This is a genomic window from Desulfovibrio inopinatus DSM 10711 (assembly GCF_000429305.1).
Classification (GTDB): Bacteria; Desulfobacterota; Desulfovibrionia; order Desulfovibrionales; family Desulfovibrionaceae; genus Alteridesulfovibrio; species Alteridesulfovibrio inopinatus.
On the sequence record NZ_AUBP01000001.1, the window covers coordinates 1 to 57,671 of the forward strand.

Consider the following 57,671-nt stretch of genomic DNA (forward strand, 5'->3'; position numbering starts at 1 on the left):
ATGAATCACTTCGAGATCCGCTTCTCGGGAAAAAGTAGCAAGAATTTCTTGCCAAATATGAGACTTGGCCAAAGCATTGAACCGTTTATAAACAGTTTGCCAGGGGCCAAATTCCTCTGGGAGATCACGCCATGGGGCACCGGTACGGAGAACCCACACGATGCCGTTGAACATAAGTCGGGCATCTTTGGGTGGTCTACCTCGCCGTTCTTGGCGAGGTGGGCAAAGAAAAGGCTGGAAGCGCTGCCATAGATCGTCTGAAATGTTGTGGCGACTCATCTGGATACAATGCTATAACCAATCTCAATGTCTAGGATTTTATTTAGAAACACGCCCTAATGAAAATAATTCTTTTTATTTTTTTGATTATGTTTACCTGCAGTTGTGCCCCTAAAGTTGCAATTCACCCGCTGCAACATAGAGTTGGTCAGAATGTCCAATATAATACCTTGGCAAAAACAAGTGTCGGGGACATTATTTTTTCTCAATATGAGTACTATAGTGGACAAGGTGCAAGCTTACTGGAAGGGATATCGCAAGGTGCAGCTCTTGGAACAGTTAATATCCCTCCTGGAGATATTTTATTTTCCTCTGTGATAGGAAGAAAAGAGGCATATTGCACAAGAGAAAAAAGATATATTGACCATTTGGTTGGCCCATATCGTATTGTTTGTTTATTCGATGAAACAAACAATGGTCGGTTCGACAAGTTATGGGTTTCTCCAGGGATCGTTCCGTTTACTTTTTCAATTAAGAATCCCGCGCTATATAAAAAGACAGAAATAGTAAGTGGCATCAGCTCCGGATTTAAATATGAACTGATTTATCAAGGAATCGACAAGGGAACGTTGCGAATTTTTTATCGTGAGTTCATTGATAATATGGCAAGACCTGCATACCAACAAGATTTTACATACACATTAGAAGAGAATGAGCCGACTATGATTACGTTTCGAAAGACAAGAATCCAGGTTATTTCTGCTGATAATAATACTGTAGAGTATAAGGTGTTGTCTGGATTCGAGTAAGAGCGACTAACAAAACCTAACGAATCTTCTTGAAGGCTCTTATTTCTTTCAGTGGAAGGTGTTTATAAAGCCCACTGAATTTGAACGCCTTAGCCGTCATCGCTGGGTTGTAGAGCAAGCTTTGTCCTGGTTGAGCTTTGGAAAACTACGCATTCGCTATGAGCGAAGTGCTGACACGTATTTCGCTCTTTGTTCCCTTGCTTGCTGTGTCATTCTTTCAGGTTTTGTTAGTCACTCTGAATACTGCCGTTTCTACGCGCACCTTCATTCCGCCGTGGACAAACAAATCGCCGCCGTGCTGGACAAGCTGGACGAAAAGGGGCTCACCGAAGACACCTTTATTTTTCGTTTTGCAGACCACGGGGAACAGGGTTGGTCCCACCAATCGATAGAAAAGGGCGTGAACAGTTACCAGGAAACCATCAATGTTCCCATGATCATCTCCAATCCGAAACTCTTCCCCGAAGGACGAACCACAACATCCTTCTCCAGCCTGATCGACCTGGTTCCCACCGTCGCCGAAATAACCGGTGCCGCCTCCCCCGAAGACCTCAAGAGCAAGGGAATCTGCGGCAAGTCGCTTGTGCCCATCATAAGCGACCCGAACGCCAGCGTTCGCGACAACATCATGTTCTACACAGAAGATTTCGAATATTTCTTCAACAAATACCTCGGCATGCACAACGCCTTCGCAACCATCCCGGCCAAAATCCGCAGCATCCGCTTCGAAGACTGGATGTATGCCGTCTACTTCACCAACACAGGAACAAAACTTCAGTACGAGATGTACAACCTCACCGACGACCCCGGCCAAATGACCAACCTCGCCTGGGGATCACGAAAACAAGCAAACCACGCCCAAATGCAAAAACTCCACGACATGCTGACCGCCGAACTGGAGACGTACAACGCGTTGCCTAAAGGGTTCCAGTGGCCGGGGAGGGGAGGAGTGTTGGGAGAAGCTCAGAGGGGGAGAGCATATGCTGTGTGAGGCGGTCCCCAAACATGGAGAGGATTGAGTGAGGACCATCCTGTTCGTTTGGTGAACCTGTTATAGGGATTGTGCGCGTTGTCGCCAGTGACGAGCAATATCAATCCGGCGGGCGAACCATACCTTGCCTCTGGCGTGAGCGTGGTCTAGGAATCGCTCCAACCCGATAATCCGGCTGGGATGGCCAATGAGGCGCGGGTGAAGGCCAATCGACATCATGCGGCCTCCTTCGCGTTGCAACCAGTCGAACGCATCAATGGTGCAACGGGCAAAGTCTTCGCCGTGGACGAAGTTACCGATGGGCATGAAACGCATGTCATTGGTTATAAATGAGTAGGGGACGACAGCATGCGTCTTTCCTGCGACATCTTGTAGGAAGGGAAGATCGTCGTTATAGGCGTCGGAGTCATATTCAAACCCGGCTTCAACAAGCAGTCGGCGAGTGTTGGGGGATGCGGCTCCTTTCGTATGCCAGCCGAGAGGGCGAGTGCCTGTTGCCGTTTCAATAGCCTTCACGGAACGAGCAATGATGTCCCGCTCATGGTCTTCCGACATATTGGCGTGACCTTCCCAACGATAGCTATGACAGGCCAGCTCATACCCGCGTTCGGCCATGTCTTGTGCGAGCCATGGCGCTTGGTCGACGGTGCGGCCGCAAATACTGACAGTGCAGGAGATACCGAAACGCTCCAGAAGGCGAACGATGCGCCAGTAACCCGCACGAGGGCCATAATCGAAATGCGAGGAGAGGCAAGGGTTGGGGACATCGCGTACAGGTTCAATGATCTCATAAACACTTTCATTGGCTTCATCATGCTGGGCAAGAGACAATTCTGCTCCGGCCTCTGCATTGATGACGATCGATATGGCCATACGCGCATTCTCCGGCCATTGCGGATCTGGTGGCTCTGGACCATATCCGCGAAGATCACGATCGGTCCAGGAAGGCGTAGTCAACGTCATGCGTTCCTCCTTGGAAGCTATTGAGTTCGGGAAAGCGGTCCTCTCCTCTTTTTCATGGTTAACACCATACACAGAAATCAAAGAAAGTCGAAATGAGATTGAACCGAGATGTTTTCTCATGTTTGGTGTGGCGCAACGCAGGGAAATATGTCACTAATTTGTTATCAAATGTTTTGTCTGGCTCTTGTTTTGCGGTGGGGATAAGCAGGGGAAAGCCCATTAATTGTGTGTGGTCTCAGAGGGTTAAGAAATGCGGTTCCCGTGGTCAGTTAAGCTGAATATGCTGCTCGCTGTTTTGCTGAGTCTCCTTCCTATGGTTGCTCTTATTGTAGCTTCAGGAAAAGAGCGTCGAACACACGAAATAAATCATGCAAAGCAAACAACAATGCGTCTTGCAGATTCATATGCCTTCTCTGAAGAGCAGGAATTGCGCCGTATTAAAAGAGTTCTTGATAATTTAGCCCAAACACATGCCGTCCAATCCTTCGATGAACATGCCTGCAATATACTTTTTAGAGAATACCTTGGGGCGAATCCCAATTATGCCAACTTCGCGTTGATCAACACAAACGGCTTTGCCGTGGCTTCGGCGCTTCCTTTTAAAAAACCGAAAGATCTTTCACAGCGCAAGGAAATCATGGATGTCTTGCGAACAGAGAGTTTTTCAATCGGTGAGTATTCCGTGGGAAAAGTCAGTCGACTTCAAATTCTTCCGGTGGCATCGCCCGTCTTTGATCAAAATGCTAAAATGATTGGTATTCTTATTGCGACGTTAAAGCTCCAAAAGTACACGACATTGTTTCAAAATTCGAATCTTCCTCCAGGGTCATTTGTCGCCTTGGTTGATTACAGAGGGATGCGCTTATTTCGTTGTCCCCAAGATGATCGTAAAATAGGAGGAAAGATTCCTGAGAATGTATGGAAGAAAGTCGTAGCAATTTCACAGAGTGGAATCTTTACAGCGGAGTCAAAAAACAACGCACAACTTGTGATTGCCGTTCGTCGTTTACGTTTCGACGAGAATGCTCAGCCATATCTCAATCTCATTGTTGCGATTCCGGAACAAATGGTTATTGCCAGAGCAGATGCTATCACCACGGTATATTTGAAATGGGGAGGCGTGGCCATTGTGTTGTCCTTTCTTTTGGTGTGGGTGATAGGGCATTTTGCAATACACACCAGATTGTTGCGACTGGTTTCGGTCGCTCAACGACTGGGGGCGGGAGATTTGACGGTACGATCCGACCTGGAAGACCCTCACGGTGAGATCGGAGTATTATCAAAGGCTTTTGATAGCATGGCAAGTGCGTTGGAACGGGATGCGCTTGCACGCGATAAAGCGAAATTTGAAGCAGAGAAGGCCAATGCTGCGAAAACAATTTTTCTTGCCAATATGAGCCACGAGATACGGACTCCACTTAATGGCATTGTTGGCATGCTGCAGCTTCTGAAACGAACTTCGCTGAATGATGACCAGAGAGAATACATTGAGTATGCCTTTCGGGCCAGTGGTCGATTGACACAATTGCTTTCAGACATTCTTGATTTATCCAAGGTTGAGGCAGGCAGAATGACGCTTGCTTCGGAGCTCTTTGATTTTAAAGATACGATGAATGCAATAGAACAACTTTTTGACCCGAATGCGAAGGAAAAAGATTTGGCCCTGCGAATGTACATTGATCCCAATATTCCTTGCTGGATGATGGGGGATGCTCTCCGGTTACAGCAAATTTTGAGTAACCTTGTTGGGAATGCAATAAAGTTTACGCATACAGGGTCTATTGAGGTGCAAGCCTACCATCTTCCCTCATCCAAAAATGACGAATGTCGCGTCTTGTTCTCTGTCTCCGATACTGGCATCGGAATGGATAACGCTATGCTGAAAAAGCTCTTCACGCCTTTTAGCCAAGAGGAAGAAAGTTTTTCCAGACGCTTCCAAGGTGCAGGCTTGGGGTTGGCCATTTGCCAACGTCTTGTGGAGCTTATGGGGGGAAGTATGGCCGTTGAAACAGAGAAGGGTGTTGGATCGAGTTTCTATTTCACCATTCCTTTTCAACATACCAAAGATGCGATACAGCCGCTTTTTGCGAGTATTGATCGTCCGAGCCACGTGGACATACATATACTGCTCGCTGAGGATGATAGACCTTCAGCCTTGTATGTTGCAAAACTTCTTGAAGAATATGGATATCATATAGAGCATGTGTCTGACGGACAGCAAGTCTTGACTAAACTGCAGGAAGAGTCGTTTCATCTTGTCCTGATGGACATACAGATGCCAATACTTGACGGAGTTGAAACGACAAAAGCCATTCGTCGTGGAGCCGCAGGCGAAAAGAACAAAAGTATTCCTATTATTGCTTTGACGGCGTATGCTATGGCAGGAGATAAGCGAAAATTTCTTCAGACCGGGATGAATGCTTATCTTTCCAAACCGGTCGACATAGAGATGCTTGTACGCATTTTGAACAAAATAGGAATATATGGAAAGGACGCGTCTTCCAACGCGCTCGCACTATAGAAAATCGTCGCAATGTACCCGAGGGGTATGTGCATAAAGCTGTACTTCCACATCGCCATGAAGTGCCATAAAACCGCCTTCCGCCATAGCGCGGAGTTCGCCGAGGTCGGGAACAACCAGAACCGTTGACGTGGGAGCAAGGAGGTCGGTGAGACAATTGGTGAGATTGATGCTGCCTGCCATGCCACCGGTTAATACGAATGCATCTGCTTGCGCGACATTATCGACATAGAGCGAAGGGAGGAGGCTGGCTGCATATTTGGCGATGTTGAGGCACAGTGCCTTGAACACTATTGGGGCGTGTTGATCGCCTGCCTCGATACGACGTTCCACTTCGCGCAGGTCATTGGTACCGAGGTGCGAGGTGAGCCCCCCTTGTGTCAGAACAATTTTGCGAAGTTCTGGAATGGTGAATTGTCCTGCCTCAAGACGATCAAGAAGAGGCAACAACGGCAAGGCACCTGTTCGTTCCGGTGAGAATGGTCCTTCGCCGTCCAGGGCATTGACGACGTCAACCACGCGTCCGTGGTCGTGCGCAGCAAGTGAAACACCGCCGCCCATATGGACGACAACGAATTTGCCTTCTTCATACGTGATGGAGAGCCTGGTTGCTGCTTGCCGTGCCGCCGCCCGATGCGAGAGTGCATGAAAGACGCTACGACGTTGCAAGCCGGCGAGGCCGGTTACCCGGGAGAGGAGTCGCATTTCATCGGTAACGACGGGGTCAACGATGAATGCGGGTTTGCCGGTTTGTTCAGAGAGATGGTGAGCAAGAAACGCTCCGAGATTGGAAGGGTGTTCTCCATATTTGGCGCATGCTAAATCGTCGAGTAGATCTTGAGTAATTGCATACACGCCACCTGGAATTGGTCGAAGTAAACCACCGCGACCGACAATGGCATCAATGCTGGACAACGGGGCATTGTGTTCGGCAAGACACGTGGCGACAGCGTCTTGACGAAACTTGAGTTGATCCATCGCTCGCTCAAATCGGAGCAGCATGCTTTTCTCATGCTGAATGGTTTGTGTGAACAGGACCGTGTGTTCATCGAACAAACCGACTTTGGTGCTTGTGGAGCCGGGATTGATGGTAAGAATACGGGGCATGGCTAATTCAATCCTCCTTGTTCCAGGGGACATTTCGCTGCTACGTTCGTGGTGTCGTCACGCAATAAGCCGTCGAATCGATGGTGTAACCGGGCAACCTCATACTGGAGTTGATTGAGTAACGAAGAACGGGATCGAGTTGGGTTCAACCGAACAGCATCATGCAATACGCGGGCCTGACGGCTCAACGAGTGTGCCCCTATTGAGGCGGACGTACTGATGAGTGTATGAGTGATACGGCGAAACTCGACAATATTTTGTTGCATTTCCGCACGGTCGAGCGCATCGAGCGAACGATCGATTTCCGCTACGGCAACATGCAGAATAGGGATGAATTCATCGCAAGTCAGGCCGAGTTCTGCAAGAAGAACATGGAGATCGTTTTGATCGATATTACACGGTGTTGTCTCAATTTGATCGTACACCAAAATATTGGGTTGTCGCGTGTGTATATACTCGCGTAATGTCGCGTTGAGATTGGAAAGAGAGACGGGTTTGACGACATATCCGTTCATTCCTGCGGCACGACAAGCGGCCTCAGCATCGCCGACAACATGTGCGGTCATGGCAATAATGGGAATGTGGGGATTGCGCACGCTGGACTCTCCACGTCGAATACGACGAGTAGCTTCAAGACCATTCATTTCCGGCATTTCGATATCCATGAGAACGATGTCGTAGTCATCGTGTGCCAATGCGACGAGGGCTCCATGTCCATTGTGAACACGATGATGGGTGTGACCAAGCCGTTCGAGTTGCATGCTTGCGAGCTTACTGTTGAATGCGTTGTCTTCAACCAAAAGGATATGAAAAGACGGCTCTTTCGGCAACGACTTGTCCAAATTTTTTGGGTGTGGCACGCTGGGACCTACATTGTGACGTGTTGCTACGGCTTGGTGTGCAATTTCCACCGGGAGGGAAAGCTGAAAGTGACTTCCCGTGTTGGGAGCAGATGAGACTGTAATATGACCACCAAGCAGCCGTGCCAGTTTACGCGAAATAGCAAGACCAAGTCCCGTCCCGCCTTGACGACGATTCAATGATGCGTCGGTTCGGTGGAAACTGTTGAAAATGGTTTCAATCTGGCTTTCATCAATGCCGATGCCCGTATCAATGACATCAAAGACCAACGTCGTGTGGTCTGAGGAGGTTGAACGGGCCGTAATATGAAGGTGCACTTCGCCCGTATCGGTGTATTTAATGGCGTTGCCGACAAGATTGACGAGGATTTGGCGTACCCGGTGTGAGTCGGTGATAACCTGTTGTGGAATGTCGGTGGCTGCGTGCAAGGTAAAACGCAAGCCTTTTTTCTGGGCTTCGAAGCGCAGTGGGTTTATGGCAAGAAGGACCGTAGACATCAGGTCAAATGGTTTCGAAGCGAGAAGCGTTTTGCCAGCATCTAGTGCAGAAAAGTCGAGAATATCATTGACGACATCAAGCAAAAGTCGTGAAGCATCCTGCAATATGCTGACACAAGTGGACTGTTCGTCATCCAACTGGGTTTGCTCAAGCATTTCAGCCATGCCGATGACGGCATTCAGCGGAGTACGGATTTCATGACTCATGGTCGCAAGGAATTGCGTTTTCGTATTGGCAAGTGTTTCGGCTTCTTGCTTGGCGTTACGTAAACGCTTTTCCAGACGTTTTTGTGGCTCGATATTGTCAAATGCCCAGATAGCTCCTTTGGTGGGAGTATTGTAAACGAGTGGTTTGGCGGTGAGTCGTACCCAGATATGTTCGCCGTCTTTTCGACATAGCTGGCGTTCTGTAGTAAACACGCCGGTTTTACGGATCTGGTTTCGACTTTTTTGGACAAATGTCTCAAAATCGTTTTTACTGTCGAAAAGTTCAATGCAGTTCAGTGTTGTGGTTGTGTTGGGATCATATCCCATGATTTCGAGAGCCCGCCGGTTGGCACGCAAAATGATAAGATTTTTGACCAGAGCAATGCCGAACAATGTATTGTCGAACATGGCTTCGAGTTCGCCATAGGCGTTAGCGAGCAACTCTGTCGATCGTTCTCGTTCCACCTCGATGCGTTTTCGCTCGGCCAGCTCCGTTTCCAGTCGTCGTTTCAGATCTCGAAGACTTCCGGTGATGAAGCCGGTAACGAGAAAGACGACGTGGGCGGCAACAAAATTGGATCCGAACAATGGTGGAAGAAAATGGTCGTCAATGCGTAAAAATTGGACAAGATTGATCGGAATAAGAACAGCGCCGAGAATGAGTCCACCACGACGACCGAAAGAAAATGCGGCCACAAGCAATGGTATCATGCTACAAGCAATACTTGCTCGGCCGACGATATTATATAACGGTGGAATGGAAAAAGCGTATGCTATCAGAAGGACAATGCATACGAGAAATGAGAGAAGTGCTGGTCGCACCGTAGAGGAACAAGATGAACGTGATGTATTCACACTGAGTCCAGTACTAAAAAAGTGTAAATGTTGCTACGTGACATACGATGTGTTTTCTACGACTGTACAAATGTTTCTTTATGATTGCTCGATCAACTTTTCAAGGCTACACTTAATGAAAGCCTGCCAGGAGGTTCAGTCATGAGTTTGAGTAGTCTCGACGCCATGTTCAAGCCCAACTCCGTGACCGTTATCGGGGCGTCCAATGAATCCGGCAGTGTCGGCAATATTGTTATGCGAAATTTGCTTGGAGGCAAGTTTCTTGGTCCTGTCATGCCGATCAGCCCAGGGCAAGACTCGGTTATGGGGATTCTATCGTATAAAGACGTCGATACTCTTCCGTTGACTCCCGACCTTGGCATTATCTGTAGTGAGCCGAATTTGATTCCTGACTATATCCGTGGACTTGGCCGACGCGGTGTACGCTCGGCCGTGGTCTTGCCTCCTGGATGGCAAAAGCTTCTCAAAAAAGAGAAATGGGCGCTTCATCAGAAGATGCTCGACATGGCAAGACATTATGAAATGCGTTTACTGGGTCCGAGCGGCCTTGGGCTTATTGTCCCTGGCGTTGGTCTCAACGCGAGCTTGAGCGCCACGGATGCATTGCCTGGAAAGATTGCGTTTGTTTCCCAGTCGGCTTCGTTGTTTACGGCTGTTGTCGATTGGGCTCGCAGCTCAGGGATAGGGTTTTCGCATATTATTTCTCTCGGCGAAGGGATTGATCTCGAGTACGGGGATTTACTGGATTACCTGGCAGCCGATGTCAACGTGCGCTCGATTTTGCTGTATGTCGATACCGTCTCCAATGCCCGTGACTTTATCAGTGCGTCTCGTGCTGCCGCTCGTAACAAACCTGTCCTTGTCATCAAGCCCGGACGAAAGCTGTGGTGTGCTGATTGTATTGCCGCTTCAAGCGAGAAAAGTCTGGACGAAGTGTATGACGAAGCATTTCGTCGTGCTGGTATTTTGCGGGTGTTCGAGATTGATTCACTCTTTGATGCCGCGCGAACACTTGTTCGGGCTCAACCTCTTTTGGGCGATAAATTGGCGATTTTGACCAATGGTGGAAGCATTGGGGTTATGGCCGCCGATTCCTTGCTCGGTGGAGGCGGCAATCTGGCTGACTTTTCTGAAGACACACAAAAGGCCTTAAGTAGTCTCCTTGGTCCCAACTGGTGCCGAGAAGGCATTGTTGACATGAGCTTCAATGCATCGGGAGATACGTATGTTGATGCGCTCAAGGTTATTATCAAAGACAAAGATGTGAGCGCTGTTCTTGTTATGCACGTGCCGTTTGCTGGCGTTTCGGGTGAAGATGTCGCCGAAGCAGTGTCGAAAGTCCTCAAAAAAACAAAGCGTACAGGACTCACCTGCTGGCTTGGTTTTGATATCGCCGAAGGAGCCCGTGAAATTTTCGCGAAGCATGGTATTCCCACGTATGAGACGCCGGATAAAGCCGTTGGTGCTTTTCTGTACATGATGCACCATCGGCGTAACCAAGAATTGCTCATGGAAATGCCATCCTCCCTGCCGACCGACTTTTTACCCAACACAGAGAAGGCCAAAGCTGTCATCGATGCCGCTTTGGACGAAAATCGTTATGAATTGTCGGCGGATGAAGCACAAATCGTTCTTGGTGCCTATGGTATCCCCATTGTTGAAACGCGGTTGGCCAAGTCGCCGGATGAGGCTCGGGATGCTGCTGTCGACCTGGGTGGGCCTGTTGCGTTGAAGATTGTTTCTCCGGACATTCCCCAGCCTTTTGAAGTTGGGGGTATTACTTTGGATATTGAAGACCCGGCAACTGTTGATGATATTGCTCGATCTATGATTTCTCGTGTCACCAAGCTCCGTCCAGATGCAGGTATAACCGGCTTTCTGGTACAAAAAATGGGACGTAAACCCGCAGCACGCGAATTACTGATACGTGCTTCCGTCGACCCCATTTTTGGACCGTATGTCATATTTGGCCAGGGAGGACTGGCCGCCGCAATTAATCGTGACAAAGCTGTGGCGTTGCCGCCGCTCAATATGACCCTGGCCCGAGATTTGATTTATCGTACTCGTGTCTCGTTGTTTCTTGCTGGCAGACAAGATGAACCTGAAGCGGATATGGACTCCATTTCTCGCGCCGTCATTATGGTCTCGCAGTTGATTTCCGATATAGCGCAAGTGACCGATGTTGATATCAATCCCATTTTGGCCGACCATCAGGGAGTGACGGTGCTGAATGCACGCATCAAAATTGCCCGCGTTGACGTCGAGCCACAGAATCGGCTGGCAATACGCCCATATCCCCGCGAGTTGGAAGAATGCGCCGTACTTTCCAATGGTCAGCAGGTACTGTTGCGCCCCATTAAGCCCGAAGATGAGCCAGCCCATTATGATTTTTTTACCTATCTCGAACCGGAAGACCTCCGATTTCGTTTTTTTGGGATTGTACGAGAACTGTCACATCGTGAAATGGCCAGACTTACTCAAATCGATTATGAACGAGAAATGGCGTTTATTGCATCGGCAACGCGAGATGATGGGACTCCCGAAACTCTCGGCGTCGTTCGTGCCTCGCTGAAACCGGATATCAACTGGGCTGAGTTCGCGATCATTATTCGCTCGGACCAAAAAGGTCAGCGTTTGGGCTCCATCCTTATGGATAAAATGATTCGTTTTCTGAAGGATCGTGGCATTGCTACGGTGACGGGACAGGCTCTGGTTGACAACAAGGGAATGCAGGGGTTGGCCCGGAAATTCGGTTTCAAAATTATCAAAGATATCGATGAAGATGTGGTCGATATGCGACTTTCCCTTACCGATATGGAGACACAGCACTCATTGTCGGGGTAACCCGTCTCAGATGGCGTTTTTGATTGAAACGCTGGTGGTTCTTCTTTTATAGAATCTATTCTGTGCTGTGTTTTTTATAAATCAGTGTGTTATCGTGTAAAAGTGTCCGCGTTGCGTTGTGTTTTGAATTGACGCCATTGTGTCAAGTATTTGATGATAAAACCACGTATAAACGCAACACAAAGGACATTATGAAGGTGTTTCCAGTGTATTCGGACCTGGCATCAAGGGGAGGATTACTGTTCTCGGTGTGTGTTGGAAACGAAATTATTCTGCGAGATTGGTACGTTGCGCTCACAGATTGTCATATTGATTTTCGACGACTGACGTCGTAGCGTTTTCGCATTCGTTGAAGGTGCAGACTGTAAAGATAGAAAATGTTTTTCTATTCTTTCTGAACGTCTTTCACGCAGAGAGTTTTTATAGAGTGGAGAGACACGTTCATGGGGTTGCATTGGAGATGGTTGGTTGTATTTTTCGTTGCACTCCCTGTCTTTTGGTTAGAGGGAGGGACTGGTGCATGGGGCCAATGGGATCGGTCCCAAACCCTTCGGGTCGGCGTGCCAGGCTCGTTTGAACCGTTCTATTCTCTTCATCAAGGTGAGCTTTCCGGTTTTGCCATTGATTTCTTCGACATTTTATCCAGTCGACTCGGCCTTTCCAAAGAGTATGTAATTTTTGACTCCTGGGAGGCCGCCGATCAGGCACTGCAAGCCCACACCATCGACCTGATTCCCAATATGGGAGTTACGGCGTCGCGAAGCAACTTTGCCGCGTTTACTGTGCCATATGATACGATAAGCATTTCAGTCTTTGTTCGCGAAAATAATACGAATATTACCTCGTTGCAGGATCTCTCCCATTGCCGTGTCGGTGTCATGAAACTGAATGTCGGGGAAGCACTGGCCAAACAACATGGATTGTACGATGTTGTCGTGTATGAAAATCAAAATGATTTACTCATTCATTTACTTTCCGGCCATGTTGACGCTGTCATCTTTGCAAAAAGTGTCTTTCTTTGGGCCGCTTTCGATGCAGGGCTTGTTAAGCGCATCAAGGCTGTAGGGGAACCGCTTTTGGAGGTGAAGCGAGCCATTGCCGTCGCAAAAGATGAGCCTGCCTTGTTTGCCTTTCTCAATACACAACTGCTTGAGTTTCTGAAGACACCCACCTTTAAAGAACTCTACACGAAGTGGCATGGCGATACCATGACGGATGGTTTCCAAATAAAACATGTCGTTATTCTGGCCGCTTTCGTGCTCGGATTGGTGGTATTGGCATTTAATTTTTATAGAAAACGTAGCCATCGCCTTCGTGTTGCGGCGGAAGCGGGGGAACGTCGGTACAAGCAATTGTTCACGGAAATGATTGCTGGCGCGGCGTTGCACGAAATTATTGTGGACAAGGAAGGCAATCCGGTTGATTACCGTTTTCTTGATATGAACCCCGAATTCGAGCGCATGACCGGTTTACGTCGTGAAGACATTCTGAACAAGACGGTTCGCGAGGCCTTGCCAGAAATCGAATCCTATTGGATTGAGCATTATGGCAAGGTGGCTTTGACTGGACAACCCATTCATTTTGAAGAATATAGTCAGGATATCGATAAGTATTTCGAAGTACGTGCTTATTGCCCGCAACCAATGCAATTCGCCGTGATATTTGTTGATGTCACTCAAGAGCGCAAAGCGCTTCGTGCTTTGAAAGAATCTGAACAGCGTTTTCGCAGTATATTAGAACGCATTCCGGAAGTGGGTGTTTCCATTGCTCCGGATGAATCTATTCTTTTTGTCAATACGCATTTACTTGAAATGACGAAATGGAGAAGAGAAGACATTATCGGGAAAAATTGGTTTGATATTTTCATTCCGGAACACGATCGAGCACGTATTCGGTCGGTATTTAAAACAGCCATGCAAAGCAAAGATTGGGATCCGTATTCTTCGTATGAAAATGAAATCTTGCTTAGAGACGGAACAACACGAAAAATTTCATGGTCCAATGTACTTTCTCGAGATCACAATGGAACCATTCTTGACGTGACCTGTTTAGGCACGGATATGACCAGCAGGATCAGAGCGATTGAAGATGCCAAGCAGGCGAGTCTCGCGAAAAGTGTTTTTTTGGCAAATATGAGCCATGAAGTGCGCACTCCGATGAACGGTATTCTCGGTATGCTACAATTGCTCAAGCTGACCGCACTCGACACCACGCAAGAAGGGTATGTTCAGGTGGCCATTGATGCTTCCCGGCGACTGACACGCTTGCTCTCTGATATTATCGACTTGTCAAAAATCGAGGTTGGAAAAATCGATATTATTGACGAGGACGTTGACTTGCGTGCTGTGGCCCAAGAAACGAGAGAGCTTTTCCTCATGAATATTGATCCGGATGCCGTGAAGTTCGATCTGATTATCGACAGTACAATTCCTGAAACGGTCAGGGGGGATGAAGCCCGGCTACGCCAGATCCTTACGAACATTGTGGGGAATGCTGTTAAATATACCCAGAGAGGGAATATCTCTCTGAATATGTGGAATTTGTTGGGGGGAGGGAATGGTACGGCACGTGTTCTTTTCGAAGTCACAGATACTGGTATCGGGATTTCTGAAGATATGCTGGACTTTGTGTTCGAGAAGTTTACGCAGGCCGACACGTCGTTTACTCGTCGTTTTCAGGGGGCAGGCTTGGGGCTCTCTATCGTGAAAAGTCTTGTTACAGCCATGAAAGGCAATATCGCCATTATGTCCGAGCCCAATGTTGGAACAAGCCTCTTTGTCACTATTCCATTTGAAGTTCGGCGACCGGATCAGACAGAGCCCGATGAGATAGGCTCTACTTCGTCCTCAGCGTCACTCTCCGTGTTGATCTGTGAAGACGATGAGGTCAATCGTATTGCTTTACGTGAGATGCTTTCCAGCTTGGGGCACCGGGTCGATAGTGCCACCAATGGGCTGGAGGCTTTGGAATACTTAGAGAACACCACCTATGATCTTCTTTTGATGGATATCCAAATGCCGGTTTTGAACGGCGTCGATACCACACAACGTATTCGGACGGATCCAAAATATTCTGCGCAAGCGTCCATACCGATTATCGCGATAACGGCATACGCCATGAGTACCGATAAAGATATTTTTCTTGATGCCGGTATGGATGACTATATCGCCAAACCTCTGGATTTCGACAAACTTTTCCAGTTGATCGAAAAGTGGGATGGGAAGTCCCATGGTATACGGCGTCAAGAAAAGAAACCAGAGGATTGATCCGCTTCCGTCTAACGGAGCTTGCAGGCCGTTTTCCTTTATTGTGACCTCGCCATTCCACTTTGTGTACTCATTCCTTGGGGTGCGCCTTGCTTCTGTTTGAGAGGCTTCATCTTCGTTTTTTTTCGTGAAAACCGCATGGTTTTACCGCCCTTCGAAATCGATACGTGGGTCGACGAGGGTATAGGTTATATCACTCGCCAACTTCGTGAAGAGGCCAATGATGGTGAAAATATAGAGTGTTGCAAACATGACAGGATAGTCCCGGCTGACGGTAGATTCGAACCCAAGGAGTCCAAGGCCGTCCAAAGAAAAAATCACTTCGATCAAAAGCGATCCTGTAAAGAATAAACTGATAAAAGCGGCGGGAAAACCGGCGATAATGATGAGCATGGCGTTGCGGAAAACATGTCCGTAGAGAATGCCTTTTTCATCTAACCCTTTGGCACGTGCTGTTACCACGTATTGTTTGTGAATTTCTTCAAGAAATGAGTTTTTGGTGAGCATCGACAGCGTTGCAAAGCCACCAATGACAATCGCGGTGACGGGCAGAGCGAGATGCCAAAAATAGTCACCGATTTTGCCAAGCAATGACAGTTGGTCGAAGTTGGAAGACGTAAGCCCTCGTAAGGGAAACCAATTGAAGTACGAGCCTCCGGCAAACAACACGATAAGTAAAATTGCAAAAAGGAAAACCGGGACGGCATTGCCGATGACAATTGCCGTACTTGTCCAAACATCAAAAGGAGAGCCGTGGCGTACGGCTTTTTTGATGCCGAGAGGAATAGATATGGCGTAAATGATGAGCGTACTCCAGAATCCGAGTGAAAAGGAAACCGGAAGCTTGGAGATGATAAGATCAAGCACTCGCTCGTTGCGGAAAAAACTTTCACCGAAATCAAACATGGCGTAGTGTTTCAACATATCCACATAGCGTTCCCAGATGGGTTTATCGAAACCGTACATTTTCTTGATACGCCCGATAATTTCCGGATCGAGTCCTTGCGAGCCGCGATAGTTTGAATTGGAATCGGTTGTGCTGGCCATTGGACGAGTTTCACCGCCACCTTGGCCCGTGACACGCTCCATGACGCCGCCACCTGCATGATGAAGGCGGGCGATATATTGTTCAACCGGACCACCTGGTGCAATCTGGACAACAAAGAAATTGATGGTCATGATGCCGAGGAGTGTCGGTATCATGAGAAGAAGACGTCGTAAAACATAGGCCGTCACATTGTTCCTCCTTCGTGTGACATACGTGTGCTGCCGGAGTGTAGCCTATTTGTCAGCCAGCCGTAAACTCCGGTTGGACCGAGCATATTGATATGGTTGCCTCCATCATGGCATTCCCCCCAAAGCGTACATTCTTTAAGGAGTCTTGCTCGTGGCTATTCTGAATTTCGGTTCACTCAATATTGATCACGTGTATTCATTTACTCGATTTGTACGGCCAGGAGAGACTATCTCATGCACCGACTACCAACGGTTTGCCGGAGGAAAGGGATTGAATCAATCCGTCGCATTGGCCGCTGCTGACGCAACGGTCTTTCATGCTGGTAAAGTTGGTCCGGACGGAGAGCAGCTTCTTGCTGTACTCAAAGAGCATGGCGTTGACTCCCGATTTGTCGCAGTTGATACGATACCTTCAGGTCATGCGATTATTCAGGTGGATGCCGAGGGAGAGAATTCCATTTTTTTGTATCCCGGCGCGAATCATGCCATTCATCATGATGAAGTTTCCAGCGTTCTGAAGCATTTTGATAAGGATGATATTGTTCTTCTACAAAACGAAGTGAATGCTACGGATTATATTATTCGAGAAGCCGCGGCTAAAGGGATGACCATTGTATTCAATCCCGCGCCAATGACACCAGAGGTCTTGTCATATCCATTAGAATGTATTGATTGTTTCATTCTTAACGAAACCGAGGCACAAGGTATGTCAGGTGGTATACACTCGGACAATATTCTGGAAGACCTTCATGCACGGTTTCCGCATGCAACGATTGTCTTGACCTTGGGGAAACGAGGTGTAGTGATTGCAGAGGGTAGCGAGGTGATTGAAGTTCCTGCTTTTCCAGTACAGGCCGTTGATACGACAGCGGCGGGAGATACATTTGTCGGGTATTTTCTTGCGGAAAAGAGTCATGGGAGGAGTACGACATCGGCGTTGCAAATAGGCTGTGCGGCATCGGCATTATGTGTGGGCAAAACGGGTGCCGTTCCTTCTATTCCACAGCGGGCTGACGTGGAGGCGTTTCTACGTCTGCATGGGACTATGTTGCCTTGTGAGTGACCATGGGGGAGGCTGTGACAAATGATCCGATGGTCATTGCTATGAAGGCGGAAAACAGCCACAATAATAGAAAATTTTTTGATACGGTTCGACCTTTTTGACAAATTGATTACCATGAATATTTTTCCCAACTCCCCAAGCCGGCATAATGGCTTTCCTCTCAAGCTCCTTATAACTGTTGTTGTCGGGGCTCTTTTGGTGGTGTGCTTCCAAGGGATTTCTGCTTGGTTTGTTGGCAAGCATATTATCAATATACAAAAAACCCATGTGGTAGCCGTAGAGCTAGCCGGGGCCATGGCCCAGCTTGATACTTCATTGACAGCTTCGGCCCGTTTGGCCGCATCCACAGGAGATCCGCGTTATGAGACCCTGTATATGGATGCGGAGAAAAATCTCGAATTTCTTCTTAACGCCTTACGACCTATCCTCTCCGCGAGTAGTCTCGTTGCCCTTGATCGAGTTTGCGGTGCAAACTCGTTTATTGTTAACATGGAAAAGCAATCCATCGCGCTTGTTCGGCAAGGCAAACCTGATGAAGCCATGGCGTTGTTGTCCAGTGATGACTACGTTCGGGAGAAAAAGCAGTATACTGAAGGATTGCAGCAATTAATGCAGAAAATGAAGGCTGACTCTGCGGCCGGATTGGATGACGCTGCATGGGTTTCCAATCTCATGGCCGGGACCGGAGTCATTTTTTCCCTGATTTTGTTCCTTCTTCTGGCTTTTATCTATCGCCGTTCCCAACGTGCGTTTGAAAAGAAACGTTTGGCTGAAAACGAAGCAACACAAACTCGTCTTCATCTGCAAGAACGTATTGACGAGGCAACCGTCGAATTACGTCAGGCCAATGCGTCGCTAGCTGCTCAAATTGAGCGCCGGCGTAAAACTCAAGAAGAGCTTGGCGCGAGCAATGAACGCTTGTCTAATGTACTGAAGAACATGAGTGACGGTCTTGTCATTTATACGGCTGCTGACGACGGTGAAGATTTTTTCATTACGGAATTCAATGATGCTGCTGAACGTATCGAGCGCATTTCTCGTGAGCACGTTATCGGTCAAACCATAACCAGTGTGTTTCCCGGTGTCGTCGAGTTCGGTTTGCTTGATGTCTTGCGGCGTGTCTACAAAACAGGCGTTGCCGAGAATTTACCCGTGTCATTTTATGTGGATCATCGGCATCAGGGGTGGCGAGATAATTTTGTTTTTCGGCTGCCGACACAGGAAGTCGTGGCCATTTATTCAGACGAGACTGACCGTCGACGAGCCGAAGAAGCTCTGCGTGACAATGAAGAACGTCTGCAATTGGCTATGCGAGGTGGCAAGCTTGGTTTTTGGGATTGGGATATCAGAACCGGTGAAGTTGTCTATAACGAACGCTGGGCTGAAATTATTGGATACAAGCTTGATGAAATCGAGCAATCATACAGAACTTGGGAAACTCGTCTCCACCCGGATGATCGTGACTTGGTTCTTGGAGCAGTGGCCGACCATCTCGATGGAAAAACGTCTATTTTTGAGTGTGAGCATCGAGTATGGCGTAAGGATGGCCGTTGGCAATGGGTGCTTGGTATTGGAAGGCTATCAAAATTTGATGAGAATAATCAGCCCCTGCGCATGACGGGCGTCATGCTAGATATTTCAACCCGGAAGCAGACCGAAGAGCGTCTTGCCGAGTCTGAGCGGCGTTTTCGTAACGTTATTCTTACTTCGGGTGACTGGATATGGGAAACCGATGTCAAAGGGCGTTACGCATATGTCTCTGATACCATCCAAGAAATTCTCGGTGTTTCGCCAACGGATCTTATTGGTAAGAAACCCTATGACCTCATGACTCCTGACGAAGCCAAGTTGGCGAGAGATGCATTCTATCGGTCGGCGCACAATAAAGAACCTATTGTCGATCGGGAAAATTGGTATCGTAAGGTGACAGGGGAAGCAATTTGTCTGTTAACGAATGCGGTACCGCTTCTTGATGCCGCTGGCGAATTGACCGGGTATTTTGGAATCGACAAAGACATCACGTTCCGCAAAGAAGCAGAGAGAAATCTGGAACTGCGTCTTTTTGAACTCGACACGCTCAACGAGCTGAGCCGACGTATCAGTGCCAATCTTTCACTCGACATTGTCGTAAAAAGCGCCATTGAAGGAGTTCGTGGCCCCATCAACCCCGACCTCGTGGTGTTGTTCTTGTTACGAGATAATGAGTTGAAAGCGCATGATATCTATACCAACCAGATTGAATTCACGGATAAGCGCCTTCTCCCGAGCGAGTTCGGGGAGTGCCTTTGTGGAATTGCCGCAAAAAAAGGCAAGCCGGTCTATTCTCTTGATATTCACACGGACGAGCGGTGTACTCACGACGAGTGTAAAAGAGCTGGGATAACCTCCTATGCATCCATCCCCATTGTCATTGGCACCGATGTCGTTGGAGTGCTCGGTATAGGATCGGTTCGGCGACGCGACTTTTTAAAGCAAAGTGAATTTATTGAATCCATGGCGGCGGTTATTTCTACAGGAATTAATAATACCTTGTTGCATCAACAAGTGATCGACTATGCCGACACTCTGGAGGTTCGCGTCACGGAACGGACTGCCGAGTTGAATCAGGAAATTGAAGAACGGCAGCGCATCGAAGATGAACTTGTAGCAGCCAAGAATCAAGCAGAAGCCGCAAATTCGGCGAAAAGCGAGTTTCTCGCCAAGATGAGTCACGAGATTCGCACTCCCATGAATGCGATCATCAATATGAGTGAATATGTGTTGCTTCTCGATCCAACGGAAGAGCAACAGGACGGTATTGAAACCATTCGTCAGGCCGGCCGCCATCTTCTCGCCGTCATTAACGATATTCTTGATATTTCCAAGGTTGAGGCCGGAAAGTATATTTTGGAGGCGGTACCATTCGACCTCATTGAAACTCTGCGCGCAACGTTGGCATCAATGGAACAGCAGGCAAGAGGGAAAGGACTTTTTTTGAATCTGAATACGGAAGATTCATTTCAACGGTTCTTCATTGGTGATCCTGTTCGCATTCAACAAATATTGATTAACCTTGTCGGGAATTCTCTCAAATTTACTGACAAGGGAGGGGTCACGGTCACAGTATATTGTGAAGACGGTGCATGTACCGTTGATGCCGCTGAAGATGAACCTTCATTCGCGCTGTTGGGATTTCATATTACCGACACGGGGATTGGTATTCCTGAAGACAAGATTGATCACATTTTTGATGCATTCAGCCAGGTGGATAGTTCCACAACCCGACGTTTTGGTGGCACGGGCTTAGGCCTTGCCATTACGAAGCAACTTGTGGAAATGATGGGAGGCAAACTGACCGTAGAAAGCGAGATAGGAAAAGGAACGACTTTTTCTTTCCGTTTAAAGTTGCCACGTGCTCGTGCCGACCAGGTTAAGAGCGGTGCTTTGGCTGTTTTTGATGATGCGACCTCCCATGAACATCCTCTTTCCATTCTTTTGGTTGAAGACAATGAAGAGAATGTCAAAGTCGCCCGCGCACTGATCGGGAAGCTCGGCCACCATGTTCTTGCTGTCCCAAACGGACGCGAGGCCATTGAGGCATTGAAAGAGGCGACATTTGACTTGGTATTCATGGATTTGGAAATGCCTGTTATGGACGGGCTTGAGGCCACTCGTCGCATTCGTGCTGGGGAATCGGGGGATGCGGCACGACAGGTACGAATTATAGCTTTGACTGCTCATGCATTAACCGGCTATCGCGAAAAATGTATTGCCGCAGGGATGAATAGTTACCTCTCCAAACCGTTTTCTTTTCAGGAGCTTATCGGCTTACTTGGCCGTGTAAAAACAACTGAAGAGAAACATGGAAACCAAGACCATGACATTGGAGAAGGAACATCCATTCTCGATACCATAGCAGCATTGCGTCGTTTTGGAGATGACGTTGAGCTGTACGATGAAATTTGCAATGATTTACTGCAGTTGATTCCGGGAAAGTTGCAACGATTTAGAACTTTGCTTGAAACTGGCGATCTTGAAGAACTTGCTTTGCTTGTCCATTCGTTTAAAGGGAACTGTGCGACGGTGGGAGCCGAAAATTGCCGCGGCTCGGCAGCCTCTCTCGAAATCGCTGCGCGGGAAGGTCGAAGAGAAAACGTGAACAAGCTTTTCCCTCTTTTTCTTAATGATATTGAAGAGTTGCGTGGCGCCCTGAAGCGGCGTATCGACGCGTAAGTGCCATAAACACCATAACCGCAATGAAAATCATGCTATGGAGGGTTGAATCCTTCCTCTTCGCTCTGTGTTCTTTGGTGTCACCGGCAACGCTGGAATGGCATGGAAGGCGCGATGTGTTGGGGCAGGAGAACCCTGCCCCGAAAAGCATTCGTTAGTCAGCTTGCAAAACGACGCTCATACCGGAACCTGCGAGACTGAAACTGAGTCCCTTTTGGGTTCCATGTAGAACCATGATGACACCGTTTTGGTTTTTGAGAGAAAGATCGGCTTCACCGCCGCCAAATGCTCCACCTGCTTCGTAGCCCGTGAAGGTACCGTTGAAATCGGCTAATTGCTTGAGATTGTATATCTCGCCCACGGCACTCATACCGGAATATCCTGCTCCAACAACTTTCAACCCATCAATTTTAAAGGGAACGGATCGCCCTTTATAGGTAATGGTTCCTTGACCCCACGAAAAACCGATACCGATCGATACAGACTGACTTTCCAGACGAACAGTCGCAGATGGGTTTTGTTGTCCTTTAGCAAAACTTGTCGATGGGATGAGCCCAAATAGCAGAAAGAGAAAAAACACGCTGAAAACGGTTTTTGTCATCGTATGCTCCTTTAACCAATTAGGATTTTTATATATCATATCATACCTCGTCCTATTTGCAACGGAAATGAATATTCTCCAAAGAAACGCGGGAAAACGTTGTATTTTTGTTGCGAAAAGGTGATGGCAATTGACCGGATTTGCCTGTTAGAGCAGAAAGAAAATATAGCCTGAAATAAGAAGTACAAATTTGGAATAATTTATACGTGTTGTTTTTCTCAGTTGGAGAACACGGTATGCAATGCTTGATGGCCTCTGTTATTGCGACACTGAGTGGGACATGTATCCTTTGTGTTGTCTACCTCTATTTATATGCTATTGAAAAAGAACATGCGCTTCGCGTATGGTCTTTAGCTTGGGGTCTCTATAGTCTTCGTTTTATATTTTTATTGTTGAATATCTCGTATGGCCCTTCGATTTGGTTCTCGATAGCCAATCAGGGGGGGGCCTTATGGAGCGGTTTTTTCTTGCTGCAAGGTGCATGTCTTTTTACGCACCGGCCTTTACCTCAGGTGTGGGGTTGGCTTTCAATATTTTGTTCGGTCTGGATTTGCATTGCGGTACCACTCACGCTTGATTTTCGCTGGATAAGCTTGCCAACATTTTTCTTGTTGGGAGGACTGTATTGCCTGGTGGGGTTTGTCTTTTTACGATGGAAGGATTTCCATGGCCTGGAAAAGTCAATTTTAGGATGGGCTTTTTTCGCCTGGGGTTTGCACAAAATGAATTATCCTTTTTTGCAACCGATAGACGAGCTTGCTCCCTGGGGATATTTTGTTGGCTCGATGTTGGAATATATCGTCGCGCTGACTTTTTTGCTTATGTATTTTCGACGGACAAAGGATTTGTTGATTCGAAGCGAAACACGATTTCGTCGTTTTGTTGAAAATTGTTCCGATGCAATTTTTTTAGCTGAGGCCAACGGTCGCATTTGTGACGTTAACCGCATGGCCTGTTTGAGCTTAGGCTATTCCCGCGAAGAGCTTCTGGAACTCGCTGTTTCTGATTTGGATGTGGCCATGCCCCGTGAGCATTGGGAACAGCTTTCTGGGCAAACGGCGGACGACAAGCCTTTTTTTGTTGAAGGGATGCACAGGAAAAAAAATGGCAGTACGTTTCCTGTGGAAATTCAAGCGATGTTTTTTGTCGAGGATGAAACTCGATATTGTTTAGGATTTGTTCGCGATATTACGCAGCGCAAACAGGCAGATGAGCGATTGCGACAAAGTGAGGCTCGATTTCGGCGATTGGTGGAATATTCTCCTGCGGTCATTTACCGGTTGGCACTGACACCGTGGGTGCATTTTGAATATGTCAGTCCTGCCATTGCATCTCTTTTGGGGTGGACGCCCGAAGAATTGTATGCCGATCCAGGACGTGTTTTCGGAATAGTCCATAAGCACGATCGATTGCGCCTGGCGCGAGTATTGGAGACTTCGTTTACCGAAGTTCAATATCTGACATTACGTTGGATTCGCAAGGATACAACAATTATCCATACAGAACACAGGATTATCCCGGTTCCGTCGGAGAATGGACGGTTGCTGGCTGTGGAAGGCATTGCCCACGATGTGACGGAAAAAGTGGAATATGAACAGAAGTTAATTGCAGCCAAAGAAGCGGCAGAAGAAGCAACGCGAACCAAATCTGAATTTCTGGCCAATATGAGCCACGAAATTCGAACACCGCTCAACGGTGTGATGGGAATGTTGCAACTGATTGGCACCACGAAAATTAATGACGATCAGCGGCGCTATCTTGATGAAGCCCGAGGAGCTGGCAAACGACTTACGCGATTATTAAGTGATATTCTTGAGTTATCACGGGTTGAATCGGGTTGTGTTGAGATTGTGGAGGAAGAGTTTGATCTGATGAGCCTGATGAACTCTGTGAAGGAAATTTTCTCTCAGAAAACTCTCGCACAAGGTGTTGAGCTGTTAACAGCAGTGGATGAGAACGTGCCGGAACGAGTTCGGGGGGACTCGGGACGTGTCCTTCAGGTTCTTTTTAACCTTGTCGGAAATGCTGTTAAGTTTACGGAACAAGGACGTATTGAGGTAACTGTCACTCGCTTATTGTATGCTAAGCCACGGAGATGTCGCCTTCTTTTTACAATAACCGACACGGGACGAGGTATGAGTGAAGGAGAACTCGATACGATCTTCGATGCGTTCACGCAGACCGAGAAATCCTATACCCGACGGTATCAAGGAGCAGGGTTGGGGTTATCCATCGTAAAACGGTTGATTGGTTTGCTAGGGGGAGGATTGTGTCTGACAAGTCAACCGCAGATTGGAACGCAGTGTTGTTTTAGTCTCCCGTTTCGTGTCTCAGAAGGTTCGGCAGAAGTTCTAATCGATGACGAGGGGGCGGTGATGCCGACACCTTCAAAGGGGATGCGTGCAACGATCCTTCTTGCAGAGGATGACACGTCCAATCGCCTGGCGTTGAGTCGTTTTTTAGAGCGTGCCGGATACAGAGTTGTCGCTGTATGTGATGGAGTCGAGGTACTGGACGAGCTGTCAGATGGAAATTTCGACATCATTCTCATGGATGTCCAGATGCCTCGACTAAACGGTATTGTAACGACTCGTATGATTCGTACCGACCTGACGTATGCTCGTCACGCCCGAATCCCGATCATCGCCCTGACAGCATATGCCATGGCAGGGGATAAGGAACGTTTGTTGAAAGCAGGTATGGACGCTTACATTGCCAAGCCCATTATTTTCGAAGAACTCGTAACACTCATCGAAAGAACTTTGGGTTCTGTCCTCTCTGCGTAACGGAGAGGACAGAGACCTGTCTATTCGCGAGGTTTTTCTAAACTGAGTAATCGCCGGATGCGTTCCTCGGTGATGGGGTGTGTGCGTAAGATTGAAGGCGTGGGGTCTTTTCGCATCGGCAAAAAAACATGTTGGAAAAGGCTCTTTTGTTTGATCTCCATTTTCTCCAGGGCTGAGGCCAAAGCTTTGGGATCGCCTGTGAGGGCTGCAGCTTCGTTATCTGCATCGAATTCGCGTGTACGCGACAACGCGAGTTGAAGAAGGCCGGCCACCGTTGGCGAGAGAATAAGAATGAGGATAAGCAGCCAAGGGATCGTTGCTCCGCCCATGACGAGAAGCGGAAGGTTGAGCAACAAGAGAAATTGCCCCACGAGAGAGACCATGGAAGTGACACGGCTAATGATATCGGCCATAGCCATGACTCCCATGTCATTGTGCACAATATGACTGAGTTCATGTGCCAAAACAGCACGCAATTCTCGATGATTAAGCGAGCGGAGCAGCCCGTCACTGAGCGCGATATAGGCATTGCCTTTTGATCCGACGGAAAATGCATTGGCAATATCCGTTGGGATATAGGCGACACGCGGCGAGGGCGAAAGATGTGCCTTGCGAGCCAAATCGTCAACAATAGTATATAATCCCGGTGCCTCGCCGTGTCCGAGTTCACGTGCCCGGTAACTGCGCAAAGTCAGTTTGGCTGACAACCGTGGTGCCAGAAAAAAAAGAATTGCGCCAAAGAACAGCGTCCACCGGATTCCTGACGGTCCAGCCAAAATATATCCTACCAATACCATAAGGCCGAGCATAGCAATCAGAAGCAAAAACGATTGAAAGACATTGGTCAGTCTTCGCCCGATAAACTGGCGTTGATCCATAAGGCGTATCCTTGTTGTTTATTTCCGTTCTCTCTTCCAGCCCTCTGCGATGTCGTCAACCCTTGACATACATGGGGATGTTGGCGCTGGAATTGAATGAGATGACAAAAACGTAAATTTCGACTAATTATGAGCTACTCACGAGTGATATTCGTAATTTTCGTAAATAAGAATGGATCCTTGGTTGTCGAGGGGATATCGCAATATTGTGCCTGGAGGGCGTATGAAGTTTCGTAGTATTAGCATCCAGCTTGCCGTAATAACTCTAGGCATTATCGCCGTTTTTGTCGGACTTCTTATTTGGTATGTCAGCACATCAACATATACGATGGCGATTGATCTTGAAAAGCAAACATTGTCCGACGTTGCGGTATCCACCACACGCGTTGTGGAGAGCTATGTTGATAACAATATTGCATTAGCGCAATCGCTTTCAGCACAGTCCGGTTTTCAAGGCGCTCTGTTATCCGAATATTTTGTGAAGGATGCAGATAAAGTCATGAGTGAATTTTTATCCGGCTACAAAGATTTGTGGGCCATCGCGCTCTTTGATCTGGAAGGGAACGTTGTTTCTGGACAAAATGCCTTGCAACAAAAATTGGGAGGCGAATCATGGGCCGGACGCGACTTCGTACAGGCAATTGCGCAGGGAGAAACGCTGTATATCGGTGATTCCGTGCAACGCCAGGGTGCATCTCTCGTTTTTGTCGTTGCAGTTCCGGTTCGCGATCTGAATGGAGAACCGGCTGGCGGTATTGCCGTATTCAGCCGATTCGATAATTTTACGCGCAAGTTTGTCGATTCCGTGGCGGTTGGCAGAACCGGATATGCCTTTATCCTCGACACCAAAGGCCGGTTTATTGCGCATGCTCGCAAAGGTGATGTGATTTTACAAAGCGGAACCGATCTCGACTATGTTCAAAATGCCTCGGCATTGGATCGGGGTATTGTGGCGTATGATGAAGGTGGAAACGAGTCCTTTATGGCGGTCGAAACCATTCCGGGCGTTCATTGGAAAGTCTGTGTAACGGCGCAGAACTCGGAATTATCCGAAACCCCCCATCATCAGCGGAATATTCTTCTTGTCGCTGGTCTTATCCTTATTTTCCTTCTGGTCGTGCTCTTATATTATACACAGCGCCGGTTGGTGCTGGGACCGCTATCTGTTCTCGAAGGATATACCATGAAAGTTGCAAATGGTGATCTTCATGCGGAATTGTCCGGACATTTTCGGTATGAGTTAGCGCAACTTGCCACCAATCTCAAACATATGGTGGATGAATTAAAGGCGAAACTCAGTTTTTCACAGGGTGTTATGGACAGTGTTTCGTCGTCTTTTCCATGTCTTGTACTCGATGCCGATGCCTCCATTACGTTTGTGAACGAGCAGTTATTATCGCTCTTGGGAAAAACTGGTGAACCAACCGATTATCTTGATCAGAATGCTTCCGAATTTTTTTTCGGTGATCGATCAAGGCGACCTCGCTCGGCACAAGCACTTGATGAAAATCGACGTGTCGAAGGAGAAATGGAAGTTGCCATGCCCGATGGATCATTGCATATGCTTAACGTCAACGCGACCCCCCTGCATGACCTTGATGGCAATGTGGCCGGTGCTATTACGCTGTATTTTGATTTGACCACGCATCGTGAACAGGAAGCTCGTATCGTTGCGCAAAACGAAAAAATTGCAACAGCAGCTCAGCAAGCCGATGCAATCGCTGGACAGGTTCTTGACGCGGTCGAGCAGATATTGAATCAAATTAATCAGGCGACCCAGGGGGCGGAGCAGCAAGAAGAGCGTTCAGGAGAAACCGCCACCGCAATGAATGAAATGAACGCAACTGTTTTGGAAGTCGCTCGTCATGCGCAGGAATCGGCATCGCATGCCGATGAGACGAGGCTTCAAGCTGTTGAAGGTGAAACTGTTGTTCGAGATGTGGTTGGAGCTATTGAACAGGTACGCCTCCAAGCAGAATCCTTGAAAGCCAATATGGACAACCTTGGTGTACAGGCCTCGGGAATTAGTCAGATTATAGACGTGATTGGTGATATTGCCGATCAGACCAACTTGCTTGCACTGAATGCGGCTATTGAAGCTGCTCGTGCCGGAGATGCCGGGCGTGGATTTGCGGTTGTTGCTGACGAGGTGCGCAAACTCGCTGAAAAAACCATGATCGCCACGAAAGAAGTTGGTGATTCGATATCGCACATTCAGACAGGGGTGAAAAAAAGCATTGAAGCGACCGATAACGCCAATCGGGAAATTGAAGCCGGAGCTGATTTAGCCGCATCATCTGGGAAGGTACTCGAGCAGATCGTGAGCCTGGTGGAAGCCAATTCCGATCAGATCCGTTCCATTGCAACGGCGAGTGAACAGCAATCTGCTACATCCGACTTGATTAACCAAGCCGTTGAGGAGATCAGTCGTATATCGGCTGAAACGGCACACGGTATGACGGAGGCAAGCGGGGCGCTTGATGATCTTGTCGAGCATGTTCGCCATCTCCGTAACGTTATTGATCAAATGCAATCTTAAAACCATCCAGCAGAGGAGTGGCATAAGCTTACTCCTCTGATTTATTCCAGATCGCCAGCCTCAATATTCTTTCCGCTTGATACAATTTTTTAAAGCCGTTCAATTCGTTGCGTGTCATCGTCAGAGGATGCAAAGAAATTTTTGATGAGCAGGGCAGCGAAGAGCCCCAGTGTGGCCCCTATGATATTGGCAGCCATATCATCAAGGCTGGCTGTGCGTTCGGGGACGAAAGACTGCAGAAATTCCAGGACGCCGCTAAGTCCAACAATTGCGCCGGAAGCAAGAAGAACACCTTTGCGTGGTTTGAAGACAAATGGAACAAGAAAACACATTCCACCAAAAACGAGCGCGTGGCCTATTTTGTCATGTTCCACATGTCCGAATGCGGGCACAAATGTAGAAAGCGTGACCGCGGCAGTAAAGACAATAAGCAGCAAGGCGCCCCACCGTTTAAGAAAAACTATCATGATGTTTCGGGTTCTCCGCTGGACATGGAGGATGAAGAAGCTCGAACAACGGCCGACATAGCATCGTCTTGTGTTGCAAAGATATCAAATACGAGATCAAGGCGCGTCAACTTAAAAAGTGCCTGAATTTCAGCACGCAGACAACATAATTTAATATCCCCACCGTGCGTGGCAAGAGTGCGTAAGGTTGAGACGAGAGTTCCTAGTCCAGAAGAGTCGACAAAGGCAACTTGGTGGAGATCCAGAATAATTTGAAAACGATTCGATTGTAGAACTTCGTTTACAGCGTGCTTGAATGCATTAATTGTCAATCTATCAAGTCTGGTATCCGGAGTGAGAATGGCTCCGAGCGGAAAAAGTTGAATATCGATCAAAACGGCCTCGCCCTATGAGATGTTTTTCAGTACATTTCATTTCTCTTTATTCTTTGTAGCATACAGAAACAACACTTCATATCAGAATGTTATGGAAAAACATCAAGGTTCTACTTTTGGTAATGGTTCGTTCCTCAGCCTCCGCGCTGCAACGTTAATACTGATATCCATTTTGTTCTTTTTTCTTGTCGCAGCGATTTATGGGCTCATGCGGTATCAGATTGTTGAAAGCTTTGAATCACTTGAGCGAAGTGCTTTGTTTAAAGATTTGTTCCGAGCACGCAATGCGGTCACGGGCGAACTCAAGGCCATGGACGAAATATTACTTGATTGGTCCGCCTGGGATGACACCTATCATTATGCTCAAGGCCGCAATGCTCAATTTCCGTCGGAAAATTTAATGGACTCGACGTTCACTGGAATTCGCATGAACGGCATTCTCTTTTTTGATAATAATGGGAATGCGTTGTCGGGGCGCGGGTTCAATTTAAAAAAGAATAATGTGGAACCGATTCCGGACTGGATCATGGCCAAACTTGGTCCGGATTCCATATATTTACATTTCGATGATATCGCTCAAGGGCATGCCGGTATTGAAGTTCCGGAATTCGGCACTCCGGCGCTTATCGCGACACGGCCAATACTGACAAGTGATAACGAAGGACCTTCGGTAGGAACTGCAGTCATGATTCGGTATCTCGATAAGGGTCTTGTCAAACGCCTCTCGCGGTTGGTCGAGGCTGGTCTTGAAATAATTCCTTTGGATTCGCCGACACTGCCTGATGTTGCACGATGGGCGCTACGGGATAATCGAACAATGGCCAGTTTGCCGTTGAACGATCGAGAAATCGCCGGGTATGTTTTGCTCCACAGTATTCAGGGGGATGCCGACCTTGTCATCCAAGTCATAGAACCACGGTCCATTTTTAAACAAGGTTTGGCGACGCTTCGGTTGACGGTATTGTCTGTTGCCATTGTCGCCGTCATTTTTGGATTGATGACACTTATTTTCCTTGAACATAATGTTCTTTCCCGCATCAGCAGTTTGACACAGCAGGTCGCTCCAGTCACCGATGCGGCCGACGTATCCGCTCGTGTTTCTGTTTCCGGTCGGGATGAAATTCGTGAACTCGGCGATGGGATCAACGCTATGCTTGACCGCATTGAACGCGCGGAAACCACGCTTCGGGCTTCGGAGACGCGTTACCGAACATTATTTGAACAAAGCCCTGATCCCGTGGTTTTGGTTGATACGGAGAACGGCACCATTGTCCAGGCTAACGACCAAGCTTTGGGACAGTTGTTTCGCAGTGCAGATCCTGTTGGCACGGGATTTTCGAGCCTGTTCGAGACTTCCGATAATAAAGCTCGCTCCATTCTCGACGATACAGTCCGTTCAGGGGCGCTTATGCGTGAAGCTGTGGTCATTGGTCCCGATGACCGATTTGATGTTGTTGTCAGTGCTCGCAGTCTTGAATTGGGAAAACATCGATTTATTATCGCTATCTTGCGCGATGTTACCGAGCGCAACAAGGCAGAACGGCGGATCAAAGATCTCACGGGACGTTTGCTTTTAGCGCAAGAGAACGAGCGGTTGCGTATTTCACGGGATCTCCATGACAATGTTGCACAAGATTTATCCAGTCTGCGTATTACCTATGAAACCATGCTTGATGATATGGAATTTGTTCCACCAGCATTGCACGATCGTATTGCCAAAGCTTCGCTTATTCTCCACAAGGCTATTGCTTCTGTGCGTGAGCTTGCCTATGGACTTCGTCCCCCGAATCTTGACAAGCTTGGCCTCTGCAAAACCGTCATGCGCCATTGTGAAGAATTCGAAGAAACTACAGGTATTGCTTTAGACGTCTCTTGTGTGGGAGTTGAAGGACTTGACCTTGATTTCGATACCGAGATCAATTTATATCGATTGCTGCAGGAAGCTCTGAATAACGTCAAGAGACATGCCGAAGCGACACGTGTGACCGTTCGATTGGTCGCATCGCACCCCATGATTCTTTTACGTATTGAAGACAATGGAAAAGGATTTTCTCAAGATGATCTTGATCAGACTGACGGTCTTGTTTCCGGGATGGGATTGCATGGGATGCGCGAGCGTGCCGAAGTGATCGGCGGGAGTTTCAAAGTCACGTCCATTCCTGGAAAAGGAACACGTATTTTTGCACAAGCACCAATCGGAGGGCAACACCAGCATGGCTGACAAGCGCGTCATCATTGTCGATGATCATCCGTTATTTCGAGAAGGCTTGAAGACTATGCTCGCCAGAACACCGGGGTATACGGTTGTGGGCGAAGCTGGTGATGTGGAGCCAGGGATAGATGTTATTACCGAGCACATGCCTGACATTGCTTTGGTCGATATCTCCTTGCCTGGCGGCTCGGGTATCGAATTGTGTTCAACCATTCTCGAAAAGAGTCCGAGTACGGCGGTATTGATTGTCAGCATGCATTCAAAGGTCGACTATATTACCGCGGCATTTCAAGCCGGTGCAAAAGGGTACCTTGTCAAAGATTCGGCAGCAGAAAAGCTAGGGCAAGCCCTGGAAGCCGTTACCGCTGGAGAGACCTGGATGGATGCGGCGGTATCGTCGGAAGTCGTCCGTCGTCTTGTGGGAGGACCGAAGCACGATCAGAAGAGTGATCAAGGATATAGTGCCCTCACCAGTCGCGAACAGGAAATTTTTCGTCTTCTCGCCGAAGGACTCTCCACAAAAGAGATTGCAGAGAAGCTTTTTATCAGCCCCAAAACCGTCGAAAATCACCGTTCGCACATCATGGGCAAAATGGAATTGTCGAGTGCTGTCGAACTCGTCAAAACCGCCGCTCGTCTTGGTATCATCGATCTTGATACGTGGGCGGAATAACGGCTTGTTTTGATGTTGAGCTGAAGTCGTGTCTTTCTCCCATGGAAGAAGGCCTCGCCGGCATGCCGACGAGACCTTCTTGGGGGAGATGATTTTGAAATTGGGTGTTAGATTCCACGTTCGATCATGTAGGCGATGAGATCGGCGACGCGGCAGGAATAACCCCATTCGTTATCGTACCAGGAATACACTTTGGCGAGGTTGCCGGATTGTACTTCCGTGAAATCGGCGTCCACGATGGACGAATGCGAGTTCCCGATGTAGTCCGAAGAAACAAAGGGGTCCGTGGAGTAGCCCAGGATGCCCTTGAGTTCGCCTTCAGCTGCTTTCTTCAATTCTGCTCTGAGATCTTCAGTCGTGGCATCTTTTTCCAGCACGGCAACGAAATCCACTAAAGAAACCGTCGGTGTGGGAACGCGTACGGAATAGCCGGAGAAACGACCGGCCATTTCCGGAATAACCAATGCCACCGCTTTGGCCGCACCTGTCGTGGTGGGGATCATGTTGCAGGCCGCAGCCCGGGCACGACGCAAATCTTTGTGCGGTAAGTCCAAAATACGTTGGTCGTTGGTGTAGGAGTGAATGGTGGTCATCACGCCTTTGATGATGCCGAAGGCGTTGTGCATGACATGGACGACCGGAGCCAGGCAGTTGGTCGTACACGACGCATTGGAGATGATGACGTGTTTGTCCGGATCATAGGTGGTGTGGTTAACGCCCATGACCAGAGTCGCATCTTCTTCCTTGGCCGGGGCGGAGATAACGACACGTTTGGCACCGGCTTCCACGTGCTGCATGGCCTTGGGGCCGGTACGGAAAATCCCGGTGGATTCAATGACAACATCGACACCCATCTTGCCCCAGGGCAACATGCGGGGGTCGCGTTCAGCCAAGCTCTGGACGGTGAAGTCGTCGCCGATATGCATTTTATCGTCTTCGACAGTCACGCTTGGGGCAAACTTGCCGTAGCAGGTGTCGTGAGCAAGCAAGTGCGCGTTGGTTTTGATATCGAAAAGGTCGTTAATCGCAACGACTTCCATAACATCACGATGCCGTTCCCAAATGGTCTTGAGAACCTGGCGACCAATGCGGCCGAATCCGTTGATACCGACTTTAACTTTGCTCATAATAATTAATCCTCAAAAACTTGGTACGTGTATTCATCCGCCAGTTGCTTTGCACGTTTGAGAGCAGAATACATGCGGGCGTTTTCCAGGGCCAATCCGGACAAGTTCGCAATGCAGCGCAGGAAGTCCAATTCTTCTTCATCGAATGTGCGGGCTTCGCCGGAGTAGACACGGATAGAGCCGATCACTTTGTCGCCACCAACGGAAAGCGGCAGAACCACAAGCGAGCGTAATCCTTCTTCGGCCGCTTCCTTGGGGTATTGGAAACGGTCGTCTTCGCTGACATCGGCAATGGTTACAATTTCGCCTTTGAGTACGTCTTGATCAAGTTTGGATTTTTCCACTTCCACAGGGCCTTTGTGGGCATAGCGATCGGAGAGGCCGAAATAAGCTCCCGGTTCCAGGGTTTTTCCATCGTGGCTGAGGACACGGATAAAGCAGCCTTTGGCCTGCATCGCCTTGGTCGTCTGCTCGGCAATTTGGGACAAAACTTCGCCGGGTTTGAGACTCAAGTTGATGACACGCGAGATTTCGTAAATGGTTTTGTGGAGATTTTGTGAAGCCATGTAGGAGTCTCCTGTGTTGATGTGTTGTCCAGTACGGCAATGAACTGCTTCTATACACGCTGACATAGTCAATCTCTACGTCAATGCGCAACCTTTTCTTGTCATTTCTCTTAACTTTGTGTCAGCGGCCGTTTGACGATAAACAATGCTGCCACAGAAATTAGCGTCCCAACAAGGATTGCCGACGTATAGGCAAGAAGATGTGTCACGGCATTGGGGATAAGAAGGACAAATACCCCGCCATGCGGAACCATGAGAGAGACATTTGAAACCATGGATAATGCTCCGGTCACGGCCGAGCCGATCATGATGCAGGGAATAACTCGGAACGGATCGCGGGCGGCAAATGGAATGGCACCTTCCGTGATAAACGACAGCCCAAGGACAAGTGCTGCCTTACTCGCTTCGTTTTCTTCTTCCGTAAAACGATTCTTGAAGAATGTCGCTGCAAGACCCAACGCCAGGGGAGGAGTCATTCCGGCGGCCATAACCGCTGCCATGGGACCATAAATCTTGCTGGCGAGCAGTCCGACGCTGAACGTATAGGCAGCTTTGTTGACTGGGCCACCCATATCAAAGGCCATCATGCCACCCAGAATCAGACCGAGGACAACGGCACTCGTGTTTTGCATGCCCTGCAACCATTCGGTCAGTGCCGTCAGGGCGATTTTAACCGGGGGACCGATGACATAGATCATGAGTAAGCCAACCACCAGGGTCGACAGGAACGGCAGAATAAGAACAGGTTTGAGACCCTGCAAGTCACGAGGCAGTTTGATGATATCGTTAAGAAACTTGGTCAGATACCCCGCCAGGAAACCGGCAACGATCCCTCCAAGAAACCCGGCTCCGACAGTGCTGGCCAGCATACCGCCAACGAGACCGGGGGCAATCCCGGGACGCTGCGCAATGGAGTAAGCAATAAACCCTGCTAAGACTGGGACAAACAATGAGAAAGCCGTTGCTCCACCGATTTGCATCAACGCCCAGCCCAAGGTGCCTTGCTGGTCGCCGGCATAAATACCACCGAAAGCAAAAGCCAGAGCGATGAGTAACCCCCCGGCCACGACGACCGGTAACATGTAGGAGACCCCGGTCATAAGGTGGCGATAGGGGCCGGTTCGTGACTCCGAACGTTCTTTTTTGGCTTCAGCAACTTTGGTTCCAAGGTCCTTGTTTATTTGCGGTTTGGCCGCCAAGGCTTCTTCGATAACTTTTTTGCCATCATGCAATGCCGCTTTGGTCGAGGTGTCGTATAAGGCTTTTCCCTCGAATCGCGTTTTATCGACGTACGCGTCTGCAGCAATAACCACAGCATCCGCTCGGGCGATTTCTTCCGGAGTCAGAACGTTTTTGGCGCCGACGGATCCCTGGGTTTCAATCTTGACTTCATGTCCCATGGCTTCGGCGGCTTTACGCAATGCTTCGGCAGCCATGAAGGTATGAGCAATGCCGGTGGGGCAAGAGGTGACCCCGACAATGAACTTGCTTCCCGAAGACGGTAAAACCGGCGCCTGATCGGATGCAGGAGCTTGAACAGCAAGTTCGGGTTCCTCTTCTACCTCGGCGGCTTCTGCCAATGCCGCATCGATAACGGCTTGTGTTTTGCGAATGGCTTCGCTTGTGGTGACCGCATAGAGTGGTTTTCCGACAAAGCGACTCGGATCCACGTGGATATCTGACGCTATAATAACAACATGGGCGTTCGCAATATCGTTGGCAGAAAGCTCATTTTTGATTCCTTCGGAGCCCTGCGTTTCCACAACGACATGATGCCCCATACTCTCACCGACCTTCTTCAGTGCTTCGGCAGCCATGATGGTGTGCGCCACCCCTGTAGGACATGCGGTAACGGCGACGATATTTTTCATGAAGCTTCTCCTTAAAAGTCGAGCGATTGAACGGTCACTTGAGATTCAAATGACGCCGCAAGATCGAGATTCGACAAACTTGGGCCGGGTTGTGTAACCACGGCGGCGGAAAGTGACGTGGCCAGCCGGGCACTCTCCGCAAGGGATTTGCCAAGTGCTATGCCGGCGCACAGTCCGGAAACCATGGCATCCCCCGCACCGACCGTGCTGACGACGTCAACACGCGGCGGTTTGGCCCACAGTGCTTCCTGTTCATTGATGAACAGAGCGCCATCTTCGCCAAGAGAGACAACAACGGTTTCAATTCCCGTCGCAACGAGTCCGCGAGCCTCCGTAACGATTTCCAGCGGTGTGTTGACCGGTCGCCCCAGATATTCGCTCAATTCGAATGCATTGGGTTTGATGAGCGAGGGGATGGCCTTAACGGCGTGGAGAAATGCTGGCCCACTCGTATCCACAACGGTTCGGACACCGCACGTGCGGAGCATAGAGACAAGTTCAGCCACGATGTGTGGGGACAGCCCCGCGGGGATACTCCCGGCAATCGCAACCGTGGAGGCGTTTTGCGCGAGGGTTTCGACCATCTTGAAAAGTCGGTCGATATGGTTCTGTGTCGGATTGAGTCCTGGAAAATTAATATCTGTTGTGGTCTGCGTCGTGGGATCAAGAACTTTGATATCCGTACGAGTTTCGCCGGGGACGCGCACAAAAGCATCGGTGATGTTCTGTTCGCGAAAAAGCAGTTCGAAAAGGTGCGGATTGACGTCCCCTAAGAAACCGGTCGCGACCACGGGTACATGAAACTGACGCAGGAGCTTGGCAATGTTGACGCCTTTGCCTCCTGCATCGGTTTGTGCCCGGCTTACTCGATTGACCGCGCCGATCGAGAAATTCTCGACGGTACATGCCAGATCAAGCGCTGGGTTCATGGTAATTGTTACAATGGAATGCGTTTTCGGCATGCTTTCTCTCCTTGGCATGGTGATCTGCCGTTTGCGTTAGGGCAGATGAAGCGCACGGACCTGTTTGACATTACGACAAGCGAGAGCCTTTTGCGCTAATTCTCGCGCATCGGCCATACGGATAGACCGGAGTTTCGCTTTGACGGCGGCAACGCTTGGGACAACCATGCTCAACTCATGCACGCCGAGCCCGGCGAGAATGACGGCACCAAGCGGTTCTCCCGCGAGTCCACCACACACGCCGACCCAGATGCCGGCCTCGTTGGCCGCGTCCACCACTTGACGTATCAGGCGTAAAATGGCTGGGTACAGACTGTCGGCCTGTGCAGCCAGAGACGGATGCAATCGGTCCATGGCCATGACGTATTGGGTCAAATCGTTGGTACCCACCGAGAAGAAGTCGACTTCTCGCGCAAATTCGGAGGCCATGACCGCCACTGACGGGACTTCGACCATGATGCCGATATCGACAGGCTCGGCACCGACTTCGATGCGGGCTTTTTCAGCAAGTCGTTTTGCAGCAGACAGGTCTTCGAGAGTCGTGATCATAGGGAACATGATGCGCACGGGACCTTTTTTCGAAGCACGGTAAATGGCACGAAGCTGAGAAAGGAACAGTTCAGGGCGATTTAAGCACAAGCGAATACCCCGTTCTCCCAAGAACGGATTATCCTCATGAGGCAAATCGAGATAGGGAACGGCTTTGTCTCCACCAATATCCAAGGTGCGGATAATGATGGGCAATCCGTTGAGCGCCTCAACCATGGCGCTGTAACTTTGAAATTGCTCTTCCTCGTCGGGTGGAGTTTCTCGACCCAGAAAAAGGAATTCCGTTCGCATGAGACCGACACCCTCGGCGCCAGCATTGACGGCCTGTTCGGCTTCGTTGGCCTTGCCAATATTGGCGACCACTTCCACGCGTTCTCCATCAATGGTTAACGCAGGCTGGAAACGAGCAGCGTGTTCTTCGTCGCGGACATCATCAAGTTTCTTTTGCGCCTGAGCAGCGGTTTCAAGGTCATTCTGACTCGGTTCAATATACAGCATACCGGCGTCGCCATCGAGGATGCCACTGGTACCGTCTTCGATTTTGAGTACAGCCGGCCCGGCACCGACAATGGCCGGGATGCTGAGTGATCGAGCAATGATGGCTGAATGCGACGTGGGGCCTCCGGCTGCTGTGCAGAAGCCAAGAATACGAGAAGGATCAAGCGTCGCCGTATCCGACGGAGTGAGGTCTTCGGCGACCAGAATGACTGGTGTGTTCGGAGCAACGAACTCGTCCTGAACAACCCCGGCAAGATGGCGGAGTACACGTCGGCCGACATCTTGGAGATCCATCGCGCGACCGGCTAGAATTGGATCGTCATGTTGTTCAAGAATACGAACACGAGATTCAATGGTTTGGCGCCAGGCAAAACCGGCACTCTTCCCTCGCTCAATGGATTCCTCGGCCTCGCTGAGGAGTTCCGGGTCTTCCAAAAACGCTTCGTGGGCACGAAAGATAGCAGCGCGTTGCACGCCGGCGCGAGCCCGAACTTCTTCATAGAGGTTGTGCAAATTGAGTTTGGCGGCGGCAATGGCTTCGTGAAGCGCCGTCCGTTCATGTTTTGGATCTTTGGCATTGGCTTCGACAACAATGCGGCTATGGGTAAATTGTTTGACTGGACCAATACCCAGTCCAGGAGAAGCGCTGATTCCTGGTATGGTTTGTTTTACCTCTAAAGGAGTCCAGCAATGGGCTGGCCGTGCCACCGTTGCGGATTTGTCTTCGTCTTCGTCGCCCAGACCGGCATCCACCGCAATTTTCAACTCCGCCAGAACTGCTCTCGCCTCGGGACCTTTGGCATGGAGGCGGATGGTCTTGCCGGCAGTGACGCCAAGTTTGAGAAGAGACGCCAAACTTTTCCCGTTGGCAGTTCGTCCATCAAATTCCACAAAAATTTCTGCATCATAATTCTTGGCAACGTCGACGAAAAACGTTGCCGGGCGGGCATGCAATCCATGGGCGCCCGTGATGACCACATCGACCGAGTCGTCAAACCCGGTGAGGTCCATGGTCGGAGCCGGCTTTTTCTTGGTTGTTTCGCCTTCGCGCAGAGCTTGAACAATGTCCGCAGGGTCTTTGGTTACCGCCAGACGTTCTGTGGTGTCAGGATCGTCGAGAACATGTGTGAGACGGGTCAGGATAGGAATATGTTCATCTGATTTGGCGGCGATGCCGACGACAAGATACACAGTTTCTCCCGGATTCCAGGTGACCCCGTCCGGAACTTGCAATACTGCGACACCGGTTTTTTTGATGAGATTACGGCCTTCGGGCAAGCCATGCGGAATGGCGATGCCATTGCCAAGGTAGGTATTTGCGACGGATTCTCGGGCGAGCATGCTGCTGACATACTCGGGGTCAATGTATCCAAGGTCCGCCAGTGTTTTGGCAACGCGCTCGATGGCGTCGTGTTTCCCTGCCACTTGCGCGCCCAGGATGATGGTGCGTTCGTCGAATTCGATCATTGCTGCCTCCTGGTTTGTGTCTGGAGTTGATTATGTAATCGTTTACAAAAAAATGTCAATAATCATTTTTATTCTTTCTTAATATACTTGTTTTTTGACCTATTTCTTTGAAAAGGATTTCTCCTTAATTAATTCAGAATGCGCTATAAATGCGTTTGATTGTAAGGAAATGTCGAGCCATTTGCATGGTTCTGTTTGTTGTCCTTAATTTTGCTCCTGTTTCGCTACTTTCAAAAACCGAATGATGAAAACGATTACATCCTAAATGTCGCTCCTTCCGCCCTCCAAAAGATTCTTGTTCAACAGCCTCATCGTGCCCGAAAGACAACGTCTTTTCGAAACGTCCGCTTGAAGCGGTTGTTGAGGATGTGATTTTTGTCAAAAGCTATAACATAATTTTATGTGATGGGGGGTGAAAATCAGAAAAAAAAGTCCACTCCTCGAATTGAGGAGTAGCGAAAATACGATGACTTTTCGGGTTGTTGAATTGGTCGGAACTTTCTTCGGTCGGTATCGTCAACAGAAGAGAGTTTCAGTGAACTGGTGTTGAAATGCGCTTTCGGCTGGTTTGAAAGGACTGTATTGATGGGAAATGTCATCCTCTCGATCGTGTGTATGATACTCTATACCATCGAGAGGGATGAGTGATATTTCCGGAAAGGAAAAGCGAGTTCTTCTTTTCTTAATGTATGAGAATACTTCCGGATGGACGTCTTTCTACATCTCCCTCAAAAATCACAGTACGATCGGGACCGGCCAATACGGTGAGGTGATGTGTCTCGGTTATGGTGTTGGTCAAAGGGAGTATAAACCCTGGATTACCGTTTGTTCCATGCAATTGATTGACATCGTTTCGAGGAACGTCCGTCACGGTTTGCCCGGCAGGAACGCCGTCGAGTAAGGCCCTGATGGTCATGGGGGCATTGGTTTCTGGTCGCTGTATAGCCCAGCCGGAAAGCGAATTCTCAGTCAGTTCGTCGAGATATCCTATGATGCCAGCCAAAAGGGCTTTTCGAGGTGTGCCTGTGATGGATGCGCCGGGATGATCTGGGATGAAGAGCCCAACTTTTTGGGGACAATTGCGTAGCGATGAAGCCGGTGGCATGAAGACAAACCCACACCGGCCGCTTCCTCCCACGACGGCTTTGACATCGGGGCGTTGTAGGTCGGCGACGATGCTCCAGGTGGAGCCGTCAATGTCGATTTCGACAACAAGGGGGGTGGGGTCGTCTGTGTTGACAGCCCAACCTGAGATGGTCGGGGTAATTGTTTCGAGATGTCCCATAACGGGAGAAGGCTTGGGGCCGAGTGTGACAGTCTGGGGCTTGCCATACTGATCATAGCGGACAATGGAGAGGGAGCCGGGCATTATCGGTTGTGTGTTTCCAAAACCGACGTCTACTGGAATAACTGGATCAAGATCGTTGTGTTGCGCGTTGAGGCGATGCAGATTTTTTTCAATGATCGGGTGGTCGGTATATCGTTTGGCACGCAACAAGTATCCGCGAGCTGCATTGTATTTATGAAGTGCTGCCATGGCAGCGGCGAGCACATTGTAACAGAGATGAGGCAAAGGATGCCCCATCTCCAGCGCTTGCTTGGCGTGCACTCGGGCTGCGTGAGCATCGTGTGCTTGCATGCAGGAAGTGGCCAAGTCGAGATGGGCGGCATGAAGATTCGGCAACGCGTGTGCGACTTCGACACGCTGTTCCAGTGTGGGGGCGGCAACATGACTTGCGCCGCAGTGCTCGTGATAAAGGTCATATACCTGAGCTTTATCCGCTGAGTTGCCGAGATAGACATTCAGTTCTGCAAAATCGCCGGAAAAGAAGATTTCCGGAGATAATCCAGCAGTACGAAGCCGTTCATATTCCGGAGTTCCAGGATAAATGCAGAGATTGCAATAGAATGCGGTGTCAGGTTTGGCGGTTTGAACAAATTCAACGCTCTGCCGAAATGTTTCGAGTGTTTCTCCTTGGTTTCCCATCATCATATAATAATGCACATGGAAGCCGTATTTTTGAGCCAACCGTGTGACATGGAGAATGCGTTCGGTGTTGATGCGCTTACCAATGTTTTGAAGGATAGTGGGGCTGGCCGACTCGACACCGAAGCTCAAACTGGCGCAACCGCTCTTGCGTAAGGCTATGAGCAGTTCTTCGTCCACATTGTCAACGCGCGCGTCACAACTCCAGAGAAGGTTGAGCTTGCGTTCCAGAATGCCTTGGCAAACCGCCATGGCTCGCGCTTTGTTGACGGTGAACGTATCGTCTTTGATGGCCAAGACGCGTCGACCATGCCGACGGACGGCGGTTTCGATCATGTCGAGGGTGTAGCCCGGACTATTGAAGCGGACCGTATTTCCCCACAGTGCCTTGCTCCCGCAGAATGTACAGTGGCCGGGACAGCCTCGAGACGACAGAATAACCGGGGTGTCAAAGTAACGGAGCGGTGAAACAAGACTATCGAGATCCCGGATGCGTGCGCGCTTTGGGCCAAGAACTGGAGCGCCATTGTGACGTACGGCGGCACCTGCGAGACCATACAGAGAGCGACCGGCTTCATAACGATGGATGAGTTCCTCAAATGTGCGTTCACCTTCACCAATAACGACGCAGTCGATAGCTGGAATATGGGACAGCGTTTCCAATGGGAGCGCGGAGACATGGGGCCCCCCGGCAACCACAAGTGAAGACGGCCAGCGGGTCTTGGCATAGTCGGCAACGGCACTAAGACCGCGTCGGTTCGATGTGATGGCTGTGATGGCAAAGATATCGGCAGGAGAGTTGTCGAGGAATGTGACGACATCATCCCAGGCGAACGCTGATAAATTGACCACGGATACATGGTGCGCCTTGGCCATGCTCTGAGCAGCCAAGCTGAGAAGCCCGAATGGGATAACTTGGTAAAACGGATCGGTGACAACATCGGCACCGGTTTGTGGTTGACCGAGTGGTCCTGTATACGGCGGCTGTCCAGGTTGAGCAAGTTTCCATGGAGGAGGCTGAATAAAGATAATCCGCATAGAAAGCATTCCATTTATACGGAGAAGAGTTTGAAGGCATGAAGGGAAAACCACGATGAGGAAACGCTGTTAGCACAATGCTTCCTGGTTTGTCTTGTGCCGGGGTGGATGAGAAACCTTTTGTTTCACCACGAAGTCACGTAAGACGGGGCCATGCGCGGACGAATACTCATTTACGACGACGATCCCGTTTGTCTTGAACGATTGATCGATGTCCTTGGTCAGTTTGGGCATGAGGTCCACAAGGAATTTGAACAAACTGCCTTGCTCGATCGACTCAACAAAGAGGAATTTGATCTCGTCATTATCAATACGCGCGAACCGGAAGTTGACGAAGTCGCCACTATGGAGCGAGTGAAAGATGTTCGTCCCGATGTGGAAGTCATCATCGTCACCGGAGACCCTTCGGTGCGTGAAGCCGTCGATGCCATGCAAAAGGGAGCGTTTTCGTACCTCTCCAAGCCATTCAAGGCAGAGGAAATGGGGGCGCTTGCTCAAAAAGCGATGGAAAAGCGTATGCTGACCATTGAACTCCGCGAATTACGTGAGATTCTCGGGCGACGCGAAGGACCGAAACTCGTTGGGCGCAGTCCGGCCATTGTACGATTACGGAAAAATATGGAGAAGGTCGCCCGGCTCGACTGTACCGTGCTTATTCTTGGTGAGACCGGGACAGGCAAGGAACTTGTTGCACGCATGATTCATCAAATGAGTCCACGTGCCGATAGAAAATTCGTTGCAGTCAACTGCGGAGCATTATCGGAAGAATTGCTTTCCAATGAGCTTTTCGGTCATGAAAAAGAAGCATTCACCGGAGCGCTGCACACCAAGAAAGGGTTGTTCGAAGCTGCGCACGGTGGCACGCTCATGCTGGACGAGATTGGTGAAACACCATCGGCCATGCAAGTCCAGTTGTTACGCGTGCTTCAGGAACGACGCATTACACGCGTGGGGGGAACGGAGGAAATTCTTGTCGATGTCCGGGTGATTGCGGCCACAAACCGTGAACTCATTGAGGAAGTTCGCTCGGGGCATTTTCGTGAGGATTTATATTATCGCCTGAATGTTTTTGTCTTACGCATCCCGCCGCTTCGTGAGCGTCTTGATGATATTCCATTGTTTGTTCGCTTTTTTCTCGACAAGTATGGAGCCGAGTTCAATAAACCCGTGGAACGGGTATCGGATGAGGTCATGAACTTACTCCTCTCGCATTCTTTCCCCGGAAATGTTCGTGAACTGGAAAATATTCTGGAACGAGCCGTTATTCTCAGTGATGGCCCGGTGATCGTGCGTGACAACCTGCCTGCTGCATTACGCAATAAATCGACCGTTCTTCCATTACCCGGGGCCGACAACCTGCCAAGTCTGGCCGCCATGGAAGAGAGTTATATTCATCAAGTCCTTGATGCCGTAGACGGAAACAAGACCGAAGCGGCACGTATCCTCGGTATCAACCGTGCATCGCTGTGGCGCAAATTGAAGCGCCAGGGGCATTGAACGGTTTCTCTCGTTGTCTTTTTTCCAGATAGAGTGCCATTGAGGGGGTATTCTTCGTGTAGTGATCCGCTTCATGGTGCGTTGTAACGTATTTTAGGTCGCATGATTGCTGTGCAGCAATGAGGGAAACCGTGTGTGTTGCGTAAAGCGACGGCGTTGCTTTACGCAACATTTAGTTTGATTTTTGTTTTCTTTTGATATGTTAGCATGGTTTTTACTTTTGTATGATGCAAAAAGCAACGCTCATGTTGCACAATGATCTTTCAAAAAATCTTCAAATTCGTGTGAATTGGGGCCAAATCTGTTTTGGCATCGCCTTTGCTAGAAGGGATACGAACAGCAAACCCCCAAAGGAAGGTTTTTCATATGTCGATTATCAGTATTTCTCGTGATTCGAAGACCCATGGTGAAATCGTTGCCAAGCGCGTGGCCGAACAGCTCGGTTTTGAAAGTGTTGGGCGTGACATCATTTTTGAAGCGGCTCAGCAGTCCGACATACCGGAAGCGCGTATTGAAAAGGCGTTGTCCGAGTCGCCGAAAGGTCTTCGTCGTTTGTTCGGGAATTGGCGTCGCCACTTGGCCTTCTTTCGCGCTGCGTTTTTTGAGCATATGGAAAAAGGATGCATCGTCTATCACGGTTTGGCCGGGCAAGTCTTCCTGCAAGACGTTCCGGGAGCGCTGAAAATTCGCATCGTTGCCGACATCGATGACCGTGTCCGTGAAGAAGCCGCTGCCCATGGTCTGAGTACCGAAACCGCGAAGCGTCGCATTGAGCTTGTTGACCGCGCACGTCGTGAATGGACGCGTAACATTTACGGGGTAGATAACTCCGATCCGCATTTGTACGATCTGATTATCAATGTCAGTTCGGTGGGTATTGATAAGGCCGTGGAAACCATTGTCGATATGGCGGGCCGGAAGGCTTTTGAAGAGACCGGTGAAACTATGGCTGCGCTGAAGGACAAAGCGCTTTCGGCAAGAACCGAAGCGGAGTTGCTGCAATCGTTTGACGAAGTCAAAGCGACCTGCCATGACGGAAAGTGTGTGGTGAGCATCACTGCACCGCTGCTCCAGGAAGAAGTTGTTGCTGCCAAGGCAAGAAAGATTGCGATGCGCGTCAAGGGGGTTCGCGAAGTCAGCGCTGGGGTCGATACTGCTCGTTTTGCCGCATAACCGATTGCGCTACACAACGTCTCGATAAGTTTTGAAACAGATATTCAGGCCACAGAACGGAAGACATCCGTTCTGTGGCTTTTTTATTCGGGGAGGGGCGGTGGACTTTCTTGGAATACGCGAACAATTCGTTCTCCATTGGTGCGAAGCGCATTGCGTGTGTTCACTTGGACGAGCGACTGAATGCCATGAACCCACAATCAAATAGTCTTTCTATTTAGCGCTATGCCGAAAGCGCACGCCGCACGCAGAACATAAAAAAGCCGCACCTCGAAAGAGATGCGGCTAAAATTTATATATCGCCGAAATGTTGCTGCCTTGTGGCATGCGGGCCTGACCCTGCTGGGTCAAACACTAAATTGCATCGCTAAAGCGCCAGAGAAGAAGAGAAATCCAAACCGGTAGTGCAAAAAATGTCAACCCGATAATAATATCGAAGACCATAATACTATCCTCCCTCGGTAAGGCCGTGCTTAGCCTCAATGAGGGAGCAACGGCATCATGTGAATTGAAAACTTCGACTGTCAGGGTCCATTATTATCCTCACTGGTGTGTGGACACAGGGGCAGAAGTGGGACCACTTCCCAAGGCCAAAGGCCGCTTCTGCGTGAATCGGACATAGCCGGTTCGTGTTGAGCTCGACACTCAACAAAACTATTTAACCACAAATATGGAAAACGTCAAGCATAATATACCCACCCCCATCTCAAATGGAGTGGAGAGCGTGGTGGGGCCGGAAAGTCGGTCGAACAACACGCGGCAAAAAAAAGACATGGTTTTGGGGTTCATGTCAAGGGAAATGTTGTCCATGTGCCATCTCAAGCGCGTGTCATGTTTCTATTCCCGCTTTGTGACGTCATCTCTCCATGAATTGAATCGGTTGCAGCAGCCTTCACCAATAAACAATTCTGTACGCTCGGAAGTATTTTGCGGAGCCACGGCTTGCTTGCACCAGTAGCGATGAGTTGTATCGCACCAGAAAATATCGGGGCAGCGTCGTTGATAACCATAGAGACGATGGGAAAGGTCGCATTGATCATGGAGGCAGCACCAGCCGCATCCAACGCAACCGGGAACTGTGTCCGCGTCGTGCATGGAGGGAAACCTTGCTGAGAGTATTGATGAAGAAAAGACGACAATGACCATCGGTCACAATGGACCTGGCCTTTTTCTTCCGTCATCAACTTGGGTTCAACAAAGGCGCCCAATGCGTGGTGTAAAAAGCAAGAAGAGTGGAGAGAAGATAAAAGTTGGAGGAAACCCTGTCATGGCGTGAAACGGTGGTCAAGCCGAATCGGTCGGAGCTTGAGCAGTGGCGGGTGTTTTTAAACGTAAACTTTTTTGTAAACCATAGATGCTGATGAGAAGCCAAAATCCTTCAATGACACATGCGGCCAAGTTGAAGTGATGGACAAGTGAGAGGAGAATCGCGGCCGCTCCAACAAGATTGAGTGCTGAATATGGCCAGGTTTTGCTCGACATGCGTCCAGTTTGCAGCAGCAGGTAGGTCGCCACGATGGTGATGGAGCCTGCAACTCCAACCACGTCATACCATGAGATTGTATTCATAGCCGGAATACTATGGGAGATAGATGACACCGTCAATTGAAGGCTGCGTGCCTCGTGGCAACGAAATGCGTATAACTCTCGGTTTTGACATTTACTCTCGTGTTATCTATCGTTCTCCGCCTTTTTCATCTTCCGATACTTTTCCGACGAGGATTGACATGATAAAAAAAATCAAGGGTTTTGCTGATCTTTTACCGCCTGTTTCCAACGCGTATGCGTTTATGGAACAAACCGCAACGCGGGTATTTTCTCTGTATGGATATGACGAGTTGCGTTTGCCGGTGTTGGAACGCACCGAGCTTTTTGCTCGCGGCATTGGTGAAGAAACTGATGTCGTGCAAAAAGAAATGTACACGTTTCCCGACCGGAAAGGTCGGAGCCTGACTCTACGGCCGGAAGCTACGGCCGGCGCGGTGCGAGCCTATATTGAAAATAAACTCTATGCGGATGCCGGAAGTGTAACGAAACTGTATGCCTATGGCCCGATGTTTCGCTATGAACGCCCCCAAAAAGGCCGCATGCGGCAGTTTCATCAAATCGACGTCGAAGCGTTCGGTTCTTCTGCGGCTATTCTCGATGCTGAAGTTATTCTTATGCTCGGCCATTTTCTGACAGAAATCGGTCTGAATAAACTTTCGTTTGAAATCAATTCCTTGGGATGTCGCGAGTGCCGGCCGGTGTATCTCAAGACGTTGGCGGACTTCCTTGCGACACTGCCCGAAGACGAATTGTGTGAGGATTGCCGTCGTCGTAAGTCGTCGAATCCTTTACGTGTCCTCGACTGCAAGGTCCCCCGCTGTAAGGAATTGACTGAGAATGCTCCACAGTTATCGGAACATTGCTGTCCGGATTGTAAAGATCATTTTGCCGCTGTGCTTGATCCCGTCAATGCTGCTGGATTGACGTATACCATCAATCCGCGTCTCGTTCGGGGATTGGATTATTATACGCGCACGACATTTGAAGTGGTGTCCGGAGATATCGGTTCCCAGTCGTCGGTGGCGGGTGGTGGCCGGTATGATGGGCTCATTTCGGCGTTGGATGGACCGGATTTGCCCGGTGTGGGTTTTGCTTGCGGCATGGAACGGTTGGCATTGTTGCTGGCGGAGCGGATACCGCCCAAGCCGGATTTCTTCTTTGTGGTACTGGATGGCACCGGCTTGTCCACAAGTTTGGAATTAGCGCAAAGTTTGCGACGTGCCGGTCTTTCCGGAGTGACAGCCCTGGAGGCCAAAAGCGCGAAAAGTCAGTTCCGTCAGGCGGACAAAGCCAATGCCCGTTTCTGTCTCATTTTGGGCCAATCTGAATGCGAATCTCGCACAGTGACGGTGAAGAATATGGAAAACGGCCAGCAAGAAACCATTCCCATGGCTGACCTTGCTGACTATATGAACGCTCGGTAGTGCTTCGTTTCTGTGCGTTGTCTTTCTCCTTTTGGTCATTCGTAGGAGAGTGTCTGCCATAGAACATCAAAAGGGGAGAACACCTTGTGAACAAGCCAAAGAGGACAATTGCATGCTGCGTTTGCTGATAGCATGGGTTTGTTTGAGTCTCGCACTTCCCATTGGGGTAGGCGTTGCCGGTATCGATAAACGCCCATGGCGGGAAGCCCCGGCGGTGTGGCAGAAGGTCGTTCAAGCCGAGGTTGATGCGCACGCGGCTCCCGGCATGATGGTCGCCGCCTGGATTCCGGGAAAACGTCTTGTGTTGGCGGCGGCCGGGTCGGCCGATGCGATGCAAGACGTTGCCCTCACACCGCAAACGCGCATGTCTCTTGATGGATTACGTCCATTTCTGGTGACGGTATGGACATGGTGTTCTCTCCAAGCTGGAACGATTACGCTTGATGACATGATTCCTGGTGTTGACAAAACCGTGCGCGACGTCCTTCGGTCCGGTCAGGATGATGCCATGGACCATCTTGTTCTCTGGTTGGAGAAACAAACTGGAATGACATTGCAGCAGGCATTACAGGACACGATCTTTGATGTCCTGGACGAGGACGACCTGGGATTCCCATTGCCTGAGCGTACCAACGTGCAGTCTGCAAAAAACTATATTGCTCCACATCAAGATGCCGAATCATGGCAAGAGGTGAAGGAACATCCTACAGGGATGGCGGATTTGTATGACATTATGTTGCTTGTCAAATCCGTTTTTGATGAAGATGTTCCGCTTTCTGAGGGGACGCGACGTCAATGGCTTGTGTTCGACGATCCTGCCAAGCCTGGTCAATCACTCGGCGCGTTGTCTCGACTCGATCAACCGATAGGAACCTTTTGGCTTTCTGGTGGAGAAGCGCAGGCTTCAACTCTTGGAGTCGTGTATTCACCATTGGCGGATATGTATCTGTTTGGATTTGCCAACGCTCCGACACCGCGTTTGAGCATCGTTATGGGGCATATAGCACTTCTTGCGGCGCAAGCTGTCGATGCTCCACGCCCTGTGTCAGAAAATGATGCCGATTCCAAAACTATTGTCTTGCCTGTATCAAAATGTCTTGATTTGACGTGGCAAAACGGTTTTTTCCATCCGGAGCGGTATGACGTTTATTTGAGCCGCGATGAGCACGCCGTTCGTGAAGGCTTGGAGACAGTACGAATCGCCTCGACCGTGCAACGTACCGAGAAAACACCGCCCCTTCTGCCGGGAACACGTTATTACTGGCGGGTTGATAGTATCCAGGGGGATCAGACGATTCCCGGTCCTCTTTGGTCATTTACCACAGGGTATATTGACGTACGCAAAGAAAACTAAGTCTGCCCTCTTTTCAAGGATGGGGGAATCATGGCATTGTCCGGCAGTTTGTTATGTGTGAGACCAGACGCAGGGTCACTTTTCAATCCCCCCCCAACGAAAAGAGAAGGAGTGTCATTGTGGCTGCAAAGAAAATTCTTATGCTGATTGGCGATTTCGTGGAAGACTATGAGGTCATGGTGCCATTTCAGATGTTGACCATGGTCGGTCACACGGTCCACGCTGTTTGCCCGGACAAAAAGAATGGCGATACGATCAAAACGGCCATCCACGATTTTGAAGGCGACCAGACCTACACGGAAAAACCGGGTCACAACTTCATGATCAATTTTGATTTTGATGCGGTGAAGCCGGAAGACTATGACGCGCTTGTCATCCCCGGTGGCCGTGCTCCCGAGTACATTCGCCTCAATTCTCGTGTCATTGAAATAGTCAAAGATTTCGACGACAAGAAAAAGCCTATTGCCGCGGTGTGCCATGGTCCTCAAGTGCTTGTTGCTGCCGGTGTGCTGTCGGGAAAAAAATCTATGGCGTACCCTGCTGTAAAACCCGACATTGAAGTTGGGGGCGGGGAATTTTGCATGTGCAACGATACCTTCTCAGACGCCCTGACCGATGGTCATCTCGTCACGGCGGCGGCTTGGCCGTCTCATCCCGAATGGATGCGTCAGTTTCTTATTTTGCTTGGATCGAAAATCGAAGCCTAGACAGTAAGACAATATATTCTGCGAAAAGCGCGTCTTCTCAATGAGAGGACGCGTTTTTTCGTGAGGAGAGATGGTTTCCTCTTTGGTACTGAGCCACCTTCTCGTGCGTTCTTTCTTTTTTGTCCGTATTGAGTAGGTTGTCCATCAACTGCAGAAAATATCGTCTGGTGGTTGGTTGTACTATAATGGAGGAAACGCCATGCTGGATTTTGCTATTGATAGAGAGAAATGTACGAAATGCGGAGAATGCGCCAGAGATTGCATTTTCGGTGTGATTGTCATGACGGAGGACGGCCCACAACTTCCGGCTGAGAACGAAGCTCGTTGCATTGCTTGTCAGCACTGTCTCAGTGTGTGCAAACCGGGAGCTTTGTCTATTTTGGGGAAGAATCCGGATGAAAGTCTACCGATTAAAAAAGCGTTCCCCAGCCCTGAAGAAATGACGGCGTTAATCGAAGGGCGCAGGAGTGTTCGGCATTATAAAAAGGAACCGGTCAGCGAGGACGAAATTGCAACGCTGCTGAATGCAGCTTTTTTTGCTCCAACGGCGGTGAATATACGGACGGGCGGTTTCACTGTGGTGGATGATCCTGCGGTCATGGAATCGATTCGTGTGGTATCGCGAACACGTGTCGCCGAGATATTGAAGACTTCCGGGTTGCCGGCGGGCTTGGAGCGGTATGAAAACTATTTGAAAAGTTGGACGGCGGAAAATGACATCGTGTTTCGAGGAGCACCCCAGATGATCATTGCAACAAGCCATAAAGATCACCATGCCGGCCTGGTCGATACGGTCATCAGCTTGTCGTACGTGGAACTCATGGCGCAGAGTATGGGGCTCGGAACCTTATGGTGCGGATTGGCAAAGCTCGTGCTCACCATGTTGGCGCCGGAGTTGATTGAACGTCTGGGTATTCCGGAAGATCAGGAAATCGGGTACATTATGATGATCGGCAAACCGGCCGTTAAATACCACCGCGCCGTACAGCGGAACCCCATGGCTGTACATCGCGTCACCACATTTTGACCGGCTCAGACTTTAAAGATGTTTCTCTGACTCTTCTCTTGCAATACTTTTCTTTGTACAGCGTGCATGTCTTTCCCCGAGGTATGCACGTTGTTTTTTTGAAGGTGCTTTGTCCGTCTCCTTGGAGATATACGACCAGGTGCAGTACGCTTAGGTGAATGATGAAGAGCAAGAATCGGCGGTGCTGACGTCGTATTTGTAGAATTTGGTGTCGACTTTCATGATGGGAAAAGTACTTGGCAACGCACATTGTGCAATTTCGGTAAATCCATTTTTTTCATAAAATCGATGAGCTGCCAAAAACAATGGTGTTGTGCCTAAATAGATATTTTTTAAGCGTTGTGATTCAGCCCAGTGAAGAAGCGTATCAAGTAACCGTCTTGCTGTGCTTGCCGTTTGTCCTCGAAAGGTTGCATCGACGAACATTTTTCTCAAGGCTGCTTGCCCTTCCCCTAAATCGAGCAGTCCAATACACCCGACCACACGGTTGTGCTGGAGTGCGACCCAGAAATTTCCATGGTTGCTTTGATAGAAAGAGGGAATATACAATAGATCGGGTTGATCGGATGCCGTTATGGGAAGGCCAAATTCTTTTTGTTGTATGCCGGTGATAAGATGAATAATGGCGTGTTTGTACTCTTCCCGATAGACGTCGATGCAGATGTGATCTTCTTTCTTCATGTTTTTACACGCTTCTTTAAGTTTACAGACTGCATGTATTATGGCGGACACGCTTTGTAAAGTTGTAAAGAATGAGAAAGATGCTGTGTCAGCCTCGATTTCGTCATAGTTTCTTCATTCATACTGACTCACTTATTTGTACCGTCTTTCTTTATCGGCTGTATGCGATAGTATGAAAGTTTCAATTCAGAAACCGATGGTATCATAAAGGAGTCAGGATATGCTTGATTTTATGGTGGATCGAGATGCATGTGTGCAATGCGGGGAATGTGTGAGAGTGTGTGTTCGTGGGATTCTCGTCATGGCGAATGATGGGCCGCAGGTTGTTCCGGGGAAGGAAGAGCACTGTATCGGCTGCCAGCAGTGTCTTGCCGTGTGTCAACCGGGGGCAGTGTCGGTGATGGGGCGGGATCCGGCACAAAGCCACCCGATTCGCAAGGCGTTCCCCACACCTGAGGCAGAGTTGACGCTGATTCAAGGGCGACGCAGTGTACGGTACTACAAGAAAGACCCTGTCAGTCCCGAAGACATCACGACGCTTCTCGATGCTATGTTTCACGCACCGACGGCCGCGAACCGTCGGAGTGGTGGATTTACGGTGGTAGATGATCCCGCGGTCATGGAATCGGTTCGTGTTGCCTCAAGAACGCGTGTTGCCAATCTTATCAAGATCACAGGGTTGCCTGAAGATTTTGCCGGTTACGAGGCGCCGTTTGTGGGATGGTCCGAAGAGCACGATACGGTTTTTCGCGGCGCTCCACATATGGTTATCGCAACATATCATAAAGACAATCATTACGGTCCTGTTGATGGCGGGATTTCAGGCTTGATCGATACGATGATCAGCTTGTCTTATTTCGAGCTGTTGGCCCAGACCATGGGAATAGGAACGGTCTGGTGCGGATTGGCCAAGCTGGTGTTTAACGTACTCGCACCGGAGATGCCGAAGCTCATGGGCATCCCGGATGATCAACGTATCGGCTATGTCATGCTCTTTGGGAAACCGGATATATCGTATCATCGTACCGTTCAACGACTTCCCATGCCTGTGAATACCGTTGCTATGCTGTAATCGTTTTGGTCTTGGGGGGAGCAGGCTCTGCGCTCTTTACTCGTCACGACCGTGTGTACTTCCAGATGTACACACGGTCGTTGTTATTAAAAAGACGAGGAAAACTTTTGTCTGTCTCTGTAGCGGTTTCAGCAGGAAATTTTCATGAGGCATTGAACCGGTTCGATGAGAAAGTTGAGGAAAATTCAGGGGAGAACTTTCCCGAAAGCATATGATTGGCAGTGATTTGGGCAAGGATTGAGTTTATTCCTTGACTCAAACACAAAGCTTTTAGCGAAAGGGCAATTGCAAATCGGAAAGAGTCACTCGTCAAATTTGAAAAGCTTAACATCGAGGTTTAAAAGGAAATATTGTCTTTTCTATTATGATATTGTAAGATTATTAAATTTATTTAAATAAAAGGAAGAGAAAATGACAGCTAAGCTTAGTGTGATTGGATTGCTTGTAATAATAATGTTTGCTCAAGGTTGTACAACGTTTAAGGCTACTCAACCGGCTATTACAAAAACTGAAAATTCTAGAGTAATTAATAAAGATTTTGAATCTACATGGAATGCTACAATGGCATTTGTTGCTGATACATTTTACATCATTGATAATATTGTAAAGGACTCGAAGATTATAACTTTATCTTTTTCATCAAGTAATCCAAGTTCGTTTGTTGATTGCGGGAATCTTGTAAGTAGTAAATCATCAAAAAGTGTTCCTATTGCAAGCAAAAGTTATAGGGCTGGTATCTGTGATTATTCATCAAGATTGTCTGGTAAGATCAATATAATAATGACAAGTCTGTCAGATGATAAAACAAAGGTTAAAGTAAATACTCGATATGTCGTCGACTGGAAACAGCAATGTCCTGGATCGTATAATATACCAATTGTACAAACTAGAAATTTTGCATTTAGTACTAATGGATCTTCATCAAATGGCAATATAACATGCACATCAAATTCAAGAATTGAAGATGGGATTTTAGACGGAATAGAATCTATGGCGTCAAAACAATAAAATAAACTTACAGAATGTGTGGCCAAGAGTATTTTATAATAAAGGTTGGGGAGAGGCTAATCCCCTGTCCCCACCTTTTACCTTAACAATACACCGCAAACGATTTAAAGTTCTCGTGAACAATCTATCTTCAAGCTCAAGCTATCAATATTCTGTTGTGAAAATGCAAATTTTGCTACTCAATGCCTTTTATGAGGCATGAATAACGAACGAACGCGAAGCATCTTTTCTTCCGTGGCGGCCATTTTTCAGCCAATCTGTCCAGCCTCACCAACATGTCACGCCTCACGGTTGACACTCGCTGAAGCATCGGGCAATGAAGCGCCATTCGTCTATTTCAAGGAGATTGTATGTTCTCGCGGTATATTGATCTTGTGTCCGAAGTTGCCGAAATACGGGGCAATCAGCAGGCTTAAACCGCATCTCTCCGCAACCCTATAGGGTTGCGTTCAGGTTCTTCAGGCCTGTCTGATTCGTGTTTCGTTCGAAACATGGTCTTTTGTTACGCCCTTCGTTTCTGCAACGCATTCACCATTGTACGAGCCCCGGAGTCATTGACCGCACGTCATTGGCTTCCATCGACGTTCAATTATGGCCGATCATGTTGTCGGCCTCAATAAAATGGTGATGACACATGACCAATCATATCGAATTTCCGACGAACACATCCGATTATTTGCCACATCTCCAATCACTGGGGTGGAGTGACTATTTTGACCGCCAGTTGGCAGCGATAAACGCGAAACAGAGTCGCGTTGTTCGTGTTGTCAGTGTGCGACGAAATCTGTTTCTGGTGACAGATGGGCATAATGAATGGTTGTGTTCCCCTGCGGGCAAGCTGTTGCATGCTCCTGACCGAGATTATCCCGTTACTGGAGACTGGGTGCTGGTCGACGATACCCAAGTGACGAGCGTTATTCCCCGCAAGACGCTTTTGTCCCGTGGCGAGGCTGGGTCACGCTTTAACCGCACAACATCCGCTCGCCGTGAACAGGCGATTGCCGCGAACATCGACACAGTGTTCATTGTTTGCGGGCTGGATCGTGATTTCAATGTCAGGCGTTTAGAACGGTATATGACACTGGTTCACAATTGCGGAGTTTCCCCTGTCGTGGTGTTGACAAAATCAGACTTGCACGAAGATCCGGATAGTTTTTGGTTGGATGTGGAGAACATCGCATTCGGTGTCCCCGTCGTCTTGACATCTATGCTGGACGGTCGGGGCAAAAACGAGCTGGAAAGGTATCTCAGACAGGGGCAGACTGTGGCCATGATCGGTTCATCCGGCGCAGGGAAATCTACACTGGCCAACATGCTGTATGGGAAAGACATCCAATCAACGAGTGAAGTGAGCGACAGTGTTGGTAAAGGCCGTCACACCACGACCGTACGAGAACTCATCCGCATGCCGCAAGGGGGGATGCTTATGGACAACCCCGGCATTCGAGAAATTGCGTTCTATGAAAGCGGTCACGGGGTAGAAAGCGCGTTTGCCGATATTCAAGACCTTGCCAGCATGTGTCGTTTTGCAGATTGTTCTCATCAGCAGGAACTGGGGTGCGCCGTTTTACACGCCGTCGAAACAGGGGAACTCTCATCCTCGCGTCTTGAGAGCTACCATAAGATGAAACGTGAAATGCAGTACCTTGTTGAGCGGAGCACCAAAAGTGCAGACCGCATCGAAAAAGAACGCTGGAAAGGGATTACTCGGCAAATAAGAACCATCAACAAACGACGTAAACGATAAAATCCGTAAATATCCTCTTTGTTGCACTGCTTCGATCCCGAATGAGGCTCAATGGGAATAGTCGAGCGATGTGATGAAAGGGAGCTTCTGGCGTCTCAAGCAATCAAGGGGTTATCCGCAAAACCTGGATAACCCCTTGACGTTATAATGGATCCAGAAATTTCATGATTTCTTGTGTGCTATACTACTTTGCCAGGAACAAATTTTTGCTGTCGTTTGTTTCTTCTCGAACGAGGATCACTGTTTTGTTGTGTACTTATAGAAAATTGATGGGTGAAATCGTTATTGAAGACAAGCGATTCATCAAACCCGTTGAACGAACAAGCATGTTCACAATTCATCAGGAAAGAACGCTTTGGTAATATTTTTTTGCCTGAGTCTCGACTCTTGTCGATACTCATATGATTGATGCTCTCTCTTCATACCGAACTGTACAATCGATCAATTTTAGAAAAGTATTGTCTCAATCTGGATAAAAAAGAATTATGGATGTAGACTAGACTGGAGTGGAGAGTATTGTAGAATGCGCTCATTCATTACGCACGTAAACAGTTGATGGAAAAGCAAGTATGAGAGTTCTGCTTCCTCGCATCGGTTTATCCCTTGTCTTGTTGGCATACTTGGTCTTGCCGAGTGCTGGTCAAGATTACCGTCATGTACTTATCTTGCATTCCTATCATCCAGGTATGATTTGGGTTGAAAATATGGATAGGGCCATTCGTGACGAGCTCCAGCTTCCCCCGCATGAAAATATAATTATACATACCGAATACATGGACACCAAACACCACCAAAGTCCGGAGTTCTATAATCGGCTGATACGAATTTACAAAGAGAAGTATCAGAATATGCACTTGGATCTGATTATGGCCACGGATAACAATGCTTTTGAATTTCTTCTGAAGTATAAACAGGATATCTTTAACGATACTCCTGTGGTTTTTGGTGGCGTAAATAATTTTTTCGACAAGTCCATTGAGGGACGAGAGGACTTTACCGGAATAGCCGAGACCATTTCCTTACGTGAGACGGTCGAAGTCATCCTCAAACACTTTCCAGATACTAAGGAAATCTATGTTATCAACGATTACCTCAATACCGGGCGGGCTTGGTATGCGAATATCTTACGAGATCAAAAACCATTCGAAGACAGAATCCGCTTTATCCACAATCCCAATATATCCTTGCCTGAATTGAAGGCCACGATCCAATCATTAAAAGCTGGGACAGTCGTGCTGTTGGGAGCGTATTACGCTGATCGAGATGGCAACTACTTGACTTATGAAAAAACAGGAGCCTTGCTCACAGAGGATTCGCTTGTACCGGTTTATTGTTTGGCGCGCATACATTTGAAAGCCAATGTTATTGGCGGCAAACTTGTCACAGGCTACGAGCATGGTCGCAGAATTGCTGATATCGGACGGCATATCTTAGGAGGGGGAATGCCCAAAGACATCCCCGTGGTTAAAATAGGAGCCAACCTTTTTATTTTCAATTGGCTTGGCATGGAAAGATACGGCATCAGCCGAAAAGATCTCCCTACAGATAGTGTCATCATCAACGAGCCGTATTCTTTCTATAGAGAAAATCGCACACTGTTTTGGATCGGAGTCGGCATCATTGCCGTACTTTTCTTACTCGTACTGATGCTTTCCTGGACCATTGTGAAATTGCGAAGTTCTCGCAAAAAATTGATGCATTCCGAACGTAAGTACCGATCTATTTTTGACAATGCCATTGAAGGTATTTTCCAAGTTACTCTTGAAGGGAAGACATTGGCTGCAAACTTGGCGTGCGCGACCATGTACGGATACGATTCTCCTGAGGAGTTCATCACGTCAGTTACAGATTCCAGAAAGGATATTTATGTCAATCCATCGGATCGCGAAGCGATCATTCGCAGGGTTCGCCAGGAGCGGAGGGTTGCTGGCATTGAAGTGCAAGTGAAACACAGAGATGGGCATACGATGTGGGTCAGTTTTAATATTCGCGAAGCCCTTGATCCAAACGGTGAAGTCATCTTGGAAGGATCGCTTATAGACATCACCGAACGTAAGAAAGCTGAAAGTGAATTGACCCGTATGCGAAAGTATCTTGCCGATATTTTGGACGCCATGCCGTCCGTCTTAGTGGGTGTTGATCAAAATGGGCGTGTGACCATGCTAAATCACACGGCCGAACAATGTG

40 protein-coding genes and 1 pseudogene (1 of these 41 running past the window's edge) are annotated in these 57,671 nt (G+C 48.8%); 22 read left to right on the plus strand and 19 right to left on the minus strand.

The window, feature by feature from the left end; all coding sequences use genetic code 11:
- On the minus strand, positions 1–279 hold a 279-nt coding region (locus G451_RS33495; protein ID WP_027182666.1), incomplete at its 3' end, for a transposase.
- Positions 280–338: 59 nt separating this feature from the next.
- Between G451_RS33495 and G451_RS0100010 the strand changes: the two genes are divergently transcribed.
- The 3 genes and pseudogenes from G451_RS0100010 (at position 339) to G451_RS0100015 (ending at position 2,019) form a co-directional block, all read left to right on the plus strand.
- Complete coding sequence (locus tag G451_RS0100010; protein ID WP_027182667.1) at positions 339–1,028, plus strand: hypothetical protein; 690 nt, start codon at positions 339–341, stop codon at positions 1,026–1,028.
- A gap of 82 nt (positions 1,029–1,110) precedes the next feature.
- Positions 1,111–1,257: pseudogene (locus G451_RS34900) on the plus strand (transposase); the annotation flags it as partial.
- Positions 1,240–2,019, plus strand: coding sequence for a sulfatase-like hydrolase/transferase (locus G451_RS0100015; RefSeq protein WP_281171539.1), 780 nt, complete (start codon positions 1,240–1,242; stop codon positions 2,017–2,019). The pseudogene G451_RS34900 and the gene G451_RS0100015, both read left to right, overlap by 18 nt.
- 60 nt (positions 2,020–2,079) lie before the next feature.
- On the opposite strand, the gene G451_RS0100020 is transcribed toward G451_RS0100015, so the two are convergent.
- Complete coding sequence (locus tag G451_RS0100020; protein WP_034640088.1) at positions 2,080–2,982, minus strand: polysaccharide deacetylase family protein; 903 nt, start codon at positions 2,980–2,982, stop codon at positions 2,080–2,082.
- Positions 2,983–3,232: 250 nt separating this feature from the next.
- Here G451_RS0100020 and G451_RS31970 point away from each other — a divergent pair, with 250 nt between their 5' ends.
- The gene (locus G451_RS31970; RefSeq protein WP_051260945.1) at positions 3,233–5,503 is read left to right on the plus strand and encodes an ATP-binding protein; all 2,271 of its coding nucleotides are present in this window, start codon (positions 3,233–3,235) and stop codon (positions 5,501–5,503) included.
- Here the strand turns inward: G451_RS31970 and buk are convergent.
- Positions 5,498–6,610, minus strand: a complete 1,113-nt coding sequence (gene buk, locus G451_RS26525) for a butyrate kinase (RefSeq protein WP_084448265.1) — start codon at positions 6,608–6,610, stop codon at positions 5,498–5,500. The two genes, G451_RS31970 and buk, sit on opposite strands and share 6 nt — an antisense overlap.
- A 2-nt stretch (positions 6,611–6,612) precedes the next feature.
- Positions 6,613–9,030 carry an ATP-binding protein gene (locus G451_RS31975; protein ID WP_169727795.1) on the minus strand — a complete coding sequence of 806 codons (2,418 nt, stop codon included), beginning with the start codon at positions 9,028–9,030 and terminating at the stop codon, positions 6,613–6,615.
- A gap of 141 nt (positions 9,031–9,171) precedes the next feature.
- Here G451_RS31975 and G451_RS0100050 point away from each other — a divergent pair, with 141 nt between their 5' ends.
- Positions 9,172–11,874 carry a bifunctional acetate--CoA ligase family protein/GNAT family N-acetyltransferase gene (locus tag G451_RS0100050; protein ID WP_027182672.1) on the plus strand — a complete coding sequence of 901 codons (2,703 nt, stop codon included), beginning with the start codon at positions 9,172–9,174 and terminating at the stop codon, positions 11,872–11,874.
- A gap of 443 nt (positions 11,875–12,317) precedes the next feature.
- Positions 12,318–15,140 (plus strand): response regulator, encoded by a 2,823-nt coding sequence (locus G451_RS31980; protein ID WP_051260947.1) that lies wholly within the window; start codon positions 12,318–12,320, stop codon positions 15,138–15,140.
- Positions 15,141–15,284: 144 nt separating this feature from the next.
- Here G451_RS31980 and G451_RS0100060 read toward each other — a convergent pair whose 3' ends face one another.
- Positions 15,285–16,376 (minus strand): microcin C ABC transporter permease YejB, encoded by a 1,092-nt coding sequence (locus tag G451_RS0100060; RefSeq protein WP_027182673.1) that lies wholly within the window; start codon positions 16,374–16,376, stop codon positions 15,285–15,287.
- Positions 16,377–16,527: 151 nt separating this feature from the next.
- On the opposite strand from G451_RS0100060, the gene G451_RS0100065 reads away from it, so the two are divergent.
- Together G451_RS0100065 and G451_RS31985 are read left to right on the plus strand one after the other, a co-directional pair.
- Positions 16,528–17,439 (plus strand): ribokinase, encoded by a 912-nt coding sequence (locus G451_RS0100065; protein ID WP_027182674.1) that lies wholly within the window; start codon positions 16,528–16,530, stop codon positions 17,437–17,439.
- 114 nt (positions 17,440–17,553) lie between these two features.
- Positions 17,554–21,651, plus strand: coding sequence for a PAS domain S-box protein (locus tag G451_RS31985; protein WP_156921451.1), 4,098 nt, complete (start codon positions 17,554–17,556; stop codon positions 21,649–21,651).
- Between the two features lie 154 nt (positions 21,652–21,805).
- Here the strand turns inward: G451_RS31985 and G451_RS26545 are convergent, their stop codons facing one another.
- Positions 21,806–22,252, minus strand: a complete 447-nt coding sequence (locus G451_RS26545; RefSeq protein WP_051260949.1) for a hypothetical protein — start codon at positions 22,250–22,252, stop codon at positions 21,806–21,808.
- 236 nt (positions 22,253–22,488) lie between these two features.
- On the opposite strand from G451_RS26545, the gene G451_RS26550 reads away from it, so the two are divergent.
- The gene (locus G451_RS26550; protein ID WP_051260950.1) at positions 22,489–25,038 is read left to right on the plus strand and encodes a PAS domain S-box protein; all 2,550 of its coding nucleotides are present in this window, start codon (positions 22,489–22,491) and stop codon (positions 25,036–25,038) included.
- Positions 25,039–25,058: 20 nt separating this feature from the next.
- Here G451_RS26550 and G451_RS26555 read toward each other — a convergent pair whose 3' ends face one another.
- Positions 25,059–25,916: a zinc metalloprotease HtpX gene (locus tag G451_RS26555; protein ID WP_034640090.1), complete on the minus strand. Its 858-nt coding sequence runs from the start codon at positions 25,914–25,916 to the stop codon at positions 25,059–25,061.
- A 223-nt stretch (positions 25,917–26,139) separates the two neighbouring features.
- On the opposite strand from G451_RS26555, the gene G451_RS0100090 reads away from it, so the two are divergent.
- Complete coding sequence (locus tag G451_RS0100090) at positions 26,140–28,455, plus strand: methyl-accepting chemotaxis protein (RefSeq protein WP_027182675.1); 2,316 nt, start codon at positions 26,140–26,142, stop codon at positions 28,453–28,455.
- An 89-nt stretch (positions 28,456–28,544) separates the two neighbouring features.
- On the opposite strand, the gene G451_RS0100095 is transcribed toward G451_RS0100090, so the two are convergent.
- Together G451_RS0100095 and G451_RS26560 are read right to left on the minus strand one after the other, a co-directional pair.
- Complete coding sequence (locus G451_RS0100095) at positions 28,545–28,922, minus strand: VanZ family protein (protein WP_027182676.1); 378 nt, start codon at positions 28,920–28,922, stop codon at positions 28,545–28,547.
- Positions 28,919–29,296 carry an STAS domain-containing protein gene (locus G451_RS26560; RefSeq protein ID WP_051260951.1) on the minus strand — a complete coding sequence of 126 codons (378 nt, stop codon included), beginning with the start codon at positions 29,294–29,296 and terminating at the stop codon, positions 28,919–28,921. Before G451_RS26560 ends, G451_RS0100095 begins: the two co-directional genes overlap by 4 nt.
- Positions 29,297–29,387: 91 nt before the next feature.
- Here G451_RS26560 and G451_RS31990 point away from each other — a divergent pair, with 91 nt between their 5' ends.
- A complete protein-coding gene (locus G451_RS31990; protein ID WP_051260952.1) occupies positions 29,388–31,517 on the plus strand; it encodes a sensor histidine kinase in 2,130 nt (709 codons plus the stop codon).
- On the plus strand, positions 31,510–32,181 hold the full coding sequence (locus G451_RS0100110; RefSeq protein WP_027182677.1) for a response regulator: 672 nt from the start codon (positions 31,510–31,512) through the stop codon (positions 32,179–32,181). Before G451_RS31990 ends, G451_RS0100110 begins: the two co-directional genes overlap by 8 nt.
- 107 nt (positions 32,182–32,288) lie before the next feature.
- Here the strand turns inward: G451_RS0100110 and gap are convergent, their stop codons facing one another.
- The 6 genes from gap to G451_RS26570 all read right to left on the minus strand — a co-directional run bounded on the left by gap (position 32,289) and on the right by G451_RS26570 (position 42,246).
- Complete coding sequence (gap, locus tag G451_RS0100115; RefSeq protein WP_027182678.1) at positions 32,289–33,308, minus strand: type I glyceraldehyde-3-phosphate dehydrogenase; 1,020 nt, start codon at positions 33,306–33,308, stop codon at positions 32,289–32,291.
- Between the two features lie 5 nt (positions 33,309–33,313).
- Positions 33,314–33,874 (minus strand): GAF domain-containing protein, encoded by a 561-nt coding sequence (locus G451_RS0100120; protein ID WP_027182679.1) that lies wholly within the window; start codon positions 33,872–33,874, stop codon positions 33,314–33,316.
- Positions 33,875–33,984: 110 nt separating this feature from the next.
- Complete coding sequence (locus tag G451_RS0100125; RefSeq protein WP_027182680.1) at positions 33,985–35,745, minus strand: PTS fructose-like transporter subunit IIB; 1,761 nt, start codon at positions 35,743–35,745, stop codon at positions 33,985–33,987.
- Positions 35,746–35,756: 11 nt separating this feature from the next.
- Positions 35,757–36,707: a 1-phosphofructokinase gene (pfkB, locus tag G451_RS0100130; protein WP_027182681.1), complete on the minus strand. Its 951-nt coding sequence runs from the start codon at positions 36,705–36,707 to the stop codon at positions 35,757–35,759.
- Between the two features lie 36 nt (positions 36,708–36,743).
- Complete coding sequence (gene ptsP / locus G451_RS0100135; RefSeq protein WP_027182682.1) at positions 36,744–39,221, minus strand: phosphoenolpyruvate--protein phosphotransferase; 2,478 nt, start codon at positions 39,219–39,221, stop codon at positions 36,744–36,746.
- Between the two features lie 682 nt (positions 39,222–39,903).
- Entirely contained in the window at positions 39,904–42,246 is a 2,343-nt protein-coding gene (locus tag G451_RS26570; RefSeq protein ID WP_051260953.1) for a B12-binding domain-containing radical SAM protein, read from the minus strand.
- A gap of 153 nt (positions 42,247–42,399) precedes the next feature.
- Between G451_RS26570 and G451_RS0100145 the strand changes: the two genes are divergently transcribed.
- On the plus strand, positions 42,400–43,743 hold the full coding sequence (locus tag G451_RS0100145; RefSeq protein ID WP_027182683.1) for a sigma-54-dependent transcriptional regulator: 1,344 nt from the start codon (positions 42,400–42,402) through the stop codon (positions 43,741–43,743).
- Between the two features lie 366 nt (positions 43,744–44,109).
- Positions 44,110–44,916, plus strand: a complete 807-nt coding sequence (locus tag G451_RS26575) for a cytidylate kinase-like family protein (RefSeq protein ID WP_051260954.1) — start codon at positions 44,110–44,112, stop codon at positions 44,914–44,916.
- 654 nt (positions 44,917–45,570) lie between these two features.
- Here the strand turns inward: G451_RS26575 and G451_RS33985 are convergent.
- The 3 genes from G451_RS33985 to G451_RS0100170 form a co-directional block, all read right to left on the minus strand.
- Positions 45,571–45,726: a hypothetical protein gene (locus G451_RS33985; protein ID WP_156921453.1), complete on the minus strand. Its 156-nt coding sequence runs from the start codon at positions 45,724–45,726 to the stop codon at positions 45,571–45,573.
- A gap of 8 nt (positions 45,727–45,734) precedes the next feature.
- The gene (locus tag G451_RS0100165) at positions 45,735–46,097 is read right to left on the minus strand and encodes a hypothetical protein (protein ID WP_027182684.1); all 363 of its coding nucleotides are present in this window, start codon (positions 46,095–46,097) and stop codon (positions 45,735–45,737) included.
- Positions 46,098–46,200: 103 nt separating this feature from the next.
- Positions 46,201–46,485: a CBU_0592 family membrane protein gene (locus G451_RS0100170; protein ID WP_027182685.1), complete on the minus strand. Its 285-nt coding sequence runs from the start codon at positions 46,483–46,485 to the stop codon at positions 46,201–46,203.
- Positions 46,486–46,637: 152 nt separating this feature from the next.
- On the opposite strand from G451_RS0100170, the gene hisS reads away from it, so the two are divergent.
- The 4 genes from hisS to G451_RS0100190 all read left to right on the plus strand — a co-directional run bounded on the left by hisS (position 46,638) and on the right by G451_RS0100190 (position 50,976).
- Positions 46,638–47,888 (plus strand): histidine--tRNA ligase, encoded by a 1,251-nt coding sequence (gene hisS, locus G451_RS0100175; protein WP_027182686.1) that lies wholly within the window; start codon positions 46,638–46,640, stop codon positions 47,886–47,888.
- 112 nt (positions 47,889–48,000) lie between these two features.
- A complete protein-coding gene (locus tag G451_RS0100180) occupies positions 48,001–49,242 on the plus strand; it encodes a serine hydrolase domain-containing protein (protein ID WP_027182687.1) in 1,242 nt (413 codons plus the stop codon).
- Positions 49,243–49,361: 119 nt separating this feature from the next.
- A complete protein-coding gene (locus G451_RS0100185; protein WP_027182688.1) occupies positions 49,362–49,949 on the plus strand; it encodes a DJ-1/PfpI family protein in 588 nt (195 codons plus the stop codon).
- A 199-nt stretch (positions 49,950–50,148) separates the two neighbouring features.
- Positions 50,149–50,976 (plus strand): nitroreductase family protein, encoded by an 828-nt coding sequence (locus tag G451_RS0100190; RefSeq protein ID WP_027182689.1) that lies wholly within the window; start codon positions 50,149–50,151, stop codon positions 50,974–50,976.
- Positions 50,977–51,126: 150 nt separating this feature from the next.
- Here the strand turns inward: G451_RS0100190 and G451_RS0100195 are convergent, their stop codons facing one another.
- Positions 51,127–51,657, minus strand: coding sequence for a GNAT family N-acetyltransferase (locus tag G451_RS0100195; RefSeq protein ID WP_051260955.1), 531 nt, complete (start codon positions 51,655–51,657; stop codon positions 51,127–51,129).
- A gap of 220 nt (positions 51,658–51,877) precedes the next feature.
- Here G451_RS0100195 and G451_RS0100200 point away from each other — a divergent pair, with 220 nt between their 5' ends.
- From G451_RS0100200 to G451_RS31995, 4 genes are all read left to right on the plus strand, one after another.
- Positions 51,878–52,729, plus strand: coding sequence for a nitroreductase family protein (locus tag G451_RS0100200; protein ID WP_027182691.1), 852 nt, complete (start codon positions 51,878–51,880; stop codon positions 52,727–52,729).
- 411 nt (positions 52,730–53,140) lie between these two features.
- Complete coding sequence (locus tag G451_RS0100205; protein ID WP_027182692.1) at positions 53,141–53,737, plus strand: hypothetical protein; 597 nt, start codon at positions 53,141–53,143, stop codon at positions 53,735–53,737.
- Positions 53,738–54,371: 634 nt separating this feature from the next.
- Positions 54,372–55,484 (plus strand): ribosome small subunit-dependent GTPase A, encoded by a 1,113-nt coding sequence (rsgA, locus tag G451_RS0100210; RefSeq protein ID WP_027182693.1) that lies wholly within the window; start codon positions 54,372–54,374, stop codon positions 55,482–55,484.
- A gap of 569 nt (positions 55,485–56,053) precedes the next feature.
- Positions 56,054–57,671, plus strand: partial view of a PAS domain S-box protein gene (locus G451_RS31995; RefSeq protein WP_051260956.1) — the 5' portion only. Its footprint extends 1,052 nt past the window's final position; the window shows 1,618 of its 2,670 coding nt (coding positions 1–1,618); the start codon lies at positions 56,054–56,056; its stop codon lies beyond the right edge, outside the window.

What these genes read in the sequence shown, in the direction of transcription:
- G451_RS0100010 (WP_027182667.1), top strand. Translation starts at nt 339, where the DNA reads ATGAAAATAATTCTTTTTATTTTTTTGATTATGTTTACCTGCAGTTGT.
- G451_RS0100020 (WP_034640088.1), bottom strand. Translation starts at nt 2,982, where the DNA reads ATGACGTTGACTACGCCTTCCTGGACCGATCGTGATCTTCGCGGATAT.
- G451_RS31970 (WP_051260945.1), top strand. Translation starts at nt 3,233, where the DNA reads ATGCGGTTCCCGTGGTCAGTTAAGCTGAATATGCTGCTCGCTGTTTTG.
- buk (WP_084448265.1), bottom strand. Translation starts at nt 6,610, where the DNA reads ATGCCCCGTATTCTTACCATCAATCCCGGCTCCACAAGCACCAAAGTC.
- G451_RS0100050 (WP_027182672.1), top strand. Translation starts at nt 9,172, where the DNA reads ATGAGTTTGAGTAGTCTCGACGCCATGTTCAAGCCCAACTCCGTGACC.
- G451_RS31980 (WP_051260947.1), top strand. Translation starts at nt 12,318, where the DNA reads ATGGGGTTGCATTGGAGATGGTTGGTTGTATTTTTCGTTGCACTCCCT.
- G451_RS31985 (WP_156921451.1), top strand. Translation starts at nt 17,554, where the DNA reads ATGAATATTTTTCCCAACTCCCCAAGCCGGCATAATGGCTTTCCTCTC.
- G451_RS26545 (WP_051260949.1), bottom strand. Translation starts at nt 22,252, where the DNA reads ATGACAAAAACCGTTTTCAGCGTGTTTTTTCTCTTTCTGCTATTTGGG.
- G451_RS26550 (WP_051260950.1), top strand. Translation starts at nt 22,489, where the DNA reads ATGCAATGCTTGATGGCCTCTGTTATTGCGACACTGAGTGGGACATGT.
- G451_RS26555 (WP_034640090.1), bottom strand. Translation starts at nt 25,916, where the DNA reads ATGGATCAACGCCAGTTTATCGGGCGAAGACTGACCAATGTCTTTCAA.
- G451_RS0100090 (WP_027182675.1), top strand. Translation starts at nt 26,140, where the DNA reads ATGAAGTTTCGTAGTATTAGCATCCAGCTTGCCGTAATAACTCTAGGC.
- G451_RS0100095 (WP_027182676.1), bottom strand. Translation starts at nt 28,922, where the DNA reads ATGATAGTTTTTCTTAAACGGTGGGGCGCCTTGCTGCTTATTGTCTTT.
- G451_RS31990 (WP_051260952.1), top strand. Translation starts at nt 29,388, where the DNA reads ATGGAAAAACATCAAGGTTCTACTTTTGGTAATGGTTCGTTCCTCAGC.
- G451_RS0100110 (WP_027182677.1), top strand. Translation starts at nt 31,510, where the DNA reads ATGGCTGACAAGCGCGTCATCATTGTCGATGATCATCCGTTATTTCGA.
- gap (WP_027182678.1), bottom strand. Translation starts at nt 33,308, where the DNA reads ATGAGCAAAGTTAAAGTCGGTATCAACGGATTCGGCCGCATTGGTCGC.
- G451_RS0100120 (WP_027182679.1), bottom strand. Translation starts at nt 33,874, where the DNA reads ATGGCTTCACAAAATCTCCACAAAACCATTTACGAAATCTCGCGTGTC.
- G451_RS0100125 (WP_027182680.1), bottom strand. Translation starts at nt 35,745, where the DNA reads ATGAAAAATATCGTCGCCGTTACCGCATGTCCTACAGGGGTGGCGCAC.
- pfkB (WP_027182681.1), bottom strand. Translation starts at nt 36,707, where the DNA reads ATGCCGAAAACGCATTCCATTGTAACAATTACCATGAACCCAGCGCTT.
- ptsP (WP_027182682.1), bottom strand. Translation starts at nt 39,221, where the DNA reads ATGATCGAATTCGACGAACGCACCATCATCCTGGGCGCGCAAGTGGCA.
- G451_RS26570 (WP_051260953.1), bottom strand. Translation starts at nt 42,246, where the DNA reads ATGCGGATTATCTTTATTCAGCCTCCTCCATGGAAACTTGCTCAACCT.
- G451_RS0100145 (WP_027182683.1), top strand. Translation starts at nt 42,400, where the DNA reads ATGCGCGGACGAATACTCATTTACGACGACGATCCCGTTTGTCTTGAA.
- G451_RS26575 (WP_051260954.1), top strand. Translation starts at nt 44,110, where the DNA reads ATGTCGATTATCAGTATTTCTCGTGATTCGAAGACCCATGGTGAAATC.
- G451_RS33985 (WP_156921453.1), bottom strand. Translation starts at nt 45,726, where the DNA reads ATGGACAACATTTCCCTTGACATGAACCCCAAAACCATGTCTTTTTTT.
- G451_RS0100165 (WP_027182684.1), bottom strand. Translation starts at nt 46,097, where the DNA reads ATGACGGAAGAAAAAGGCCAGGTCCATTGTGACCGATGGTCATTGTCG.
- G451_RS0100170 (WP_027182685.1), bottom strand. Translation starts at nt 46,485, where the DNA reads ATGAATACAATCTCATGGTATGACGTGGTTGGAGTTGCAGGCTCCATC.
- G451_RS0100180 (WP_027182687.1), top strand. Translation starts at nt 48,001, where the DNA reads ATGCTGCGTTTGCTGATAGCATGGGTTTGTTTGAGTCTCGCACTTCCC.
- G451_RS0100190 (WP_027182689.1), top strand. Translation starts at nt 50,149, where the DNA reads ATGCTGGATTTTGCTATTGATAGAGAGAAATGTACGAAATGCGGAGAA.
- G451_RS0100195 (WP_051260955.1), bottom strand. Translation starts at nt 51,657, where the DNA reads ATGAAGAAAGAAGATCACATCTGCATCGACGTCTATCGGGAAGAGTAC.
- G451_RS0100200 (WP_027182691.1), top strand. Translation starts at nt 51,878, where the DNA reads ATGCTTGATTTTATGGTGGATCGAGATGCATGTGTGCAATGCGGGGAA.
- G451_RS0100205 (WP_027182692.1), top strand. Translation starts at nt 53,141, where the DNA reads ATGACAGCTAAGCTTAGTGTGATTGGATTGCTTGTAATAATAATGTTT.
- rsgA (WP_027182693.1), top strand. Translation starts at nt 54,372, where the DNA reads ATGACCAATCATATCGAATTTCCGACGAACACATCCGATTATTTGCCA.